Below are 57518 nucleotides of genomic sequence, written 5' to 3'. Positions count from 1 at the left end.
GCCCAGCCGAGCACCGACAGGGACGTCGGCTCCAGCCGGATGCGGGCGCCGAACGAGATGTCCAGGCCCAGCCAGCGGGCGCCGAGGGTGCGCAGGATGTGCCCGTGCGCGAAGACCAGCACGTCCCGGTCGGCCGACCGCGCCCAGGCGACGACCTCGTCCGCCCGTGCGGAGACCTCGGCCAGCGTCTCGCCCTCGGGCACACCGTCCCGCCAGATCAGCCACCCCGGCCGCCCCGCCTTGATCTGGGCGGGCGTCAGCCCCTCGTACGCGCCGTAGTCGACCTCCATCAGCGCGTCCCACTCCTGCGCCCGGTCGCCGAAACCGGCCAGCTCGCAGGTCTCCTTCGCGCGCACCAGGGGGCTGGTACGGACCTCGACGCCCGGCAGGCCGTCCCAGGGCGCGTGGTGCAGCCGCTCGCCGAGCAGCTTCGCGCCACGTCGGCCCTCGTCCAGCAGCGGGATGTCCGTACGCCCGGTGTGCCTGCCGGAAACGGACCACTCGGTCTTCCCGTGCCGGGCCAGGATTATGCGCGCTGCCATGGGTCGCACCTTTCGCCGATCACTCGGCCACTTACTCATCATCTATCGGCGCGGGCGGCATTGACCGCGGGCTTTCCATCATCGCCCATGGGGGCGTTTTGTCCGCGGTCGGGTGCGCAGGTCGTCCGCAGTCGGGGGCACAGGTCGTCCACGGTCACAGGCACAGGTCGTCCACGGTCAGGGGCGCAGGTCGTCCACGGTCGGGGGCGCAGGCACCTCGCGCTCGCCCGCCCGGGGGGCCGCTCGCTGCGCCAGCCGGGGCCACTCCGCCCGGGGCCGTGCGCTGCGCCACCCAGGGCCAGTCGCCGCTCAACCCAGGGCCCACTCGCCGCGCCCCCGGGCCCACTCGCCGCGCCACCCAGGGCCACTGTGTGCCCCGTGGCCGCTCGCTGCGCCGCCCAGGACCGCGCCACCCGGGGGCACTCGCTGCGCCTCCGCCTCCCCCCCACCCCCGAACCCACCCCCCGCCCCCTCCCCCGAAGGGGGAGAGGGGGAGGGGGCGGGGGAAGCCTCCGGCCCCTCCGTGCCCCTGCCCCGCCGCGCCCGCCCTGCCCGCCCCCCGCCCCGCCCTCACCGCGCCCCGGCCCCTCCCCTCCCTCCCCTCCCTCCCCCACCCGCCGTACCAAGCCAGGTCCATGCCCGATGTCAGGTCTGGATGTCAGGTCTGGATGTCAGGTCTGGATGTCTGTGCTGGATGTCTGTGCTGGATGTCAGTGCCGGATGCGAGACTTCGGCAGGTGAACGTTTTCCGCGACAGTCGAGCCGTGGCGGCCGGTCCTCCGGTGGGGCAGGCGCTGCCGTCATCGAGCCTGCGCCAGAGGCTCAGCGAGTTGCGCGGTCCCGGCGTGCGCCCCCGGTCGCTCGACGCCCGGGCGCTCGCCGCGCTGGCCGCCAACCCCGGCTGCCGGCGCCGGGCGCTGCTGGACGGTGCGGGCGTCGACAAGGGCGCGCTGGCCGGGGCCCTCGGTTCGCCGACGGGGTACGGGCAGTCGCAGTTCGCGTTCGTGCGGGGCAACGTCTTCGAGGCCCGGGTGAAGACGGACGGCGGCGCGGAGCTGCTGCGGCTGGTGCGGGAGCGGCTCGACCCGGGGAGCCCGCCGCCCGAGCCCGAAGGGCCCGGGGCGGTGGCCACGCCCGACCTGTCCGCGGCAGGGCCGGAGGGCCGCGCGGCGCGTACGGCGCTGGCGCTGCGGGAAGCGACGGCGGCCGGCGGGTGGACGCTGCTCGATCATCCGATGCTGGCGGTCGACGTGGCCGGCTCGCCCGCCTATGTGGAGCCGGATGCGGTGGTGGTGCATCCGGACGGCATCTGGACGGTCGTGGAGATCAAGTCCTTCCCGATGATCGATGGTTCGGCGGACGCCGCCAAGGTGGGTGCCGCGGCCCGCCAGGCGGCGGTGTACGTCCTCGCCCTGGAGCCGGTCGCCGCGCACGCCGCCGCGCACACGGGCCGCCCGGTGCGGGTCCGCGACCGGGTGCTGCTGGTGTGCCCGAAGGACTTCTCCAACCTCCCCACCGCCGCGGCCGTCGACATCCGCAAGCAACTGGCCACGACCCGGCGGCAGTTGGCGCGCCTCACCCGGGTCGAGGAGATCGCCGCCGCCCTCCCGGAGGGCACCACCTTCGACCTGCGACTGGCGGACGACGGGAAGACCCCGACCCGCCCGGCACAGGAGCTGGCCGCGGCCGTGGGGGCGGTCGGCGCGGCCTACGCCCCCGAGTGCCTGGCCGCCTGCGAGCTGGCCTTCCACTGCCGGAAGCACGCCCGCCAGGAGGGCGCGGTGGAGGCGCTGGGCCGCGGCGTCCGGGGCGAGCTGGGCGGACTGCGCACCATCGAGGAGGTGCTGGCGGCGGCCCGCCCCGAAGGCCCGGGCAGCGACGGGTCACCGGGCACGCCGTGCGAGGTCCCGCGTACGGAGGCAGCCGTCCCCAGCGTCGGAGCCGGCTCCGACGCCCGCACCGACCCCGACGCCCCGACCCGCTCCCCCGCCCCCACCAACCCCCACGACCCGGCCGTCCTCGCCCTGCGCCGAGCCGCCGCGCTGCGCGCCGAGGCACTGGCGTCCGCCGCCGTACCGCAGACGCCGACGGAAGCGCTTCACGTACCGCAGACGCCGACGGAAGGACCCTCCGTACCGCAGATACCAGCGGATGGGCCCTCCGTACCGCAGACACCAGCGGACGGACCCTACGTACCGCAGCCCCCCGCAGAAGGGCCCTCCCTACCGCGGGCGACGGCGGAAGAACCGGCCGTGCCCCACCCGCGAGCGGAGGAGGCGTAGATGTCGCTGATCGAGACGCTGGCCCGGATGGAGGCGGTGGCCGCCGGCCGCGCCCGCCCGCGCTGTACGGTCCGGCACCGCCATCTCTCCGAAAACCCGCTGGTCCTCGTGCCGTTGACGACCGCGGGCGAGGCCGGTGCCCCGCTGGGCGCGCTGGTCGGCACGGACCGCGAGAAGCCCGCCCTGCTGGCCGTCCCGCAGCCGCGCAACCGCGATCTGCGGTTCGCGTTCCTCGCCGAGCTGGCCGAGACGGTGCTCCCGTACGTGGACGGTTTCGCCGACGCCGTGGAGTGGGAGGAGCGCAAGGAGACCGACCCCGAGACCGGCAAGAAGGTCCCGGTGCAGGTCGAACTGTGCGCGGACGCCCCGCAGTTGATCGTCCCCAGCGCGGCCGGCGTGGAGTACGTCCGGCTGCTGGGCCGCTCGATGCGGTTCCGGCGGACGGCCGAGCAGGAACCGGAGGCGGCCCATCCCGCGCCGCCGCACGTCCCGCTGCTGGGCCGCTGGCTGACGCATTTCGGCGAGCGCGCGCGGGTCCCCGGCGCCGGTCTGCTGCTCCCCATGACGGGGCTGCTTGCCCGCCATTGGGCGACCGGCCAGAGCGTGCTGGAGGACCAGCACCTGGGCGCGCTGCTGGCGTGGATCGACCCGCCGCCGGGGAGGTCCGGCCAGGAGGCCGCCGAGTTCGCCGAGTCGGCGCGCGACGCGGACGGCCAGCTGCGGTGCCCGCCCGCCGGGCCGGCCACGGACCCGGCGTTCGACAACCGTCTGCTCGCGCCCGCGATGGCCCGTTACGACGCCGGGCTGACCGGCGCCGAGGAGGAGCTGCGCGCCCTGGTCGAGAGCCAGTTGCGGCCGACCTGGGACGCCGTCTGGCGCGGCCTCGACCTGCTGCGGGCGCTCCCCGAGGGCGCCCGGGTCGCCGACCGCTGGAAGCGCGACCGCTGGTCGTACACGGCGCACCGCGACCGGGTGCGCGCCGGGGAGCCGCCGCAGCCCCGGCGGGACGACGCGGTGACCGCCGCGCAGAAGCTGTCCGCCCGGGAGACCGCGCAGGCGCAGCTGGACGCCCAGGAGGCGCTGGACGACCCGTTGGTGATGGCGGGCCGCCGGCTGGCCGGGGAGGCGTTCGAGGGCACGGTGACCGCCGTGGAGATGGCGATGTCCGAGGGCAAGCGCCCGATGCCGCGCCCCCTGGTGACGCTGCGCACCGCCGACCGCCCCCTGCTGTCCGCCGGCGCCAAGCTCTACCGCCCGCTGGCGGACGGCCGGAGCCAGCCCGCCGAGTTCGTGGCGTACGGGCCGGGCGGACCGGACGTGCTGGTGGTGCGGCTGACCGGCGGGATGGGCCGCAGCCGGACCCCGGAGCCCGGCTCGGTGCCGGAGCCCGCGGACACGGTCTGCTGGACGCTGTTCGAACACGCCCCGCGCGGCGGCCCGGAGCTCCCGGACCCGGAGGACACCCCGTGGACCCACGGCGGCCCGCCCTCCGCCAGCACGGACGCGCCGCACGAGACCGCCGACCCGGTGACCGCGGAGGACTTCCTGTGACCCGTATCCACCCCCGCCCCCGGACCGCCCTGCCCGCCACGCCTTGGGAGATCACCGCGGAATGACGGCCCTTCAGGACCCGCCCCCCACCGCCGGCGCCGGCGCCCGGGACACCGATCCCTCCGTGGCGGCCGCGGCGGCCACCGACGCGATCCTGCGCGACACGCTGCACGGCACCCGCCGCGGCGTCGTCGTCGACTCGCCGCCGGGTGCCGGCAAGTCCACCCTGGTCGTCCGCGCGGCCCGCGAACTGGCCGCCGCCGGGCGCCCGTTGATGATCGTCGCGCAGACCAACGCCCAGGTCGACGACCTCGTGCTGCGGCTCGCCGAGAAGGACCCGGAGCTGCCGGTCGGCCGGCTGCACAGCAGTGAGCCCGGCGCGTTCGACCCGGCGCTGGCCGAGCTGCCGGCGGTCCGTACGTCCGCGAAGATCGCCGATCTGGCCGGGCTGGATGTCGTGGTGTCGACGGCCGCGAAGTGGGCCTACACCAAGGTCGAGGAGCCGTGGCGGCACGCCATCGTGGACGAGGCGTACCAGATGCGGTCGGACGCACTGCTGAGCGTGGCCGGGCTCTTCGAGCGGGCGCTGTTCGTGGGCGACCCCGGGCAGCTGGACCCGTTCAGCGTGGTCGGCGCCGAGCAGTGGGCCGGGCTGACGTACGACCCGTCGGCCAGCGCCGTCTCCACCCTCCTCGCGCACAACCCCGACCTGCCGCAGCACCGCCTCCCGGTCTCCTGGCGGCTGCCCGCCTCGGCCGCCCCGCTGGTCTCCGCCGCGTTCTACCCGTACACGCCGTTCCGCAGCGGCACCGGGCCCGGTGAGCGGCGGCTGGCGTTCGGGGTGCCGGGCGACGGCTCGGGCGTGGACCGGGTCCTGGACGAGGCCGCCGAGTCCGGGTGGGGCCTGCTGGAGCTGCCCGCCCGGCGTACGCCGCGGACGGACCCGGAGGCGGTGCGGGCGGTGGCCCTGGTGGTGCGGCGGCTGCTGGACCGCGGCGGCGCGGCGAGCGGTGAGCACGCGCCGGAGCCGACGCCGCTGACCGCCGCCCGGATCGCGGTCGGCACGGCCCACCGCGACCAGGCCGCCGCGGTCCGCGCCGCCCTCGCGGAGCTCGGGGTGTCCGACGTCACGGTGGACACCGCCAACCGCCTCCAGGGCCGCGAGTTCGACGTCACGGTCGTCCTGCACCCGCTCTCCGGGCGGCCCGACGCCACCGCGTTCCATCTGGAGACCGGCCGGCTGTGCGTGCTCGCGTCCCGGCACCGCCACGCCTGCATCGTGGTCTGCCGGGCCGGGGTCGCGGACCTCCTCGACGAGCACCCCTCGACCGAGCCGGTCAGCCTGGGCGTCACGGTGAAGTTCCCGGACGGCTGGGAGGCGAACCACGCCGTCCTCGCCCACCTGCAGGAGCACCGGGTGGCCTGGCGGCCGTGAGACCGGGGGCCCGTGGGCCGGGCGGAAAGGCCCGGCGGACCCCCGCCACCCCCTCCGTGCACCTCACGCCCCAGGGCGCACTTGCGCGAGGCGGGACAATGGAATGCGGCACACGATCTGGAGGTACGTACATGTCCGAGCCGCGACCGGCTCCCGACCCCCGTGGTACGGCACCGAGGCCACGGCGCATGAAGCCCGCGCAGCTGCTCTTCGAACCACCCGAGGCCGTTGCCGACCCCGAGCACTTCTTCGACCTGGAGTCGATAGAGGACCCGCGCGAGCTGCTGAGCCGCGCGACGGAGCTGACCCTGGCCTTCCGCGCCGCGGCCGACCGCGCCACGGAGTTCCAGGCGCTGGCCGCCGCCCAGCTGGCCGACCCGAGCCGCTTCGACCGGCTGCCGCTGGCCGTGCTCGCCGAGCAGGCCGAGTGGACCGAGGACTACGCCCAGAAGATGATCGAGTTCGGCCGCAGTCTGATGCGGAGCGGCGGCACGCTGCTCGGCGACATGGACTGAGCCCGTCCGCGCACCGACCCGTCCGACGACCGCCCTCCACGGGCCGACCGGTCCGCTCGTTCACATCCGCCTCAGACGCCCCACGACGGCTCATGGTCACCAACCATGAGCCGCTGGCATATGCGAAGGGGCAAGGTACCGGGTCCCGTGCCACGCCGTCCCGGTTTCCACCAATCAGCCGAACCGGTACGGCCCGTATCGGTAGACCTGTCCCCATGAGTGACCGGCTGCCCGACCTCCCCCGCACCCCCGCCCACCCCGCCACGTCGTACGTCACCCTCGCCGGCGCCGACTGGCTCGCCTCGGCCAGCCCCCACCCGGACGACCTGCACGCCCTGTGGGCGCTGCAGCCGGACGCGCCGAGCGTGCTGCCGTGCGGGACGGCCTTCGACGTGATCAACGCCCCGGCGCTGTTCGGGCGGCGGATGGTGGACCGGCTCTGGTCCGCCGGCCCCGGTTCCGGCCCGGTGGCCGCGCACCGCGGGCGGATCCTGCTGTTCGCCGCGCCGGGCACCGCCCAGCGGCTGCCGGCGCTGCTGGTCTGGGAGGAGTGGGCGGCGGCCGTCCCGCCGCTGCTGTGCCACGGCAGCGGGGACGCGGTGACCATCCCGCCGCTGCACCCGCACCCCGCCCCCGCCACCCGTACGGGCCCGCGTACCGCTCCGCGTCCGCGCACCGCTCCGGCCGACGACGACGCGGTCGCGGGCTCCCGGTGGCTGGTGGCGCCGGACGTCCGCCGGCCCTGGCTGCCGGGGCCGGACGTGCTGCTGTGGGCCTGTGTCCGCGCGGCCCGCCCGGCGCCCGGGGAGGCAGGGGAAGCCGCAGGTCAGCCCCGCGTTTCGGCGCTGGCCTAGGGCCGCGGGAAACCGATTTTTGTCCTCCCCGATCAGGATGCTAATGTTTTCCCCGTCAGCAGGCGCCGCTAGCTCAGTTGGTTAGAGCAGCTGACTCTTAATCAGCGGGTCCGGGGTTCGAGTCCCTGGCGGCGCACAGACGGCCGAAGGCCCTCACCTCAGGTGGGGGCCTTCGTCATGGGCGCGGAACGACGCCCCTGCCGTCACCCCCGGCCGATCTTGACCGCCCAGTCGCCGTCGCCGGTCCGCCCGGCCACCTGGATCCGTACGCCGTCCTGCGCGTCGTCCATGCTCTCCCCCACGCCCAGGGGCGCGTCCGCGAGCGGCGGGTAGACGGAGGTGCCCCAGCAGGCGGAGGTGGCGGGGTGGCCGTCGAGGACGTGGACCGGGCCCGAGCCGGAGGCGGTCGCGCTGTCGATGCGGTAGGCGAGGACGCCCTCGCTGCACAGGGAGCGGTCGTTGCCCAGGGCGCTGCGCGCCTCGATGGCGAGCGCGCTGTCGGGGCCGGTGCGGAGCACCAGCAGCCGCGGGCGGCGCTGCCCGCGGGGTTCGAGGGGGGCGGTCAGGGTGCGGAGCGAGTACAGGCCGGGGCGTGCGAGATCGACGCAGTCAACCTGGTTGTCGGCGATCCAGCCGAGCTTCCACTTGTGCCAGGCGAAGGGATCGGGCGCCAGTCCGAACTGGCTGCCCATGAGGTCCCAGTCCCCCACATAGGTGTCCCAGTCACCCTTGCCGCTCTGCGGCCGGTGGTACAGATCGGGCAGGTCGAAGACGTGACCGGTCTCGTGCGCGAGGACGTTGCGGTCCGGCGGGCTCTGCTCGAAGACGGTGACGAACCGGCGCAGCTCGTGATCGTCGGCGTGCATCGGCTGATCGAGGTTGACCACCTTGGTGGCGTCCGAATCGACGCCGGGCGCTCCCGGATCGGCGACGAAATAGATCACGTCGTAACGGCCGAAGTCCACCGAGGGGTCGGCGGCGGCAACCGCGTCGCGCAGGTAGGCCGCGCGCCGTCCGGCGTCCCAGTCGCGCTGTATGCCGTAGGAGACGGACGAGCGCGGCATCCGCACCCAGGGGCGGTGGACGTGCGGGCGCAGCCGGAACCGGCCGTAGGAGGCGCGCTCGAAGAAGGCGGAGGTGGCGGGGAAGTACTCGCGGGCCAGCGCCTGCGGGGTGGCGGCCGGCCGGGAGTCCGGGAAGGAGAGGTAGATCAGCACCGCGTCGAGCGGGCGGTCCGGGCGGGTGTAGGAACCGTTCCAGCTGTCCAGGCCCTCGGAGTGGTGGGCCTCGCTGCGGCCCAGCGCACAGGGGAGGGCGGCCTCGGAGGCGGTGGCGGGCCCGGCGACGATGGACGTGGCGATCAGCGCGCTCAGTGCGGTGAGGACGGCCGCCAGGCGCCGCAGGCGGCGGCGGTCGCCCCCGTCGGGCGTCTGGGCGCGCGGCACACGGACCTCCAGGGACGGATTCGGGGACCTCATCTACCCTGTGGCGATTTAATGCTATTCGTCCTGTTTTCGGGGCCCAGACGAGTGACCGGCGCGTCTCCGCCGCTCCGTAACGGACAGTCACAAACGACCAACGGGGCAATCGCCGCGAACAGAGCCGGGCAGAAATGGCTGAAGTTCCGTCATGTGGGCCGGGGAGCACGGCTGCGTCGCTGGATCGGCCCTCGTGCCAGCCTCTATGATCGCCACACTTTCCAGCGCGGGATCCCCCCTCCATCACGAGACAAGCGCCAAGCGGGAGCGAGCAGTGAGCGGACACCCCGACGGCCCGGGCCGCACGCCCGGAGCAACGCTGCCCTCAGTGACGGAACGTAACGGCACCACCAAAGAATCCGGCGACGCCCGGCACGCCCCGGCCGGCCGCCACGACGACTCCGCCGCCTCCCTCGGCGACTACCGCGCCGCCTTCCACGCGGGCCGCCTGGCGATGGCCGTGCTCAACCGCGACGGACTGGTCCTGGCCGCCAACCCCGCCTTCGGCGAGCTGGTCGGCGCCGACCCGGACGACCTGGTGGCGGCGACCGCGGCGGACCTCACCGACCTGGGCGCCGACCCCCGGGTGTGGACCGCCTACCGCGAGGTACTGTGCGGCCGCAGCGACCGGCTGCGCTGCACCCGCCGCCTCAAACACCCCGAGGGGCACTCCGTATGGGTGGAGGTGACGGTCGAGCCGCTGACGCCGGAACCACTCAGCGGCGAGGAGCGGATGCTGCTGTCGGTGGCCGACATCAGCGACCGCCACGACCTGCTCGCCCGGCTGCGGCACCTGCAGATGCACGACCCGGTGACCCGGCTGCCCAACCGGGCGCTGTTCTTCGAACGGCTCGCCGCCGCCCTGGAAACGGCCGCCTTCGACGCGACCGGCACCGGCCGGATCGGGCTCTGCTACCTCGACCTGGACGGCTTCAAGGCCGTCAACGACACCCTCGGGCACCGGGTCGGCGACCGGCTGCTCAGCGCGGTGGCGCAGCGGCTGATGCGCTGCGCGGAGACCGACGACGACCGCGGCACGGGCCGCACCGGGCATCTGGTGGCGCGGCTCGGCGGCGACGAATTCGCCCTCCTGGTGGAGGACTCCACCGGCACCGACCAGCTGGCCGAGCTGGCCCAGTGCGTGCTGGACGCGCTGCAGCGCCCGTTCGACCTGGCCGGGCAGCGGCTGTCGGTGTCGGCCAGCATCGGCGTGGTGGAGCGGGCCGCCGGCGGCACCACCGCGACCGGTCTGATGCAGGCCGCGGACACCACGCTGTACTGGGCCAAGGAGGACGGCAAGGCCCGCTGGACGCTCTTCGACCCGGAGCGCAACGCCCACCGGATGACCCGCCAGGCGCTGTCCAGCACGCTCCGGCCGGCCGTCGACCGCGGCGAATTCACCCTGGAGTACCAACCGCTGGTCGGACTGGGGACGGCCGGGCGCAGGGCGTCGAGGCGCTGGTCCGGTGGCGGCACCCGCAGTTCGGGACGCTGTCGCCGAATCGGTTCATCGCGCTGGCGGAGGAGAACGGCGCGATCGTCGAGCTGGGCCGGTGGGTCCTGGAACGCGCCTGCCACCAGGCCCGCGCCTGGCAGCTGGCGCACCCCGACGGCCGGCCGCTGTTCGTCAGCGTCAATGTGGCCGTACGTCAGGTCTGGGACTCCGACCTGGTCGCGGACGTCGCCGGGATCCTCGCCGAGACCGGCCTCCCGCCGCGGCTGCTCCAGCTGGAACTGACCGAGTCGGCGGTCATGGGCTCCGCCGGCCGCCCGCTCCAGGCCCTCCAGGCGCTGAGCGACATGGGCGTACGGATCGCCATCGACGACTTCGGCACGGGCTACTCCAACCTCGCCTACCTCAGCCGCCTCCCGGTTTCCGTATTGAAGCTCGACGGGTCGTTCGTCCGCGGGTTCCGCTCCCAGGAACACCCCAATCCGGCCGACGAGATGATCGTCGAGGCACTGGTGGCACTCGCCCACCGCCTCGGGCTCACGGTCACCGCCGAATGCGTAGAAAGCGCCGAACAGGCGGAGCGGCTTCGCCGCATCGGCTGCGACACGGGGCAGGGGTGGCTCTACTCCCGCCCCGTCGCGCCGGACCGGGTCGCGGCGCTCTTCATTTAGCGCCGTACGTTTTCGACTGGCCCGCCGTGGGGGCTGGGGTTCTTCCGCCTTCGGCGGGCGTGGGGGTTTGGGCCGGGGGCGCTCGCTTGGTGGGTGGTGCCGGGTGTGGTCCTCCGGGGGCGGGTTTCCGGACTGCTGACGCTTTACGTCCGGAAACCCGCCCCCTCCGGCCCCACCCTCCCGCCGGTAACCGCGCCCCCGCCCGGTGGAGGGAAATGTCAAAGAGCAGTAGTACGGCCGCGCCTCGACGCGGCCGCACTACTGCTCTTTGATCAACCCTCCCCGGGCGGGGGCGCCCCACCGGACGCAAGGGGGCGGCCCGGAGGCGCCTGTTGTGTGGACGTAAAGCGTCAGCAGTCCACACAACAGGCGCCGGAGGGCCGCACCCGCAACCCACCACCCACCAGGCGCCCCGGCCCACCCCCCACGCCCGCCGAAGGCGGAAGAACCCCAGCCCCCCACGGCGGGCAAGCCGACAACGTGGGCTACCCGGCAAAGCCGTAGACGTCGGCGATCAGCTCGTAGGAGCGGACCCGCGCCGCGCCGCCGTGTGCGTTGGACGTGATCATCAACTCGTCCGCACCCGTGCGCTTCGCGAGGTCGTCGAGGCCCTGGCGGACCTCGTCGGGGGTGCCGTGGACGACGTTGGACAGCCAGCTGTCGACGAAGCCGCGCTCCAGCTCGTTGAAGGCGTAGGCCTCGGCCTCCTCGGGGGTGGGGACGAGGCCGGGGCGGCCGGTGCGCAGCCGGACCATCGCGAGCGCGCCGGTCATGACCTGGCGGCGGGCCTCCCGCTCGTCCTCGGCGGCCAGCGCGGAGACGCCGATCAGCGCGTACGGCTCGGCGAGGGCCTCGGAGGGGCGGAAGGAGGCGCGGTAGAGGTCGAGCGCGGGAAGGGTGTTGGCCGCGGAGAAGTGGTGCGCGAAGGCGAACGGCAGGCCGAGCGAGCCGGCGAGCCGGGCGCTGAAGCCGGAGGAGCCGAGCAGCCAGAGGGGCGGGCGGTGCGGGGACTGGACGCCGCCCGGCGAGGTGGCCTGCACCGGTCCCGGCACCGCGTGGATCCGCGCGTACGGATGGCCGTCGGGGAAGGTGTCGTCCAGGAAGCGGGTCAACTCGGCCAGCTGCTGCGGGAAGTCCTCCGCGCCCTCGTTCAGCCGCTCGGTGCGCCGCAGGGCCGCGGCGGTGGCGCCGTCCGTGCCCGGCGCGCGGCCCAGGCCCAGGTCGATCCGGCCGGGGGCCATCGCCTCCAGGGTGCCGAACTGCTCGGCGATGACCAGCGGGGCGTGGTTGGGCAGCATCACGCCGCCGGAGCCGAGCCGGATGCGTTCGGTGTGGGCGGCGACATGGGCGAGCAGCACCGCGGGTGAGGAGGAGGCCACACCGGGCATGGCGTGGTGCTCGGCGACCCAGTAGCGGTGGAAGCCGCGGCGTTCGGCCGTACGGGCGAGGTCGACGGCGGTGCGGACGGCGCCGGCGGCGGTGTGCCCGGCGCCGACCGTCACCAGGTCGAGCACGGACAGCGGCACGGGCGCGCTGCCGCGGGCCGCGCCGCGTATGCCGTCGCCCTCGTCGTGCTGCGTCGGGCCGCCGGTCCGGTTGTCGTCTTCGCCGCTCACGGTGCGGGTCCTCTCCTCGTGTCGCCGGGTCTGCCCCGACGACAACCGGAGAGGTGCTCCACTTATTCCCGGGGCGGGCCGCGACCGCCCCGGAGAAACCCCGTAGGGGAAGACCCCGACTAGGCGGTGTCCCCCGCGGTCCGCGCGAACAGCGTGCCCAGGGCCGGTCGGCACAGCAGCCGGTCCAGCAGGCGCAGCCCCTCCCAGGCCGTCACCTGATTGGCGGTGAGCACCGGTTTGCGCAGCTCCGCTTCGAGGGCGGGCAGATGGGCGGCGGTGTGCAGGGCGGTGTCGGGGAGCAGGACGGCCTCGGCGTCGGGGTGGTCGCCGGCCCGGGCGAGCGCGAGGACCTCCTCGCGGCCCCAGGTGCCGACCTCGGCGGCGGTGATGATGCCGCTGCCGCGGGTCGAGACCACCTCCGCCCCGGCGGACTTCAAGAACGCCCGGAAGTACTCGGCGACGTCGTCCGGGTACGTCGCGGCGATCGCCACCCGGCGGGCGCCGAGCGCCTGGAGGGCGTGCGCGAAGGCGAAGGACGTACTGGAGGCGGGCAGGCCGGCGGTGGCGGACAGTTCGCGGACCTGCTCGTGGGCGCCCTCCCAGCCGTAGATGAAGCTGGCGCTGGTGCAGGCCCAGACGACGGCCTGGGCGCCGCGTTCCTTCAGCTCGTCGACGCCGGCCGCCAGCCGGGTCGCGGAGCCCATCTCCAGCAGCGCGTCGGCCCGGTGGGCGTCCTCGCCGATGTCGGTGTGCACGAGCGGCAGGCGGACCGCGCCGCCCAGGAGCGTTTCGAGCCGGGGGTAGTCGTCCTCCGCGGAGTGGCCGGGATAGAGGAAGCCGACCGATGCCATGCGGATCTCCCTTGGGTGTGCGGCTGCGGGTACCGGGTGGTGCGCGGGGTCGGGGCGGGCGGTGAGCCGGGGCAGGAGCGCGGCCGGCGCCACGGGCGGCGCCGGCAGCATCCTCGGTACGGTTCCGGGCCGGGTTCGGACCGACCTCAAACCGGGGGCAGCGGGCCCGGATCCTCGGGCGGCGCATGGGGCGGCTCGACGCCGTCCGGTTCGCCGTCGGGGGGTGCGGGCGGTCCGGCGAACGCGGCCTCCGGGGTCGCCCGCGGCCCGCCGCCCGGCGACAGCGGCCCGCCGCCCGGCGACAGCGGCCCGCCGCCCGGCGGCTCCCAACCGGTCATCGCGGCCGGTCCGCGCCGCGCCACCGGATCGAGCAGTGCCTGGTACGGTCCCACCGCCCGGGCCCCGATGGCGCGCAGCGCCGCCCACATCGTCACCTGGTTGGCGGACAGCACCGGCATCCGCAACTCCGCCTCCAGCTGCGGGATGACGTCGTACGTCGGCAGGTTCGTGCAGCTGATGAAGAGGGCGTCGGCGGACCCGACGACGGCCGCCCGGGCCATGTCGACCACGTCGCGGTACGGCACCTTCCAGATGTGCCGGGTCAGGCCGAGGTAGGCGCGGCCGGTGACCGTGATGCCCCCCTCGCCGAGATAGTCCTCCAGGGAGTCGGTGACCGATTTCGTGTACGGGGTGACCACGGCGATCCGCCGTGCGTCGATCTCCCGCAGCGCCTCCAGCAGTGCGCCGGAGGTGGTGAGCGAGGGAACGTCCCCCGCCTGTGCCATGGCGGCGCACATCGCCCGCTCGCCCGCCAGCCCGCCGACGAAGCTGCCGGAGGTGCAGGCGTAGCAGATGACCTGCGGGGACACCGCGCACAGTGCCTGGACGGCGGCGTCCAGCGTTTCGTGCTCGCTGACCAGCCGGGCCAGGTCGAGGCTCACCTCGACGGGCACGAAGGGGGTTCGGGTGAGGTGGAGGGACACGTCGTCGGGCACCCAGCGCCACAGCTCGCGGTCGAGCGCGAAGTCAAAAGGGGCGACAACGCCCACACCGAGCTGAGGCTGGGGGCCACCCAGAAAAGAGACGTCCATTGAAGGGCCCCTAGAAGAAACGAAGGGCTGGAATGACCAGGCCGGTGGCCGTGGAAGAAGTGCAGCCGGAGCAAGCCGGGACGTCGGGACAGAGCCGTTGTTGACACGGTAGATACGACTTCTTAGCGTGGTCAATCCTCGCATCTCAGGCATCTGTCGGCGCCCTGTTCCACTGAAGTGGGCACACCTTCCGAAACGGTTTCTGGCTATGTCCGAAAGCACCGTCCTCGTCCTCGGATCCGACCCGCCGCCCACGCTCGACCGGCTGACCGGCCGGGCGCGGGTGATCTTCACCGACGAGGCCGGCCTGGCCGGCCGACTCCCCACCGCCGACGTGCTGTTGGCCTGGGACTTCACCTCCGAAGCGATCCGCGAGGCGTGGCCGGAGCGGGGCCCGAAACCGCGCTGGGTGCACACCGCGAGCGCCGGCGTGGACCAGCTGCTGTGCCCGGCACTGATCGCCGACGACACGGTGGTGACCAACGCCCGGGGCGTCTTCGAGCAGCCGATCGCCGAGTACGTCGCCGGCCTGGTGATCGCCATGGCCAAAGACTTCTACGGAAGTTGGGAGCTCCAGCGGCAGCGGCGCTGGCGGCACCGCGAAACGCTGCGGCTGGCCGGCACCCGCGCCGTGGTGGTCGGCTCCGGCCCGATCGGCCGGGCCATCGGGACCACCCTCCTGGCACTGGGTGTCAAGGTCGATCTGGTCGGCCGCCGGGCGCGCCCGGACGATCCGCACTTCGGGCTGGTACACGCGAGTGACGCGCTCAACGGGCTGCTGCCGCACGCGGATTGGGTGATCTGCGCGGCGCCGCTGACCGACGCCACCCGAGGCCTGTTCGGCAAGGAGGCCTTCGGCCTGATGCCGCCGCGGGCCCGGTTCGTCAACGTCGGGCGCGGGCCGCTGGTCGTCGAGCCGGACCTGATCGCGGCGCTGCGCGAGTGGCGGATCGCGGCGGCCGCGCTGGACGTCTTCGAGCAGGAGCCGCTGCCCGCGGACAGCCCGCTGTGGGACGTGCCGCACCTGATCGTCTCGCCCCACATGAGCGGCGACACCCTGGGCTGGCGGGACGCGCTGGCCCAGCAGTTCCAGGACAACTTCGACCGCTGGGCGGCCGGCGAGCCGCTCGCCAACGTGGTCGACAAACGGCTCGGGTACGTGCCGGTGCAGTGACGGCGCGGGCCGCCCGCCGCCCGGCGCGGCCGGCCCCGCCCCCGCCCGCCGTCCCGCCCGGGGCGGCCGACGCTCGGAGGACGGATGACCACCGAACCGACCCACCTCGCCGACCTCACCGCCACCCGTCTCACGGCCGGCTACGCCGCCGGCGCGTTCTCCCCCGTCGAGGCCGCCCGGGCCGCCCTGGAACGCGCCGAGGCCGCCCAGGCCACCACGAACTGCTTCACCCGGATCGACGCCGAGCCGGCACTGGCGGCGGCCGGTGAGTCGGCGGAGCGCTGGCGCCGCGGGACGCCGGCCGGGCCGCTGGACGGGGTGCCGGTCACCGTCAAGGACCTGATCCTCACCCGGGGCACCCCGACGCTGCGCGGTTCGCGGACGGTGCGGGCCGAGGGGCCGTGGGAGGAGGACGCGCCGTCGGTGGCCCGGCTGCGCGAGTCCGGTGCGGTGTTCCTCGGCAAGACCACCACCCCGGAGTTCGGCTGGAAGGGCGTCACCGACTCGCCGCGGCACGGGGTGACCGGCAATCCGTACGATCCGCGGCGCACCTCGGGCGGGTCCAGCGGCGGCAGTGCGGCGGCGGTGGCGCTGGGCGCCGGGCCGCTGAGCCTGGGCACCGACGGCGGCGGATCGGTGCGCATCCCCGCGTCGTTCTGCGGGATCTTCGCGCTGAAGGCGACCTACGGGCGGGTGCCGCTGTATCCGGCGAGCCCGTTCGGGACGCTGGCGCACGTCGGGCCGATGACCCGGGACGCGGCCGACGCGGCGCTGATGCTGGACGTGATCGGCGGCGCGGACTGGCGGGACTGGTCCCAGCTCGGCCCCGCCACGGGCTCGTTCCGGGCGGCGCTCACCGACCCGGTCGCCGGACTGCGGGTGGCCTACAGCCCGTCACTCGGCTGGGACGTGCCGGTGGCCCCCGAGGTGGCGGCCGCGGTCCGGTCGGCCGTGGAGGTGCTCGCCAAGCTCGGCGCGCACGTCGAGGAGGCCGACCCGGGCATCGCGGACCCGGTATCGGCCTTCCACGTCCTGTGGTTCAGCGGGGCGGCCCGGGTCGTCGAGCACCTCGACGAGGCGGACCGGGCGCTGCTCGACCCGGGGCTCGCGGAGATCGTCGCGCAGGGCGCCGGATACAGCGCGCTGGACTATCTGGCGGCGGTCGACACGCGGATGGCGCTGGGACAGGCGATGGGCCGCTTCCACGACACCTACGACCTGCTGGTGACCCCGACCGAGCCGATCACCGCGTTCGAGGCGGGCGTCGAGGTGCCCGCCGGATCCGGCCACACCCGCTGGACCGGCTGGACGCCGTTCACCTACCCGTTCAACATGACCCAGCAGCCCGCGGCGACCGTGCCCTGCGGGGTGGACGGGGACGGACTGCCGATCGGTGTGCAGCTGGTCGGCGCGCGGCACGCCGACGCGCTCGTGCTGCGCGCCGCGCACGCCCTCTACGAGGCGGGGGCCGCGGCGATCCCCGCACCCCCGGCCCCGTAGGAGCGCCGGCCGGCGACGGTCCCTCAGGCGCGCCGGAAGGAGAGGGTCTCCCCCAGGGCGCCGGCCCGCCACAGGTCCTGGCAGGCGTCCGCCATCCGGTCCAGACCGTCGACGACGCTGCCCCACACGATGCCCGGCACCCAGCCCGCGTCACCGTTGATCAGCAGGTTGTTCCGCTCGTAGAACAGCGCCAGGTCGACGACGGTGGCGCGGCCGCGGTGCTTGGCCCCGTGCTCGTAGCCGTAGGAGGCGGTGCCCAACTGGGTGTCGCTGAAGGTGAAGTAGCACAGGTCGCCGGGGATCGGGGTGATCGTCGGGTTCTCCAGCGGCGGCTCCTCCGGCGCGAACGGCTCGACGAGGGCGTAGATCTCATTGCGGGCGTACTTGGCGTGGTAGACGTCGCCGCCGAGCGGGAGGGCGTCCCACACGGCGTCGCAGGTGATCGGAGCGCGGTCGTCGAGCAACTTGGCCGTGCAGCTGACGCCGCGCTTGTCCAACGAGACTTCGATGAAGCGATCGGTCATGCTCAGATCGTAGGGGGGCAATACCGGCGTACGGAACACTACGGACCAGCAGGGAACATGAACGGAACACGCCCCGGACGGGCTTGCATCAAGGACCGGAAACGATCGGCATACCTGCCCGGTGTTCGGGTAGCCGCGCGCCCATGGCTCCACCACCATGGAACACCTCAAAAATGACCGGCACATTGCCACGCGGCATCGGCCGCCGATCGCTGCTCGCGGGGGTGGCAGCGCTCGGCGCCGGTGCCCTCGGAGCGACCGCGGGCTGCTCCCGGGTCGACATCAGCGGCGCGACCGACGGCGGACACCTCCTCGACGACCTGCGCAGCAAGGGCACCGTCCGGATGGGCATCGCCAGTGAGCCGCCCTACGCGTCCATCAACAGCAAGGGCGAGCTGACCGGCGAGGCCCCCGCCGTCGCCAAGACCATCTTCCAGCGGCTCGGCGTCCGGCATTTCGAGCCGGTGCCGGTCGAATTCGGCGCCCTGGTGCCCGGCCTGCACTCCTTCCAGTACGACGTGATCGTCGCGGGCATGTTCATCAACAAGGCCCGCTGCCAGGCCGTGCTGTTCTCCGACCCGGATTACGAGTCGAAGGACTCCTTCCTCGTCGCCAAGGGCAATCCGCACAAGATCAAGGACTATCCGGACGTCGCCAAGCGCGGCCTGCGCATGGGCACCGGAATCGGCTACGCGGAGATCGACTACGCGGTCGGCAACGGCGTCCGCAAAGGCGACATCCAGACCTACGGCGACCAGATCGCCGGAATGGAGGCACTGGAGGCCGGCCGCATCGACTGCTTCGCCGGCACCGCCCTGACCATGATCGAGGCGCTCAAGACCGGCCAGCACCCCAAGGTCGAGATGACCCCGCCCTTCACCCCGAAGGTCGACGGCAAACTCCAGCGCGACGGCGGCGGCTACGGATTCCGCATCGGCGAGACGAAGCTCCGCGACGCCTTCAACCGCGAACTCCACAAGATGAAGAAGAGCGGCGAACTCCTGCGGATCGCCAAACCGTACGGATTCACCGAGGAGTTCATGACCGACCTCACGGCGAAGGAGCTCTGCAAGAAGTGACCTCTGCGCTGTGGGAACTCTTCCTGAAAGGGCTGTGGATCACCGTCCAACTGATGGTCTACAGCGCCGCCCTCGCCGCCACCGTCGCCTTCGGCATCGGCCTCGCCCGCACCTCCCGCTTCTGGATCGTGCGCTTCCTGTCCGGCGTCTACGTGGAATTCTTCCGCGGCACCTCGGCGCTGGTCCTGATGTTCTGGCTGTTCTTCGCGCTGCCCCTGCTCGGCTGGCAGCTCGCCGGCATCTGGGCGGGCACCCTGGCGCTCGGCCTGTCGTACGGCGCGTACGGCTCCGAGATCGTCCGCGGCGCCGTCCAGGCCGTGGCACCCGCCCAGCGCGAGGCGGCCATCGCGCTGAGCTTCTCGCCCTGGCAGCGGCTGCGGAAGGTGATACTTCCGCAGGCCGTGCCCGAGATGATGCCGCCGTTCAACAACCTGCTGATCGAGCTGCTCAAGGGCACCGCGCTGGCCTCGCTGCTGTCGATCGGTGAGCTCACCTTCCAGGCCAAGCTGGCCCGGCTGTCGACCGGCCAGAGCGCCCAGGTCTACGGCATCATCCTCGTCCTGTACTTCGTGGTCGCGTTCGTGGTGACCCGGATCATGCGGCTGCTGGAACGCCGCGCCAAGGCCTCGGTCGGCCGGGCGGTGCCCCGCGGCGAGGGCTGGTTCTCCCGCAAACTGCCCGTCGAACAGCAGGGCCCCGAGGCGCTGGCCACCGGAGGAAAGCCGTGAACAACTGGTCATGGAGCTACGTCGGCGACATCATGCCCGACCTCCTCAAGGGCCTGTGGATCACCGTCCAGGCGACGATCTACGGCTCCCTCGTCTCGTTCGCCCTCGGCCTGGTGTGGGCGCTGCTGCTGCGCTCCCCGAGCCGCTGGGTGACCTGGCCGGTCAGCATCGTCGTCGAGTTCATCCGCAACACCCCGCTGCTGGTGCAGCTGTTCTTCCTGTTCTTCGTCCTGCCCGCCTGGGGCCTGACGTTCGCGCCGCTCACCACCGGCGTGATCGGCCTGGGCCTGCACTACTCGACGTACACCTCCGAGGTCTACCGCGCCGGCATCGACGGCGTCCCGCCCGGCCAGTGGGAGGCGGCCACCGCACTGAACCTGCCGCGCCGGCGCACCTGGATCGCGGTGATCCTGCCGCAGGCGTTCCGCCGCGTCGTCCCCGCGCTCGGCAACTACGTCATCGCCATGTTCAAGGACACGCCGATGCTGGCCGGCATCACCGTCGCCGACATGCTCTTCCAGGCGAACAGCATCAGCGCGACCACCTTCGACTACCTGGAGCCGATCACCGTCGTCGGCATCCTCTTCGTGGTCATCTCCTACCCCACCTCCCTCCTCCTGCGAGCCCTGGAGCGTCGTCTTGTCCGCTGACCGCACACCGCCGAACGACCAGGCCAGCCCCGCGGACGGGGGCCCTTCCCGCACGGAGACGCAGGGAGACGCCGAACTGATCCGCTTCGACAGCGTCACCAAGCGGTTCGGCACCCACACCGTGCTCGACTCGCTGGACATGACCGTCTACTCCGGCAAGCACGTCACCCTCATCGGCCCGTCCGGATCCGGCAAGACCACGATCCTGCGGCTGCTGATGACGCTGCTGAAGCCGGACGAGGGCACCATCAAGGTCGGCCCGCACTTCCTGACCCACGAGGAGAAGGCCGGCAAGCTCGTCCCCGCCGGGGAGAAGCACATCCGCGAGGTCCGCAAGAACATCGGGATGGTCTTCCAGCAGTTCAACCTCTTCCCCAACATGAAGGTGCTGCGGAACATCACCGAGGCACCGGTGCACGTCCTCGGCCTCGACAAGGACGCCGCCGAGGAGCGCGCCCGCGAACTGCTCGACCTCGTCGGCCTGACCGAGCACCTCGACAAGTACCCCACCCAGCTCTCCGGCGGGCAGCAGCAGCGGGTGGCGATCGCCCGCGCCCTGGCGATGCGCCCGCAGGTGCTGCTGCTGGACGAGGTCACCTCGGCCCTCGACCCGGAACTGGTCGCCGGCGTCCTGGACGTGCTGCGCGACATCGCGCACACCACGGACATCACCATGCTGTGCGTCACCCACGAGATGAACTTCGCCCGGGACATCTCCGACTGCGTGATGATGTTCGACTCGGGACGGGTCATCGAATTCGGCCCGCCGGAGCAGATCTTCAGCGAGCCGGAACACGAACGCACCCGGGAATTCCTGAGCGCCGTGCTGTGACCGCGCCGCGCGGCGCACCGGGAGGTTCCGTGAAAACCCGGTGACCGGTGTCGTGTTCAGGTGGTGTGCCCCGCTTCCCCGGGGCGCACCACCTTTCTCATTTCCGCACACCGGCACCCTTGCCCGGCGAATCCCGCAATATCACCCGGGCCGGCCCGGCGCGATCAGCTCAACAGTTCCTCAACTCCCCGCCCTATGGCCGAAAACACGTCTACCGTCTACCGTTCCAGCACTGCCTGCGCGACGTACCTGACGCCACCTCATGACCAGGGTGGAAGAACGGAGTCGGTCCGTCCCAGGTGTCTGTCCGCAGGAATTGCGACGGGGTCCCTTTTTCATGGGAAGGACAGTGGAGACGTGGACGTCTCATTTTCCGCCACATCAGTCGGCGCCCAGCGAAGAACATCCGGCACCATCCGCCCCGCCCGGCCCGATTTCCCTCCTGGTGCATTCCCGAGGAGCTGATGTGAGCACGCACACCCAGGAGCCGCCGGTCCGTCATCCGGACGCCTACGCGGTGGTCGTCGCCGACACCGTCGACGACGTCGAGCACCTCAACGAACTGCTGCACAGCAATCTGCCGGTCCTCCTCGTCCGCGACCTGGACCAGGCCCGGCGCCTGATGGACGGCGAGCCGCCGGCGGACCCGGCCCGGCGGCCGGCCCCGCTCCGGGTCAGCCATCTGGAGATCCGGCCGGACGAGCAACGGGCGCTGTGGCACGGCGTTCCGCTGGAACTGACCGCCCAGGAGACCGGGCTGCTGGCCCGCCTCGCCCGTGCGGACACCGGCGTGGTGTCGTTCCCGCAGCTCGTCAGGGACGTCTGGGGAGCGTCCTGCGGGGTGGACACCACGGTGATCCACAGCGCGGTACGCCGTCTGCGCCGGAAGCTGGAACAGGCCGGCGTCGACGTGGGCATCGCCTCGGTCCGCGGCTACGGACTGCGGCTCGCGCCCCCGGCCCGAAAGCCGTCAGCGAACTGACATCGACCCGACATTGGCCACCCCGCCGGTCTGTTCAAGACTGAAGGCGATTCACCGGCGGGGACGCCGCCGGGGGAATTCCGGGCCCCTACCGGAATTCCCCCGGCGGCTCTTCCCCGCCCGGCCGACAAAGAACCGAAGGGGATACAGATGCGCGTTCACCAGGCGACCCACGCACTTCTCGTGAGTGCCGCCGCCGTGAGCATTCTCGGTACGACGGGAATGGCGTCGGGCACCGCCCTTGCCGCGGACCACGGGGTCGCGGTGCAGAAGAAGAGCTGCAAGGTCTCCGCGTACACCGACCGGGTCGACCGGAAGACCGACAAGTTCGGCAGCGGCGCGATCAAGTGCAACTACAAGCCCGCGTACACCAAGTTCACCGTCACCCTCTACAAGGGCAAGAAGAAAATGGCGACGGCTCACTGCGCGAGCCACGGCAGGTCCTGTTACAAGTCGACCCGCGAGGTCAAGGACGACATGCCCGTGCAGAAGTGGCGCACGAAGGTCACCGCCTCGTGGGGCAGGGGCCTGCACAAGACCGTGTGGAGCACGCCGCTCTACGGCTGAACCGCCCCGGCGCACGACCCGGCCGCTGACCACCGGCCGCCGACGACCACCTCACGCCCAGCGAAGGCAGATACGTATGCGCAGGATCATTGCGGGCGCCGCGGGGGCCGCGCTCGCCGCCACCGCCCTGGTGGGCGCCCTTCCGGGCGCCGCCTCGGCCACCGGCGGAGACGTCCACGCCCAGAAGAAGGTCTACAGCCAGAAGGCGAAGCCGACGGGCCGGTCGACCAGGTTCGACCCCTACTGCAACACCGTCTCCAACGGCCGCAAGATGGCCGGCATGGCTTGCTTCCGGGCCAAGGGCGACCGGGTCTGGATCAAGGACACCCTCAAGGACGGCCTGCGGGTCGAGGTCCGCGGCACGGTCAACTCCAACGGACAGCCCGGCTACCGGTGTTACGGCAACTACAAGGGCGGCTGGCAGGTCTGCAACTTCGACCGCCAGATGGCCGAGAAGCATGTCTTCCTGTGGTACGTGAGCACATGGAAGGGCAGCAAGATCAAGTGGACCAGCGACGAGAAGATGCTCAGGACGTCGTGAGGGAGATGTTCAGGGCGTTCTGAGAAAGGCGATCAGGGCATCCTGAGGAAGCTGTTCAGGGCGTCCTGGGCGCTTCGCCGGGCCGTCGGACCGTCGGCTTGACGGGCCGGCGGCCCCGCCGGACGCCGCGGCGGCACCCTCCGCCGCACCGCTGACGGCCCCGCCGACCCGCCCCGACCCGCCTCCGGCCTGCTACGAGCCTCCTACCGGCCATGAGTTGGCCGAATCCGATCGCTATCTCCTGCCTCCCGGGGCCCTCCCCCGCCGACCCAGGGGGCGGCCGGGCGCCACCGGGGCCATCCCGCCCGGGGCCTCGACTTCGTGACCTTGGCATATGCCAGAGTCTCTCGCCGCAGTACAGAAAACTGAAGCCCACCTCTTTTCGGTCAAGACCCCCTCCATCGAGGGCCGTTGGCCGCTATCGTGATAGCAGCCCCGTTGTCCGGGATCGGTCGTCCATGACGTCGTCCGGCCTGCCACGGCGGTGACGACGCAAGCGGTACCAACCTGCTAGGGGGACACCGTGGCGCTGAAGCCCGAGCCGACCGCGCCGTTCCATTCGGTGCAGTACGCCCTTCGCGTACTCGAAACGATCTCCAGGCACGCCGGTGGCGTGACCGATGTGCAGATCGCCCGGGAAACCGGCCTGCCCCCGGGCCAGCTGGCCCACCTCCTGTCGATGCTGCGGCGCGAGGGCTATGTCGAGCAGGTCGCCGACGGCGCGTACGTCGTCGGCGAATCGCTCCTGCTGCTGGGCTCCGGCGGCGACCGCGAGCAGGCGCTGCGCGACAAGCTGCAGCGCACCCTCGACCAGCTGCGGGACTCGGTCGGCGCGGCGGTCTACATCAGCCGGTACATCGACGGCGAGGTCAAGATCCTGCACTACGCCGACGGGCCACTGGCACCGAAGGTCAACGAGTGGGCCGAGTTCCGCCGTACGGCACACGCCAGCGCGGTCGGCAAATGCCTGCTCGCGCAGCTCGACCACGACGGCCGCAAGGACCACCTCTCACGCCACAAGACCGCCCGGCTCACGTCCCGGACGATCACCAACGAGAAGGTGCTCTTCCACAAGCTCGACAGCCAGCCACCCACGGTCCCCGTCCTGGACCTCCAGGAATACGCCGTCGGCACGGTCTGCGCCGCCGTACCGATCACGGCCGGTGCGACGGTGGGCTGCCTCGCCCTGTCGATGCCCCTGGAACACGCCCACCGCCTCCGCCAGGCCGCCGACACCCTCAACCGCAAGGCCGCGCCGGTCCTGCTGTCGTTGGCGATCTGATCGGGGGGAATTCCCGCCGGAAGGTCGGCGGGGCGCCCCGCGGGCCGGTGCGCTCGGCAGGTGGTCAGGAGCACCCCTCTCGACCAGGTAGTATTTCTTTCGTCAGCGCGCGCCGCTAGCTCAGTTGGTTAGAGCAGCTGACTCTTAATCAGCGGGTCCGGGGTTCGAGTCCCTGGCGGCGCACGTAGGAAGTGGGCGCCCTCGGTTTCCGAGGGCGCCCACTTCGTTATGCCTGTGGCTGTGTCTGCCCCTATGCCTGTGGCTGTGTCTGCCCCTATGCCTGTGGCTTTGTCTGCGCCTATCTCTACGGACCGGCGATGGTGGATGGCGGATGGCGGATGGCGGACAGCTGGGGCACGGGGGCAGCCGGCAGAGGCGCGCCCCGGGGTGATGTGAGCCGCGCCACGCGCACGGGTGTGTCAGATGGCCCCCGCGCACGCACCCGGTAGCTCTCGGCGCGCCCAGTCACTCCCGGCGCATCCGGTCACTCCCGGCGCGCCCGCTCACGACTCACCGCTCACCGCTCACCGCTCACCGCTCACCGCTCACCGCTCCAGTAACGCCAGCCGGTCGTGCTCGCGGTAGATGTCCAGCAGTACGTCCCGGTCCTCCGCCGTGAACCTCCGGTATCCCAGGTGGCCCGGGTCCCCCGCCCCGGCCGCGCCCTCCCCTCTTACCCGCCGCCCCATCGGCCTCCACCACACCGGGTCCGGGCAGCGGAAGCCGGCGCGGCGCAGCGTGACCCTGTGCACTTTGTTCGTGGCGGTGACCGGCAGCGCCGCCACCGTCCGTACGAACCGGGGCGCCATCTTCGTCCCGAGGTCGGGCTGGGCTGCGAGGAAGGCCGCGAAGTCCTCCGGGTCGAATCCGGCCCCGTCGCGTAGCGAGAGGGCCGCCATCACCTGGTCCCCGGCCACCGGGTCGGGCACGGCGTACACCGCGGCCCCCGTGAGCGGGGCGTACCGGGCGAGGATGTTCTCGATCATCGCGGCGGCCAGGTTCTCGCTGTCGACCCGCAGCCGGTCGTCGGTCCGCCCGGCGAAGTGGAAGAACCCCTCGGTGTCCCGGAAGAAGAGGTCACCGGTCCAGTACCAGCCCGCCCCGGCCCGCCCTCCGGTGGACCCGCCGCGCAGGCGGTCCGCGGTCGCCTCGGGGTTGCGCCAGTAGCCCTCGAAGGAGCTGCGGCCCCGGTTGACCAGCTCGCCGATCGCCTCCTCCCCGTTGAGCAGCCGGCCGGCCGCGTCGAGCCGGGCGCGCGGCAGTTCGGCGCCGGTCTCCGGGTCGACGACGGCGAGATCGTCGCCGGGGGCGGGCCGGCCGATGGCGCCGGGCGGGGTGTCCGGGGTGCGCTGGATCGCCGCGCCGCCCTCGGACGAGCCGTACCCCTCTATCAGGCGCACGCCGAACCGCTCCGCGAACCGGGCGACGTCGACGGCACCCGCCTCGGTGCCGAACCCGGTACGCAGCGGGTGATCACGATCGTCCGGGGCGGGCGGGGTGGCGAGCAGATACTGCACGGCGCGCCCGACGTAGGTGAAGTACGTGGCACGGTAGCGGCGCACGTCGGGGAGGAACGCGGAGGCCGAGAAGCGGCGGCGCAGCGCGATACCCGCGCCGCCGGCCAGCGCGGGGGCCCAGCCGGCGATCACGGCGTTGCCGTGGAACATCGGCATGCAGAGGTAGTGCACGTCGTCCCGCCGCACCCCCAGGAAATCGACGAGCGAACGGCCGGCGGCGGCCAGCCGGCCCTGGGTGCAGACGGCGGCCTTGGGCGCGCCGGTGGATCCGGACGTGAAGTAGAGCAGCATCCGCGCCCCCGGCTCCACGCCCCGCCGCCCCGCGACCGGCAGGGTGCCGTCCATGGGCGAGACACCTTCGTATGGACGCAGCAGCTCCTCATACGCTGGGTCGTCGACGATCAGAACCCGCTCGGCGAACGGAATGCCGAGATCCATTCCGGCGAGCAGCGGCACATAGGCGCGCTCGGTGATCAGCAACGCGCAGTCGGTGTGCCGGATGTCGCGCAGGAGCTCGGGGCCGCGTCGCGTGGGGTTGATCCCGGCCACGGCGGCTCCGGCGAGGGCCGCCGCGCTCAGCCACAGCGGGTACTCGAGGACGTTGTCGAGCAGTACGCCGATGTGCGGTTCCGCCCCGCGCGGCAACAGCTCCCCCAGCAACGCGGCCCGCGCCGCGGCACCCGCCGCCAGCTCGTGGTGCGTCAGCGCCCGCTCCCCGCACCGCGCCCCGACCCGGTGATCCCCCCACTGCCCCTGCACCAGCTCGGCCACGGTCCCCGCCCCGCGCCCGCCCTCCCCATCGCCCCCGCTGTCACTCGCCCCCTTGCCCCTGACCTCACCCTTGCCCTTGGTCTTGCTCTTGCCCTTGGCCCTGCCCTTGGCCACCGTCATGCCGCCGCACTGTAACTGACGCTACGTCAGCTTCCCACCCCTACCGTCCGACGCGACGACCCACACAAGCCAGCGGCCCGCCCTCACCCGCCCTCAACCCGTGGTACGACACCCCACCTCCCACACAACCAACCCGTAGTACGAGCCCCCACCCCCCTCACAACCAACCCGTGGTGTGACGTCACCAATCCCCCACCTCCGTAACGTAATTAACGCCTCCCCGAGAGAAGTCGGGGAGGCGTCAGGGGCAGGAACGCCCAAAGCGAGAGGAGCGGATCAGCGATGGCAGCCACTCAGAAGGAGAGGCAGTTCACGACAGGTCGACGTCCGAGCAGGCGTAGAAGGCATTGCCGGTGTCGGCGATGTTCCAGACCCCCAGGATGATGTGGCGGCCCGACTTCTGCGTGGGGACCGTGCCCTGATGCTGGACGGTCTCCCCGGGCCGGGCGCCACCCATGGGGACCGTCATGAACGGCTCGGGCTCGAGATCCGCGCGGGTGAGGGGCTTGGTGGGGTCGTAGCCGTCCTTGGTGATGAAGTACTCGAAGTCCGTGGTGGCGTGCCTTGCGGTGAGCCGCCAGGTGAAGGTGTAGCCCTGCCCCGGAGTGAGCTTGGTGCCGGGCCACTTGCCGCCACGAGGGTCGTCGAGCTCGGCGAAGTTGTCGTGACCACCAGAGCAGATCTTGCCGTCCGCGGGACCTGCGGCGGGGAAGCCCTTGGGCCCCTCGACGCTCTGCGGCTCGTACTGAATCGCGCCGCAGTCCTTGACGGTGCCGTTGGCGCAGAGCGCCTGCCGGCTCGGCGGCGCGTCGCTGTAACCGTGACTGGACGCACTGCCCGTCGAGAGCAACGAGACGCCGATGACACCGAGCCCGATGACGGCAGCACTGATCTTTTTACGCATGCTTCGCTCCTGAAGAACGTGGGGGGAGTTCCGTGAGCTGAGTGAAGTGAGCCGAGTGAAGCGCCGTGCGGTCTAGACCAAACGGCAGACTAATAACGGGGGTTGGACATGTCCAGACCAATGCATGACTGAATCCGAGCGGTCACCGGATCGGTTCCGGCCGCCTCAGATCGGATCGGTTCCGGCCGGTTCGGATCGGATCGGTAATCGGGAGGACGGTCGGTCACTGGGGCGATACGGGTGACCGGGCCGGGGCGGGTCACCGGGTGGAGGCCGGTCACAGGTCGTCGATGTGGGTTGCCAGCTCGATCGAGGCAAGTGGCCGACCGGAAGCGCGGCGGTCCGGGGTCGATACGGGTGACCGTGGGCAGGGGGGACCGGGGCTGGGCGGGTGACCGGGCCGATGCGGGAGACCAAGGCAGGGGGACTCAGGGCTGGGCAGGTGACCGGGCCGATGCGGGAGAGCAAGGCACGGGGAATCAGGGCGGCGCGGGTGACCGGGCCGATACGGATCGAGTGATCGATACGGATGGCGGTTCGACGCGGGCGCTGGAGACGGCGCGGTTGGCGGATCGGCTCAGGCAGTGGATCCGCGCAGGTACAGGTCGGCACGGGTGGCGGTTCGACGCGGGCGTCGGAGACTGCGCGGGTGGCGGATCGGCGCGGGCGCTGGAGACAGCGCGGGTGCCCGTATCGGCTCGGGTGGCGGCGACGGGGCTGTCCGGTCGGTATGACGACTGGCTCGACATGGTCACCTGATCGACGGTGCGACCAGACCAATGTCCAGATCGAGGGGTGGGGAGGGGAGGGGGCGGGGGTGGGATGAGGGCAGGCGGCGGGGGCGGGGAAAGCCGAGGCCGAGGTTCGGCGGCCGGGGTGAGGAGGGGCATGCCGGGCGGGGTTGCGGGGGCCGGGGCGAGCCGAGAGGGAGGTTCGACAGGCGGCCGGGAGGGGCGGGGCAAGCCGGCCGGCCGGCGGAGCACGCCGAACGGGAGAGGCGGAGCACGCCGAACGGGAGGGGCGAGGCACGCCGAACGGGGCGGGGGTAGGCGAGGGCAAGCCAACGGGGAGTTCGGCAGGCGGGGCGGGGATGGGGCATGCCGGGCGGGCGCGGGTAGGCCAGGGCTAGCCGACGGGGAGGTTCCGCAGGCGGGGTGGGGATGGGGCATGCCGGCGGGGCGCGAGGAGGGCTGGGCAAGCCGGAGGGACGTCAGGTGCGCGGCTGGAGGGTGAGGCGAACGGAGGGTAAGTCCGGCCGCGGGGGAGGTGGGCCGGGAGTCGGGGTGAGGAGGCCGGGTTGTGGGGTGGGCGTAGCGGGCACGGGGGGGGCGGTTGAGGGTGGGGCACGGGGGCGGGATGAGGGGCGGAAGGGCGAGGCGAGGGGGCGGAAGGGCGGGGCGAGAAGACGGGCAGCTTGGAGGAGGGGGCGGCTTGGAGGAGGGGGCGGCTTGGAGGAGGGGGCGGCTTGGAGGAGGGGGCGGCTTGGAGGAGGGGGGCTTGGAGGAGGGGCGGTTAGGCGGCTGTGGGAGGGGGTGGTGGGGCGGGCGGCGGTGTGGACCAGGGCGGTGTAGGTGCGGCGCAGGGCGATGAGGGATTCCTGGGCCTCGCGGTAGACGGCGGCGTCGGGGCCGCCGCGGTGGGCGAGGGTGCGTACGGGTGCGCAGTGCCGGTCCATCGCGCTGAGCCAGGCACGGTGCTGGGCCGGGAGGTGGCGGCGCAGGAGTTGGCGGCGGCCCTCGCCCATGCGGCGGCTGCCGATGCCGAGTACCGCCTCGGCGGCCTGGAGTACGGGCGGCTCCAGGGCACCCTGTTCGACGAGCGCACCGAGCACCGCGCGCTGCTGCGGAGTGGCCGGCGCGGCCGCCAGTTGTGCCGCCTCGGCATGGAGTTGGGCGCGCAGCGCGTGCTGGACCCGGACCAGGCGGCGGAGGGCCGTCGGCGTGGAGGAGTCGTCGGGCGAACGGCCCGCGAGGGTCTCGGCGAGCCGTAGCAGCCAGATCCCGTGTGCCTCCAGGCGGGTGGCGGCGAGCATCAGCCGGTCCAGGCGGCTGAGCGGTTGCCCTTCGGGGGCCCAGCGCACGATGGGCACGAGCTGTTCGGTGCGGGCCAGTTGGTCGATGGGGATGTGGCGGCGGGGCTTGCGTTCGGGGGCCCAGTTGTGGAGGGCGAGGGTGGGCAGGGCGACGAACTGGTCGTGGTCGATGCGGTGCGCGATGGCCGCCCACAGTTCGAGGAACGCCTCGTCGGCGACCTCGCGTGCGGCCGGTGCCTGCGGGTCCAGCCCGCACCAGCCGCACGCCACCGCGATCACGGCGATGCGCATGGCCGCGGCCTCCGCATTGCGCGGCGAAAGTCGGGAGACCCGCTGCCGCAGGGCGGACAACTCCTCGTCGCGATGGGCGCGTTCGACGAGGGCGACGGCGGTCGCGCGGTCGGGTGCGGTCGCGGCGGCACGTGCCATGGCGTCCAGCCGGCTCCACGTTCCGATCATGGAGCGGACCGGTGGCCGCTCGGGCAGGAAGCCGTGTACGCGGGGGTCGTGGCCCGCGCCGGGGTGGGCCTGACCGCCGGTGCCGCCGGTCCCGCCGGTGCCGCCAGCGCAGCCGGTCGACGGGTCCGCTTCCGTACCGCGCCGTGCGGCCGGTACGCGGCGGGGGTCAGTGCAGGCGGCGTCGGCAGCGGTGGCGGTGGCGGTGGCGGCATCGTTGTCGGCAGCGGCAGTGGCGGATATGCCCGCGCTGCGTACGGTTGAGTCGGCGGGCACTGCCGGTGCGGGGGTCGCCGCCGGCGCCTCGGCCTGCTTGGGCGTCACTCCCGTGCCAGCAGTTGAGCTCCGAGCCGTTCCGGTCTTGGTCTCACCCGGCGTCGCCCCGTCCCAGCTGCCCTCAGAGCCGCTCCGGCCTCGGCCGCACCAGAAGTCGCCGCCGGCACCGTCGCAGCCCCGGCCGCCGCCCTCGCCCCAGCAGCCACGTCCGTCCCCACCGCTGCTCTCGCCCCCGCGACGGCATCCGTCCGGGCCGCTGCCGGCGTCCCCGCGTCAGCGCCCGCCCTCACCCTCGCCGTGGCCGTTCCCGTTGCCGCCGTCGTGGTCCTGATCGTCGTCTCCCCCATCAGCCTTTCAGCCCTCCCTAGCTTTCCCCGTGAGCAGCCGGGCCAGGTGCATGTCCATGTCGAGATAGTCGCTCTCGTCGCCGGGTGGGACGATCGCCGCGGTCTGCTCCAGCCAGGCGGTGAGTTCCGTTGCGCGCACCGTCAGCTCACAGACGCTGTCGTCGGTGGCCAGCTCGATGTGCACCCGACGCTGCTCGCCCGGCCGACGGAACGGCCACACCCGTACGTCGCCCTCGCCGACCTCGTCGTACAGCCCGACCAGCAGCAGGTCACGGGCGAACAGCCAGGTGGCGACCGTGCGGCCGCGGCTGATGAAGGCCACCTCGACCTCGTACGGGCGGTCGCTGCGGTAGCTGAACCGGCCGGCGACCGGAACTGCTTCGTCCGGTCCGAGGAGGAGCCGCATCTCGAGGGTGCGTTTGGCTGTCGACACCACGACGATCAACCTTTCCGACAGAGGGGCGAGTCCCGGGTGCCCGGTCCGGGGCGCGCGTCCTGGCAGACGTTGCTGTGGGGGGTGGGGTTGCGGGAGACGAAGGAGGAGTGACAAACGCCATGGCCGCCTCCCTCTTCGCGCGCTCGATCCGTTCGCCTTGGTTCTTGGCTGCAGCCTCTCAATCGATAGGACACATCGCATGTTGACGGGGCAAATGCTGCGCTACGGCCATGGGGTCGATGAACTCGATCTTCACAGAGCAATTCGGGCTGTTCGGTAGTCGAAGGTCCCAAGATCAGGGGACTTTCGACCCGTGGGGTGGGTGGGATTGGTGCGGCAGGGGGTGGCGGAGGTCGCCGAGGGAGGGACGGGGCAGGGGGCGTGCGGTGGGGGGACGGGGAATGGAGGCTGGAGGGGGAGGGGCTGACGGGGAGGGGCTGGGGGTGCGGGCAGGCCTGAGTGGTCGGGATCACATGCGTGGGGTGCGTGAGCTGGGCTGTCCGGGGTACGGAGCACCGCCCGAGGTCGTGTAGAGTTCTTCACGTCAGCAGGCGCCGCTAGCTCAGTTGGTTAGAGCAGCTGACTCTTAATCAGCGGGTCCGGGGTTCGAGTCCCTGGCGGCGCACTGTAGGACTGAGGCCCCTCGCCAATGGCGGGGGGCCTCAGTCGTGCGCTTAGCCATGCCCTCGGTCATGTCCTCGGTCATGCCACCCGGTGTGCGGGCCGGACTACCGGGGCACGCGGTCGGGCCGATCTTCGCCCCCAATCCCCCCCGGAATGTGCGGCCTGTCTCGTCGGGGCCTGGTCCGATGGTGGGGGTGACGCGTTCGGTGGTCATCCAGAGGCCGGGCGGGGCGACAGAGCCCGTCAGGGCGGTCCGGGCCCGCCATGCGCCGTCCACCGGGAGGAGCAGTGCCCCCACGGCGGCCCCGAGAGGATCATGCCGAGCAGTAGCAGTACGCCGACCAGCGCCAGGCGCGGCCAGTGGCTGCCCGGCTCCAGTAGACGCGGCCGGCGGCCGACGTCGAGCGGGAAGGGCGCGGGCGGGCCGCGGCGATCCGGTCGGACTCGACCCCGCCCGGCCCGGCCCGGCCCCGGCCCGGCCCGGCCCTGAGGATGTGTCCGGGAAGGTGCCAGCCCTCGCCGGCCACGAAGTCGGCGGGCACCTTGCCCAGAGAAGCGGGCACCTTGCCCAGAGAACCCGAGCGTGCGGCGCGAGGGGCTTCGCCCCGCTGACCTCAGCCTTCGTCCCGGTCCCGGCCCCGGCTCTGGTCACCGGGCTCTCCCCTTCTCCTCGCCCTCCCCCGGTCGGAGCAAGGACTCGGCGCGACAGGCTGTTGCGTCCTGCGTCCTGCGTGCCGCAGTCGTCCTTTTGCGGACCGCGCTCCGCCCTCCGTACGCCACGGCTCTCCGGTCGCTCGCCACCGTCCTCCGGTCGTACGCCAAGGCTCTCCTCCCGTGCGCCGGCTCGGGCGGGTGCCTCCGATGGCCGTGTGCGCGCCCCGTCGAGTGCCAGGTCGTACGCACGCCGTGTGGTGATCCGACCGGACCGCGGGACGGTGAGGGTGACGGTGACGGTGACGGTGAGAATACGGTCGCGGTACGGCCGAGGCGTGGTGGGCAACGGGGCGGCCGCGCACGTCTGCCACTCGCCAAGCAGGGGCGTATCGGCCACCCCATCAAAAGGGCGCGCCAAGTGGGCATTTTCGGGCGGTTACGGGCTCGGGCGTGCGCGCTCCGCCATACACCGTCCCGCATGGCACAGCCTTGTCCGTATCCCCCTCGGACCGTCTTGCGATCAAGGGATCCGGTTCGGGAACCTGACCTGGGAACTCGGCCGAAAAGTGGCTGTGTTCAAGGGAGTTGGGGACCAACGGATACGTCGGTTGGCGTGATGTGGACGCCGGGGAACCCGTGGCTCGGAAGAGCGGCCGGGGGCGCCTGTCACACCGCCGGAAACGGCCGCCGCCGCCCGCCGGCGCGGCGGCCCGACATCAACGAGCCCGAGTCGGTCGAGGGGGACCGAAGGACAACCGGGCCATCAGCAGATACGGCACGCAGCGTGGGCTGCGTGCGGGGGGATGGACTCATGACGTCGCCGCCTGACGACGTCCGGCCGCAGCATTCGCGCGGTCCGGACCCGGACAATCCGCTTTCGCACGATCCGGACAATCTGCTTTCACACGACGACGAGCCACCGGCCCACGAGCCGATGCCGATGACGGCTCCGACACCGACACCGACACCCACGCCGATGCTGCCGACGCCGACACCGTACGACGCGCCTCCACAGGCCGTACCGCCACACAACACACCTTCACGCCACGCGCCTTCGCACCACGCGCCTCCGCACAACGTGCCTGCACGCCACGCGCCTCCGCGCCCCTCACCCCCGTCCCCCCACCGCCCCCCATCACCGCCCGTCCCCGCCTGCGGCGGCAGCACTCGCCACAGAGGCACCACAGGCAACCGGAGCGGCAACCGGAGCTGCAACAGGCACAGCAGCAGGAATGGCAACAGGAACGGCAGCAAGGACGGCGCCAGCGGCGACAGCGGCAGCAAAGGCAGCAAAAGCGCAGCCCGCAGCAGGCGTTGCCGCGTTATGACTACGAGCACTACAGCCGGCTGGCCGGGCCGCTCACTCAGCCCGAGCCGGGGCGCCCGTACCGGGTGCGTTATCGGTCGCTGCTCGCCGGGGAGCCGCACCGGGTGCGTGCGGCGTTGCTGCTCGGGGCCGCGCCGCTGCTCTCGCTGGGGTTGCTGACGTGGTTGCTGCAGCCCGGGCACTGGACGCATCGCGACTACCCGGCGCACGCCTTCCTGCCGGCGCTGGACTCCGTGATGCTGGTTTCGATCGGGCTGATCGAGTTCTTCCGCTGCATGAACGTGCTCTCCAACGCGCACGCCACGCTCGTCGCCCGTGACCCCGTGCCGGTCGTGCCCGAGAGCGGCACCCGGGTCGCCTTCCTCACTTCCTTCGTGCCCGGCAAGGAACCGCTGGCCATGGTGACGAGGACGCTGCAGGCGGCAGTCCGGGTGCGGCACCGCGGTCCGGTGCACGTCTGGCTGCTGGACGAGGGGGACGACCCCGAGGTCAAGGACGTCTGCCGACGGCTGGGGGTGCGGCACTTCACCCGTAAGGGCATCCCGGAGTGGAATCAGGCCAAGGGGCCGCATCGCGCCAGAACCAAGCACGGCAACTACAACGCCTGGCTGCAGGCCCACGGCGACGACTACGACTTCTTCGCCTCCGTCGACACCGACCACGTGCCGCTGCCCAACTACCTGGAGCGGATGCTGGGCTTCTTCCGCGACCCGGACGTCGGGTTCGTCATCGGCCCACAGGTGTACGGGAACTACGACAGCTTCGTCACCAAGGCCGCCGAATCACAGCAGTTCCTCTTCCACGCGCTGATCCAGCGGGCCGGGAACCGCTACGGCGCGCCGATGTTCGTCGGCACCTCCAACGCCGTACGGATCAGTGCGTTGCGGCAGATCGGCGGGCTGTACGACTCGATCACCGAGGACATGGCGACCGGTTTCGAGATGCACCGCCACCGCAATCCGCGGACGGGCCGGAAGTGGAAGTCGGTCTACACGCCGGACGTGCTCGCCGTCGGTGAGGGGCCCACCGCCTGGACGGACTTCTTCACCCAGCAGCTGCGCTGGTCACGCGGGACGTACGAGACGATCCTCAAGCAGTTCTGGAAGGCGCCGTTCACCCTGTCGCCGGGGCGGCTCTTCAACTACACCCTGATGGTCATCTTCTATCCGATGTCGGCGCTGAACTGGATTCTGGCGGCGCTGAGTTGTTCGCTGTTCCTGGGGTGGGGCGCCTCGGGCGTCAACATCGATCCGACCGTCTGGCTGATGCTGTACGGCAACGCGTCGGCGCTACAGATCGGGCTGTACGTCTGGAACCGGCGGCACAACGTCTCGCCGCACGAGCCGGAGGGGTCGGGCGGGGTCGCCGGGATGGTGATGTCGGCCCTGTCGGCGCCGATCTACGCGCGGGCGCTGTGCGATGCGGTGCTGCGCCGCCGAAGCCGGTTCGTGGTGACGCCGAAGGGTGATTCGTCGAGCCCGGACACGCTGTTCGGGACGTTCCGGGTGCACCTGTTCTTCCTGGTCGTCTTCGGGGGGTCGCTGGGCGCCTCGTTCGTCCTGGGGCACAGCCATCCGGCAATGATCGTCTGGGCCGTGCTGGCGATGCTGATCGCGATCGCGCCGATCGTCGTCTGGCGGCTGTCCGTACGCGGGGAGAAGCGGCAGCGGCGGCAGGCGGAGGCGACTGCGGCGACCGAGGCGGCTGCGGGGGCTGCGGCGGCCGACGGGCGTGTGTCCGCCGGCGTCACCGGCCGCGCCGCCGAACCCCCCGCCACCGGATCCCCCGCCCTCGGATCCCCTGTCGGCGGATCCCCCGTCGGCGGTGCCCTCGCCACCGGCGCCCCCACCGTCGAATCCCCTGTCGGCGCGCGGGGCGAGGCCGCGCGCCCCGAACTCACCCGGCAGACAGCGGAAACCCCGCAGACCCTGCAGACCGCTCTTGGGGGACGTCACACATGAAGTACCGTCCGAGCCGTCGCCTGCGCCGACTGACGATCGCGACGGCGGTGGTGCTCGCGCTGGCCGGGGTGAACGGGCCGGTTCTCTACGGCCTCGCCTCGGAGGAGTACCACCAGTACAAGATCAATCAGCCCGGGTACAAGGCGGCGAACGGCCACTGGGAGGTCGTCGACGTCCCCGCCGCGTACCGCATCAACACCATCCACGCGGCCCTGCTGCACACCGGCAAGGTGCTGCTGGTCGCCGGCTCCGGCAACAACGCCGCGAACTTCCGCGCCAAGTCGTTCCGCACGGTCCTGTGGGACCCCGTGAAGAACACCTTCACCAACATCCCCACACCCAAGGACCTCTTCTGCTCCGGGCACACCCAGCTGCCGGACGGCAAGCTCCTGGTGGCGGGCGGCACCCAGCGCTACGAGAAGCTGAAGGGGGACGTGAAGAAGGCCGGCGGACTCATGATCGTCTACAACGAGGATCCGGACGCGCCCCGGACGTTTCCGGCGGGCACGCTCTTCACCGGCCGGGAGAACGGCAAGACCTTCGCCTCCAAGGACCCGGTAGTGGTGCCGCGGGCGAAGAAGACCAAGGACCCGGCGACCGGCCGGGTGACCGTGACCCACAGCGAGGCGCGGATCTACGTCGAGGCCCTCAAGGACGGCCGGAAGTACGCCACCGGCGCCCAGGACAACTACCGGATCCACGGCCTGACCGGCGCCGATGCCCGCAACTTCTACGGCATCGCGCAGAAGCTCTCCTTCGACAAGAAGGACTTCCAGGGCATCAAGGACGCCTTCGAGTTCGACCCGGTGGCCGAGCGCTACCTCCGCGTCGACCCGATGAACGAGGCCCGCTGGTACCCGACGCTGACCACGCTCCAGGACGGCACGGTGCTGGCCGTCTCCGGGCTCGACGAGATCGGGCAGGTCGTCCCCGGCAAGCAGGAGATCTACGACCCGGCGACGAAGACGTGGCACTACCTGCCGCAGCGGCGCTTCTTCCCCACCTATCCGGCGCTCTTCCTGACCGACCGGGGCCGGGTCTTCTACACGGGCTCCAACGCCGGCTACGGCCCCGACAACGTCGGCCGTAGGCCGGGGATCTGGGACCTGCGGTCGAACTCCTTCCGGCCGGTGCCCGGGATGAGTGACCCGGACCTGCTGGAGACGTCGATGTCGGTGCTGCTGCCGCCCGCACAGGACCAGCGGTACATGGTGCTGGGCGGCGGCGGAGTCGGCGAGGACCCGCGGTCCACCGACCGGACCCGGATCGTCGACCTGCACGACCCCGCGCCGCGCTTCCGGGACGGGCCCCGGCTGTACGCCAAGGCCCGCTACCCGAGCAGCGTGATCCTGCCGGACGACACCGTGCTCACCACCAACGGCTCCGGCGACTACCGGGGGCGCGGCGACTCCAACGTCCTCAAGGCGGAGCTGTACGACCCGGGCGCCGGTACCGCCCGGCCGGTGGCCGACCCGCTGGTGGGCCGCAACTACCACTCCGGCGCGCTGCTGCTGCCGGACGGCCGGGTGATGACCTTCGGCTCCGACTCCCTCTACGGCGACAAGGACAACACCCGGCCGGGCGTCTTCCAGCAGCAGATCGACCTCTACACGCCGCCGTACCTCTTCCGGTCCTCGCGCCCCCGGCTGGTGGACACCGGTCCCGCACCTCGCACGGTCCGGCTCGGCGGTACGGCCACCTACCGCGCCCCGCACGCCTCGGCGATCAGGAAGATGCGGCTGATCCGTCCCGGGTCGTTCACTCATGTCACCAACGTCGAACAGCGGTCGGTCGCACTGGACTTCCACGTGACCAAGGGCGGCGACGGGGTGACGGTGACACTGCCGTCGGACCCGTCACTGGTGCCGCCCGGGTGGTACATGCTGAACGCGGTCGATCAGGCGGGCACCCCGTCGAAGGCGGTGTGGGTGAAGGTCCCTCCGGCGGGAGGGAGTTGAGCCGGGCGGGGTGGAGTTGAGCCGGGGCCTGCCGAAGTTGAGGTAGGCCGGGCGGAGTTGAGGCGGGGCCGGGCGGAGTTGGGCCCGGTCGGGTGGATTTGATACCGGCCGGGTGGAGTTGAGACCGGCCGGAGGCAGCTGGACCGGGTCGGAGGCGGCTGGACCGGGTCGGAGGCGGCTGCGCCGCGGTCCCGGCCGGCAGGCCTCGTTCGCGCGGTCCCCGGCTCGGCCCGGCGACGGTGTCAGCGGGCGTTGCGGGCCAGTTCGAGGGCGTAGCCCGGCCACCAGTCGCCCGCCTTCGGGCCGCCCTTGCAGGTGCCGTCCGACTCCCCGGGGCGCTTGATCCAGAGGTAGCCGGATATCAGGGGGTCGCCGGTCCGGGTGGTGGGTGGAGTGCCCAGGGCGCGGCCGGGTGGGTTGCACCAGCTCTCCCGGTCGTCGCCGCCCGGGGCCGGGCCGTTGCCGTTGCGGCTGGTGTCGATGACGAAGTGCTTGCCGCCGACGAGAGCGGAGAGGCGTGTGCCGTATGCGGTGTTCTCCTTCGTGGTCTGGTAGTTGGAGACGTTCAGCGCGAAGCCGTCGGCGCGGTCGATACCGGCCCGCTTGAGGGGCTCGGCCATCCGGGCCGGATCCTTGATCCAGTGCGGATTGCCGGCGTCCAGATAAACCGTGGTGTGCGGCAGTGCCTTGAGCTTGCCGACCGCCTCCGTCAGCAGGGCGTAGCGCTCCTCCTGGAACTGCGCAGGGGTGCATCCGTCCGCGAGGTGCGGCAGCGCATCCGGCTCCAGGACGACCGTGGTGGCGCGATCGCCGATGCCCTTGAGGACGCCGTCCAGCCAGGCGCGGTACGCGTTGCCGTCGGCGGCGCCACCGCGGGAGTAGCGGCCGCAGTCGCGGTGCGGGATGTTGTAGAGGACCAGCAGCGCCTCACGGCCGGCCCGGTCGGCCGCCTCGGTGAAGCCGCGGGCCTGGCCCTGCGGGTTGTCGACGCCTATCCATTCGGCGACCGGCTGCCGGGCGATCCGGTCGACCAGCCGGGCCTCGCCGGTCTTGCCTTCCTTGCCGTACGCGGACACCTGGCGGGCGGCCGTACTGTCCGGGTTGACCCAGTAGGGCGTCACGGACCGGGGGCGCTGACCGGGCCTGCCGGACACGGAGGCGTCGCCGCCGCCGCTGTCGCCGCCGGCACTTCCGGACGACGAGCAGCCCGTGAGCAGCAGCATCACCGCCGCCAGCGGCGCCACCCCTTTCACGGCGGACCGCCGCAGTTTGCCGTACCTCACTTCCACTCCCCCCTCGGAGCACGGAACACAGGGAACTGACAGAACGGTTGGGACAGTTGGGATAGTTGAAATAGTGGGAACGGTTGGAAATGCCGGCGCGAGACCGGTACAAGACCGGCAAACGACTGCCGGACGGAGTCATCGTGGCACACCGCAACCGCGCCGCAGTGAGCCTGTGGACAACCTGTCCACAGGCCCCTACCGCGGCCGGGCGTAGGCACGGCGTAGGCAGTGGCGTAGCGCGTCAGTGGCGGAGCGCGCCGGCGGGCTGATAGCCGGTCAGGTAGGCCGAGACCACCACCACGTTCCTGCCGTCGGGGGCCTCTCCGGTCAGCCGGAGTTCGGAGCGGCCGGGGTCGTGGGCGGCGTGGGCCGTACGGGCGTCGAAGTGGGCCCGGTCGTGGAGCTGGACGTCCTCGACGGTGAACCGGAGCGTACTCCCGTCGGAACGCACGACGTCGACCCACTGCCCCGGCGCGAGACCGCTGAGCGACGGACGGCGGGCCCCGGTCAGCCCCTCCCGGCCACCGGTCAGCCCCTCCCGGCCATCGGTCAGTTCCTCCTGGCCATCGGTCAGTTCCTCCCGGCCGCCGGTCGCGTCATCCCGGCCGCCGATCACGTAGTTCCCGCCGCCACTACCGCCCCGCAGGTTGAGCAGCGCCGTGCCCGCCTCGCCCGGTTGCGGCCCCCGGGCGTACCACCGGATCGCCACGTCGGACATCACCGGTGCGCCGATGCGCAACCGGCTCGGTCGTACGGCGGCGGGGTCCGGGACCGGGGCGTGGGCATGGGCGTGGGCGTGCGGGGGTGCCTGGCGGCCCAACGGGCGGCCGACGGCGGCGACATCGCCGGTCGTGGTGAGCGGGGCGGCCACCCCGTCGGCCAGGTCGCGACCCCACAGCCACAGTCCCAGCAGCAGAACCGCCCAGGCCACTCCGGCCAGCAGCTGTCCGGGACGGCCATGACTGGTGGCGTGGGGTCCCTCGTCTGCTTGAGGTCTCTCCTCCTCAGCCTTCATCCGCCTCGCCCTGCCGTTCGCGGCGCAGACGCAGCCGGAGCCGCAGCAGCTGCCCCGCGATGACCAGGATCGCGCCGCCGGCCAGTACCAGGCCGACGGCCGAGGTGCTGCTCAGCTCGCGGCGCGGGGCGGGGTGCAGGGCCGGGTGGAGCGGTACCGGCCCGGACACGGCGGCCGCGAGCCGGGCGGGCGCGGGGTGCGCGCCGCCGTGTGCGGCCGGCGGGCGGGTGACGGAGACCGTGTCGGTCCGGGCGCCGTACGGGTCTGACGCGTACGCCGGCGCCATCGTCACCGCCGCGGCCGCGACCGCGGCGCAGAGAGCGAGTTGCGGTGAGCCCATGGTGAACCTCCGATGCCTTTGAAGGTCCGCCCCCACGGGCCCGCCCGCATCCGGTGCGGCCCGAAGCTGCGCCGTTCGAGTGGCGGGTCACCCCTTGGCGGGTCGTCCACTGGCGGCCGTCTCCTGGCGGGTCACTTCCTGACGGGTCCTCCTCCCGGGTCGCCCGATGCGGGGCAGGTCGTGGCGTGTGCGCCGGTGGGTGACCAGGGGCGGGCGCGGTGCGGGTTCGCGACCCGTACGGGATCCGTTCGACCGCCCCCCAGGGCCAGCCGCAGCGCCCCCACCAGCCGCCCGCCGGCCTCCTACCGACCCTCCGCCGACCTCCGCCGGCCCTTCCCCGGCGCCCTCCCGGTCTTCTCCCCGCCCTCTTCCCGCCCTCTCCCCGCCTTCTCCCGGTCCTGTCCCCGTGATGGCGCACCGGCCGGAGCTGCTCGTACGGTAGGACCATGACCGAGCGCAAGCCCATCGAATCCTGGCTCACCGACATGGACGGCGTCCTGATGCACGAAGGCGTCCCCGTGCCCGGTGCCGATCGCTTCATCAAGAAGCTGCGCGATTCCGGCCGGCCCTTCCTGGTGCTCACCAACAATTCCATCTATACCGCGCGCGATCTGCACGCCCGGCTGAACCGGATCGGGCTCGAAGTGCCGGCCGAGAACATCTGGACTTCCGCTCTGGCGACCGCCACGTTCCTGGACAACCAGCACCCGGGCGGTACGGCGTACGTCATCGGCGAGGCGGGGCTGACCACCGCGCTGCACGACGCCGGTTACGTGATGACGGACCTGAACCCGGATTTCGTGATCCTGGGCGAGACGCGGACGTATTCGTTCGAGGCTCTGACCAAGGCGATCCGGCTGATCAATGACGGTGCCCGGTTCATCGCCACGAATCCCGACAACACCGGCCCGTCCCCCGCGGGTGCCCTGCCGGCGACCGGATCGGTGGCGGCGCTGATCACCAAGGCGACGGGCAAGGAGCCGTACTTCGTCGGGAAGCCCAACCCGCTGATGATGCGCAGCGCGTTGAACACCATCGGTGCCCACTCCGAGACCTCCGCCATGATCGGCGACCGTATGGACACCGATGTGCTGGCGGGGCTGGAGGCCGGGATGGAGACCTTCCTGGTGCTGACGGGCCTGACGAGCCGTAACGACATCGATCGCTACCCGTACCGTCCGACCAACGTGGTGGACTCCATCGCGGACCTCGTCGACCTGGTCTGAGCCGGGACGCGGGCCCGCCGCCGCGCGGGGGGGCTCGCCCCCCGTCCCGCCCGGCCCCGGCCCGACCCACCCCGACCCGGCCTGCCCCATCCCACCCCGCCCCCGGATTCAGCTTCCGGTTGCCGTCTTCCAGGCGTCCACGTACGCGTCCAGGTTCTTGTCGATGTCCTTCCAGTCGGGCTGGAAGACCTCGACGTCCTTCATGAGGGCGGCGAGGGCCTTGGCGTGGGCGTCGGTGGGCTTGATGTCCTTGCGGGCGGTGAAGCCGCCGCCGACCGCGGAGACCTCCTGCTGGACCCCGGGCGAGAGCAGGTAGTCGAGGAACTTCTTGGCGTTGGCGGTGTGCGGGGCGTTCTTGACCAGGCCGGCGGCGTACGGGAGCGCGAAGGTGGTGGGCCGGGCGCCGGGCTTCGCCGCGGGGAAGAAGATGCCCTGGTCCGGCATCGACTTCATGTTGGCGTAGTTCATCTGGACGTCCCCGTTGGCGACCAGGAGTTCACCCTTGTCCGTCTTGGGGGCGAGCTGGCCGGTGGAGGAGGACGGGCCGACGTTGTTGGCCTGGAGCCTGCCGAGGAACTTCATGGCCGGGCCCTGGCCGCCGAAGTCGTGCAGCGCCTTGATGAGGACGGCGGTGCCGTCGCCGGCGACGCCCGGGGTGGAGTACTGGAGGCGGTTCCGGAACGCCGGCTTCGTCAGGTCCTGCCAGGTGGCGGGGGGCTGCTTGAGCTGCTTCTTGTTGTAGATGAAGCAGAAGTAGTTGTTGACGACGGAGGTCCACCGGCCGGCCGGGTCCTTGTCGGCCGCGGTGACCTGGTCGGATCCCTTGGGGCGGTAGGTGTCCAGCAGTCCCTTGCCGTCGGCCTGCTGGATGAACGGCGGGAGGGTGACGACGACGTCCGCCTTGGTGTTGGCGCGTTCGCGGGCCAGGCGCTGGACGGCGACGCCGGAGCCGAGTTCGACGTAGTTGACCTTGATACCGGTCTTCTTGCGGAAGTCCGCGAAGACCTTGTCGTAGAAGCCGTCCCCCTGCTCGCTCTTGAGGCCGTCGGCGCTGTAGACGGTGATCTCCTTGGCGTCGGGGTCGGCCGAGGCGCCGCCGCAGGCGGTGAGCGAGACGCCGAGGAGGAGGACGCCGCAGCCGGCGGCGAGCGGGGTGAGCGGGAGACGGGGAGCGAACGGGCGGTGACGGGGCGCGAACGGACGGGGAGCGAACGGACGGGGGGCCACGGGGCGGGAAGCGGCAGCGGGCATGGCGGGGAACTCCTCAGTGGTGCAAGGGACTTGGGGTGGTCAGCGGTAGCCGGCCCTGGTGCGGAGGCGGGAGACGGCGAGGAGGACGAGGAGGGTGGTGGCCATGAGGGCCACGGCCAGGGCGGCGCCGGAGAAGAGGGCGCCGCGGTCGGTGGCGGCGAAGATCTGCACCGGGAGCGGCAGCCAGTCCGGTGGGTAGAGCATCATCGTGGCGCTCAACTCGCCCATGGACAGGGCGAAGCAGAGGCCGGCGGCGGCGGTGAGGGACGGCAGCAGCAGGGGGAGTGTGACCCGCCACAGCACGTACGCGGGGCGGGCGCCGAGGCCGGCCGCGCTCTGCTCGTACGCCGGGTCGAGGCGGGCCAGTGCGGCGGTCACGGACTGGTGGGCGAAGGCGGTGACGAGCACCGTGTGGGCGAGGATCACGATCTGCGGGGTGCCGTTGAGCAGCAGCGGCGGCCGGGAGAACGCGACGAGCAGGGCGAGGCCCACCACCACGGACGGGACGGCCAGCGGCAGCAGGAAGAGGCCGTCGAGGACGCGGCGGGCGCGCCGCCCGAGCCGCTGGGCGGCCAGCGCGGCCCAGGTGCCGGCGGCGAGCGCGGCCAGGCTCGCGGCGAGGGCGGTGCCGAGGCTGGTGAGCAGGGCGGTGAGGGCGTCGCCCCGGGCCAGGTCGCGGTAGTGGGCGAGGGTCGCGCCGGACGGCAGGGCGCCGCTCCAGTTGGTGGCGAAGGACGCGGCGACGATCACCAGCAGGGGCAGTGCGAAGAGCGGCAGGAACAGGGCGAGGAAGAGGACGTGGAGGACCCGGCGGGCGGGCTTACTGGACACCAGCACGGTGCGGCACACCTCCTGTGCGGGGAGCGGCAGGGCCGCCACTACGGGCTCCGGCGGTGCGGGTTCCGGCGGCGCGACCGGCAGAACTGGCGGTCGTGGTGGGCGTGGTGTGTGTGGTGTGCGCGGCGCGCGTGGTGTGTGTGGTGCGCGTGGTGCGCGGCATCACCGCCCGGTAGAGGGCGTAGAGCGCGACGGACAGGGCGATGTTGACGACGGCGACGACGCAGGCGCCGGTGTAGTCGCCGTCGAGGAGGGCCTTGCTGTAGACGAGGACGGGGAGGGTGACCACGTCCTTGGCTCCGGTGAAGAGCACGATGCCGAATTCGTTGAGGCACAGCACGAGGACCAGCGCGCCGCCCGCCGCGAGCGCGGGCCGCGCCTCCGGGAGGATCACCGTGCGTACGATCCGCCACGGCCGGGCGCCCAGGGAGGCGGCGGCCTCCAGCTGCCCGGTGTCCACCTGGGAGAAGGCGGCGAGCAGCGGCCGCATCACGAACGGGGTGAAGTAGGTGACCTCGGCCAGCAGGACGCCCCAGGGGGTGTGCAGGAAGTCCAGGGGTCCGTGGGAGGCGCCGGTCAGGTCGGTCCAGACGCCGTTGGCGATGCCGACGGTGCCGTAGAGGAAGAGCAGGGCGAGGGTGATGAGGAAGGAGGGGAAGGCGAGGAAGAGTTCGATGAAGCGGGCCAGGGCCCGGCCGCCGGGGAACGGGACGAAGGCGATCACGAGGGAGAGCGCGAGGCCGAGGAGGAGGGCGCCGGCGGTGGCGCCGGCCGCGATCAGCACGGTGTGGGTGAGCGCGGTGCCGAACGACGTCTCGGCGAAGACCTCGGCGTACGGGGTGAGGGAGTGGCCGCCGTCCTCGGGGCTGACGGACTGCCAGGCCACCAGGGCGAGCGGGTAGAGGAAGACCAGGCCGAGCGCGGCGAGCGGCGGGAGGGCCCACAGGGCCGCCGTGGACCGGGCTCCCGAGGACGGCTCATCGGTCATCGCGGGCACCGTCCTCGGTGAGCCCGGCCGGGATCAGCACCGCGTCCTCGGGCGCGAAGTGCAGCGCGACCTGCTCGCCCAGCGGTGGTGTGGTGCGGAGTTCGGTGACGTCGGCCATGACGCGGTGGCCGTCGACGGACACGTACAGGCGGTGGGTGGCGCCCCGCCACTGCACTTCGGTGGTCTTCCCGTGCAGGGTGTTGCCGTCGCCGGGGGCGGCGCCGAGGCCGACGAGGTGCGGGCGGACGCAGAGCGTGGCGCGGGCGCCGTCGGCCAGCCCGTCCGGCACCGGCACGGTCAGCGGCCGGCCCGCGAGGTCGACGTCGCCGGGCCCGCGCACGGTCACCGGCAGCAGGTTCGCGGTGCCCACGAAGGAGGCGGTGAACTCGGTGCGCGGCCGCCGGTAGAGCTCCTGCGGGGTGCCGCAGTCGCGCAGCCGGGCCCGGTCCAGGACGGCGATCCGGTCGGCCAGGGTGAGTGCCTCGACCTGGTCGTGGGTGACGTAGAGCATGGTGATGTCGGGCAACTCGCGGTGCAGGCGGGCGAGTTCGGCGAGCATGCCGGAGCGGAGCCGGGCGTCGAGCGCGGACAGCGGTTCGTCCAGGAGCAGCACGCCGGGGCGGATGGCCAGGGCCCGGGCGAGGGCGACCCGCTGCTGCTGCCCGCCGGACAGTTCGCGGGGGTGCCGGCCGGCGTAGGCGGCCATCCCGGTCATCTCCAGGGCCTCGGCGACCCGGCCGGGGATCTCGGCGCGCGGCGTCTTCTGTGCCTTGAGGCCGAAGGCGACGTTCTCGGCGACCTTCATGTGGGGGAAGAGCGCGTACTGCTGGACGACCATGCCGATGCCGCGCCGGTACGGCGGGAGTCCGGTGACGTCCCGGCCGCCGATCAGGACGCGGCCGGAGGCGGGGCGGACGAAGCCGGCGACCGTGCGCAGGGCGGTGGTCTTGCCGGAGCCGGACGGGCCGAGCAGGGCCATCACCTCGCCGGGTTCGACGGTCAGGTCGAAGGAGTCCAGGACGGTCTGCCCGCCGTGTGTGCCGTAGGTGACGGTGACGTGGTCGAAGCGGATGCCGGAGGCGGGCCGGTCCGGTGCCGCGGGGCGGTCGGTGGGCGGGGCGGACGCCGGGGTGGCGGGGGTGGTCGGGGCGGGCATCTCACACCACTCCCAGCAGCGCGGGCAGTTCGGCGACCGAGCCGAGGACGTGGGTGGCGCCGGCGGCCTCCAGTTGCGCCCGGTCGTGCGCGCCGGTGAGGACCCCGGCGACGACGGGGGCGCCGGCCCGCAGCCCGGAGAGCATGTCGTACGAGGTGTCGCCGGCCACCGCGATCCGGTGGACGGAGTCGGTGGCGCGGGTGCGCAGCAGGGCCGTGAGGACCATGTCGGGGTACGGGCGGCCGCGGCCGCCGGCGTCGGCCGGGCAGAGGGTGAGCGGGACGAGGTCCTGCCAGCCGAGGGCGGCGAGGATGGCGTCCTGGGTGACCCGGGCGAAGCCGGTGGTGAGCACGACGGTGCGGCCGGCGTCCCGGAGCGCCTCGATGGCCTCGCGGGCGCCGGGGACGGGCGCGATCCGGCCGTCGTCGACGAGTGCGCCGTAGGCCGTCTCGAAGGCGGTGTTGGCGCGCCGGGCCGCGGTCTCGTCGCCGAAGAGGTGGCGGAAGACGGAGATCTTCGACTCGCCCATGGTGGCCCGTACGTAGGCGAGTTTCGCGGCGTGGTCGGGGCTGCCCGGCTCGACGCCGAGGTGCCGGGCGGCGGCGTCGAAGGCCCGCTCGACCAGGCCGCCGTCGGCGACGGTGGTGCCGGCCATGTCGAGGACGACCAGCTGGATGCCGTGCTCAGGCGTGCTGTGCCCGGGTGTGCTGTTCCCGGGCCTGCTGTTCTCGGGTGGGTGCTGCGTCAACGGGCTCACCATCCCAGGTCGTCGGCGGTCCGCTCGGCGATCGCCGGGGAGCAGGTCATGCCGCGGCCGCCGGGCCCGGTCACCAGCCAGACGCCGTCCCGGACCTGCTGGCGGTGGACGACCCGGGCGGGGTCGGTGCACTGGGCGTAGACCCCGGCCCAGCGGTGGCGGATGCGGGGCAGCGGGCGGCCCAGGAGCGCCTCGACGACGCCGGTGAGGTGCTCGTAGGGCTCCTCGACGGTGTCGAAGGCGAACGGCGTCGCGTACTCGTGGGTGTCGCCGATGGTCAGTCCGCCGTCGGCGCGCTGGACCATCAGCAACTGCATCTTGTGCGCGGCGGCGGTCGGGGCCTGCGCCTGGCCGGCGTTGAGCGCGTCCAGGGCGTCGCCGCGGTAGGCCGGGTAGTAGCGGAAGCTGTCGGCGTCGGCGACGGAGGTGGTCAGCGGCTCGCCGAGCGGATCGGTCTGCATCATCTGGAGCCGCACCCGGCGCACCGGCAGGTCGGGGGCGAGCTCGCGGACCAGACCGCCGAGCCAGGCGCCGGTGCACAGCACGACCGCGTCGCCGTGGTGGGTGTCGCCGTGGTCGTCGCGGACGGCGCGTTCGCCGGCCACTGCGCGGACCTCCCGGCCGCCGAGGTAGGTGTACCGGCCGGACGCCAGCAGTTCCTCCTTCAGTGCCCGCTGGGCGACCCGGGGTTCGACGGCCGCGTCCCGCTCGCACCACAGCGCGCCGGTGAACTCCCCGCGCAGGGCCGGGTTGAGGGCCCGCGCATCCGCGGCGTCCAGCAGCCGGTAGCCGCGGGCGGCGGCGTCCGGGCGGCGGGTGGCGGCCTCGGCGACGGCCCGCTCGGCGTCGTTCCTGACGACCGTCAGCGAGCCGATGGCCCGGAAGCCGAGTGCCGGGACGCGGGCGCCGATGCCCTCCCACAGCTCGCGGGCGCGCAGTGCGGTCGCCAGCTCCTCGCCGCCGGCCCGGCCGCTGATCCAGATCTGTCCGAAGTTGCGGACCGAGGCGCCGCGGGCCTCGGCCTCCCGTTCCAGGTGGAGGACCTCGTGGCCCCGTTCGATGGCGTGCCAGGCGTGCAGGGTTCCCAGCACGCCGGCTCCGACGACTATGACTCGCATGGCCCAGACGGTCCTGGCGGCGGATGTCCCGCGAAGGGCGGTCCGGCGTCGGAACAGTGAACAGGGCATCACGCTTGGCCTAGACCCGTTATCTTCTCGTGATACCGAGGGCCTTCGTCCCGTACGGGCCGACGCCGGCTCAGCTCCGCCCGGCGGGCGTCCCCAGGTGGGTGGTGAAGGAGAACCGGTCGCCCCGGTAGAGCGAGCGCACCCGCTCCAGCGGCCGGCCCCCGGTGTCACGGGACAGCCGGTGGATCAGCAGCATCGGCAGCGCCCCCGGCGTACCGATCAGCAACGCCTCGCGGGGCGTGGCCAGTACGGTCTCCAGCCGCTCGTCCGCGTCCCCGAAGGCGATGCCGAGCCGCTCGCGGAGGTAGGCGTAGAAGGACGAGTCCGGCTCGAAGTCGGCAGCCAGGTCCGGGACCCGGGCGAGGGCGACGTACGTGCTCTCCAGCCCGACCCGTTCGTCGTCGGCGAGCAGCACCCGCTCCATGTGCCATACCGGATCCCCCGCTTCGAGGCCCAGGTCGGCGGCGAGCGCCGGCGGGCAGGGGAAGCGGTCCAGGCCGACGAGGTGCCGGCCGGGGCGGCGGCCCTGGCCGCGTACGCCCTCCGTGTAGCTGGCGAGGGCCAGCGGCTGCTCCAGCTTGGGTCCGGCGACGACCGTGCCGCGCCCCGCCCGCCGCAGCCGCCCCTCCAGCACGAGCTCGCGCAGGGCCTGCCGCAGCGTCTCCCGCGAGACCTCGAACCGCGCCGCCAGTTCGCGCTCGGTGGGCAGCACCTCGCCCTCGCCCAACTCCGCGAGCAGCGCGGCGATCTCGACCTTGGCCGCGTAGTACTTGGGGATGCGCCCGTGCTCGGGGACGCCGGACCGGACGGGCGCGCCAGGATCCTGGCCGTACATGAACTCCACGCGGTGATCCTCGCACCCGGGGGCGGGCCGGCCGGGGACCGGGCCGCGGATATCCGGGCGACAGCCGGGCGCGGCCGGTGGCACGCTGGACGCATGCTCGATCACATCGCGGTCCAGGTGACGGACGTGGCGGCCAGCGCCGCCTTCTACGACCGGGTGCTCGCCCCGCTCGGCGGCGTACGGACGAAGGAGTTCGGGGAGTTCCTCTGCTTCGGCACGACGGGCCACACGCTCTGGCTCGTCCCGGCCACGGACGAGGGCCCGGGCCGCGAACTCCATCTGGCGTTCAGCGCGCCGGACCGGGCGGCGGTCGACGCCTTCCACGCCGCGGCGGTCGCGGCCGGCGCGGAGTCGCTGCACGCGCCGCGGGTGTGGCCGGAGTACCACGAGGCGTACTACGGGGCCTTCGTCCGCGATCCCGACGGCCACAACATCGAGGCGGTCTGCCACACGCCGTAGGGGCGGGGCACGCGCCACGGGGAACGCGGCGCCCGCGCCCGCCGGCCCGTCAGTCCCCCTGCCCGGCCCGCCGTACGGGCCGGTGGCCGCCGAAGAGCGGGGCGAGGACCAGCTCCGCCGCGCCGTCGGCGACCGTGCGGGCGGCGCCGGGGGCGAGCGCGACGGACACCGCGGTCCGGGCGCCGGGGCCGCCGCGGGTGCGGGCCTGGGCGGCCAGCGCCCGGGACACCCCGCCGAGGAATTCCTCGGCGTGGTCGAGGACGGTGCGCCCACCGAGCAGGACCCGGTCGATGTCGAGGAGTTCGACGAGATTGGCCGCGCCCACGCCCAGCGCCCGCGCGGCGCCCGGGAGATCACCGCGGGCCACCGCCGCCAGGCACAGCGCCTCTATGCAGCCCCGCTGTCCGCAACTACAGCGCGGACCGTCCAACTGGACGATCTGGTGGCCGAATTCGCCGGCGCCGGTGCGCGGGCCGCGGTAGAGGCTGCCGCCCAGGACGAGCCCGGCACCGAGGCCGGTGCCCAGATGCAGATAGCCGAAGGAGCCCGCGCCCGCGGGCATGCCCTGCGCGAGCCCGAGCGCCGCGGCATTGGTGTCCTTGTCGAGCACGGCGGGCAGGCCGAACCGCGCGGCGAGGACGTCCCGCAGCGGGAAGCCGTCCCACTCGGGGGCACCGGTGACGCGGTGCAGCACCCCTGAGGTGTGGTCCAGCGGGCCCGGGCAGGCCACGCCCACGCCCAGGACCGGCGGCCCCGCGGCCTCGGCGAGCAGCGCCGCGACCTCCCGTTCGACGGTGCCGAGCACCTGCTCCGCGCCCGCGGCCAGGGCGAGCGGGGCATGCCGGACGGCGACCGCGCGGCCGGCGAGGTCGACGCGGACGGCGGTGAGCTCGTCGCGGTCCAGATGCAGCCCGACGGCATGCCGGGCGCCGGGGACCAGCCGCAGGGCGGTGGCGGGTTTGCCGCCCGTCGAGGCGCGGCGGCCGGCCTCGGCGGCCAGGCCCTCGGTACGCAGCCGCGCGGTGATCTTGCTGACCGCCTGCGGGTCAGCCCGGTCTGCGCGGCGAGCTCCAGCCGGCTGACCCCCGCTTCCCCGGCCGCGCGCAGCAGGCCCAGCACCAGCGCGGTGTTGTGCCCGCGCAGGGCGAGGAGGTTGGCGCCCACCGAACCGGCGACGCCGCCGAAAGAAGGGAAATCGGTGCTGGTCACGCCCCCATTGTCCGTCAAGGCTTGCACTTAAGCAACAGCGTTGCTTAAGTGGTGGACATGAGTGAGACGAGCGAGAAGAGCCCGATCGGCGCACCGCAGCGGAACGGCGGCTCCCCCGGCGCACCCCTGCGGGTCGGCCTGCTCGGCTACGGCCTGGCCGGCTCCGTCTTCCACGCCCCGCTGATCGCGGCCACCGACGGGCTGCTGCTCGATACCGTCTCCACCAGCAGTCCGGAGCGGCAGGCGCAGGCCCGCGCCGAGCATCCGCAGGTGCGGACGGTCGCCACCGCCGAGGCGGTCCTCGACCGCGCCGCCGAGCTGGACCTGATCGTGGTGGCGTCGCCCAACAAGACCCATGTGCCGCTCGCCACCGCGGCGTTGGAGGCCGGTCTGCCGGTGGTCGTCGACAAGCCGCTGGCCGCCACGGCCGCGGAGGCCGACAAGCTCGCCGCACTCGCCGCCGACCGCGGCCTGCTGCTCTCCGTCTTCCAGAACCGCCGCTGGGACAACGACTTCCGCACCGTCCGCAAGCTCGTCGAGGAGGGTGCCCTCGGCGAGGTGCAGCGCTTCGAGTCCCGCTTCGAGCGCTGGCGCCCGACCCCCAAGGGCGGCTGGCGCGAGTCCGGCGACCCCGCCGAGATCGGCGGCCTCCTCTACGACCTCGGCAGCCACCTCGTAGACCAGGCGCTGACCCTCTTCGGCCCGGTCGTCTCCGTCTACGCCGAGTCCGACGTCCGCCGCCCCGGCGCCGAGGCCGACGACGACACCTTCCTCGCCCTCACCCACGCCAACGGCGTCCGCTCGCACCTCTGGGTGAGCGCCACCGCCGCCCTGCTGGGCCCCCGCTTCCGGGTGCTGGGCAGCAAGGCGGGCTACACCAAGCACGGCCTCGACCCCCAGGAGGCCGCCCTCCGCGAGGGCCGGCGCCCCGGCGACGAGGACGTGGAGTGGGGCGTGGAGCCGAAGGCCCGCTGGGGCCGCCTCGGCGCCGGCGCCTCCCCCCGGATGGGCGGCGGCGACCCTGTCCCCACCCTCCCGGGCGACTACCCCGCCTACTACGCCGCGATCGCCCGCGCCCTCCGCGAAGGCGGCGACCCCCCGGTCACCGCCACCGAAGCCGCGGCCACCCTCCGCGTCCTGGAGGCCGCGAAACGCTCGGCGGCGGAGGGAATCGTTGCACTTGGCTGATGCCCCACGTACCCGTCTGCGGCGCCGCGGGGCTCGCTCGCCGTTGCGCTTTGCGGCGCCCCGCACGTAGCTAGCCGTCGCGCCGCGGGTGTTGTTCGCCGTTGCGCCTGGCGGCGGGCGTTTGTGTTTTGGGTGCGGTGCCGGCCCTCCAGACTTCGTCCTCCGGTCCAGCCCCTCCCGTAGGTGGGAGTTCTTAGCTGGTTGGGGGCGGGCCTGGTCTGTTGCCTGCGCGCACGTGGGCATTACGTGCACCCCCACCGTCGTTTTCTTCCCCCTCACGGGAGGGGACGGGCCGGAGGGGCCGGTTGTGTGGACGTAAAGCGTCAGCAGTCCACACAACCGGCCCCGGAGGCCCGTCACCGCACCCACCACAACCCAGCCCGCCGCAGGCGCAACGGCGAGACGCTCCGCGGCGCCGCAGACAGGTACGTGCGGGGCGCCGCAAAGCGCAACGGCGAGACGACCCGCGGCGGGACGGCCAGGTACGTGGGAGGCAGCCCGCTAGGCAGCCTTCAACGGCTGCCTTTGGCGACCGAGCCCGTCGATTTCGAGCTCGACGACGTCGCCCGGCCTCAGGTACGGCTTGGGTTCGGGCCGGCCCATCGCGACGCCGGCCGGGGTGCCGGTGTTGATGACGTCGCCGGGATAGAGGGTCATGAACTGGCTGACGTAGCGGACCACTTCGGCCACCGGGAAGATCTGCTCCGCGGTCGTGCCGTCCTGCTTCAGGTCGCCGTTGACCCACAGCCGGATGCCGAGGGCCTGCGGGTCGGGTACCTCGTCGGCGGTCACCAGCCACGGGCCCAGCGGGTTGAACGTCTCGCAGTTCTTGCCCTTGTCCCACTGGCCGCCGCGCTCGATCTGGAAGGCGCGCTCCGAGACGTCGTGCGCCACCGCGTAACCGGCCACCGCCGCCAGTGCCTGCTCGTCGGTCTCCAGGTAGCGGGCGGTACGGCCGATCACGACCGCCAGCTCGACCTCCCAGTCGGTCTTCACGCTGCCGCGCGGGACGAGCACCGTGTCGTCCGGCCCGACGACCGTGTCCGGGGCCTTCATGAAGATGATCGGCTCCTCGGGGGTCGGGGCGCCGGTCTCGCGGGCGTGGTCGTGGTAGTTCAGCCCGATGCACACGATCTTGCCGATCCGGGCCACCGGCGGACCGGTGCGCAGCCCGGTGGCGTCCAGCGCGGGCAGGTCACCGGCGGCCGCGGCGGCCCGGATCCGGGCGAGTTTCCCGTCGTCCGCGAGCAGCGTTCCGTCGATGTCCGGCACCAGTCCCGACAGGTCCCGCAGGACCCCTTCCTCGTCGAGCAGCGCCGGGCGTTCCGCCCCCACCGTTCCGACACGCAGCAGCTTCATCGGTTCAACTCCCGTGGTCGAAGGGTCGGCCCTGGAAGGGGTCTTCCGGGCCGGCCGATGGGGGACGGCCATCGAGCGATTTGGTTGATCCTCCGAGAACGGGGTCCAGTCTGCAAGACCCCGTTCACGGACTGGACCGTTACTGAGCGGTAGTAATGATCTGTTCGGCGTCACCCGAGCCGGCCCGGGTCCTCGCTTGTGCGTCGGCTGCCAGGGGCCGTCGCGTCGGTGCGTCGGACCGGGTTCGCGCCTGCGCGTTGGCCCTCGCCCGGGCCGCCCGCTGCCGGGCCGCCCGGCTCTTGGGCGCGCGCTGCTGCGGTACGCGCCGAGGGGTGGGGGTGGCGACGGGCGGCGCGCTGTCCGCGGGAGCGTCCGCCGGCTGCTTCGCGAGGGCCGGGTCCGTTGCCTCCGCGGCCGGGGCGTCACCTTGCCGCTGCTTCTGCCGCGTGCTCCGGCGGTCCCCCTTGTCGCGTTGCAGCAGCGCCCGTTCGCAGGCCGTCCAGGTCGTGGTCGTCACCATGTACAGGCCGGCGGCCAGCGGGACCACCGCCACCGTGATCAGCGTGCCGTAGGACAGCAGCGGCATCAGCTTCGCCATCGAGGCCGTGCCGGGCAGCGCGCGGTCCGGGGCCGGGGCCTGGGCCCTGGTGGCGCGGGCGCGCCGGTAGTTCCAGGTGGCGACCGCCGCGACGAGTACGAACAGCGCGAGGTAGACCAGGCCCTGCGGGCCGAAGGGGCCGCCGTCCGCCAGGGCCTCGCTCCAGCGGCCGCCGAGCGGTGCGCCCAGCAGCGTGTGGTCGAGCAGACCGCTGCCCCTGGTGGAGAAGAGGTGGTACATCACGAAGAACACGGGCAGTTGGAGCAGCATCGGCAGGCAGCCGGCCAGCGGCGAGGCGCCGGTCCTGGCGTACAGGTCGGCCATCGCCTTCTGCAGCCGCTCGGGATCGTTCTTGTGCTTGCGCTGGAGTGCCGCGAGTTGCGGGGCGAGGGCCGCGCGGGCCTTCTCGCCGCGGGCCGCGGCGCGGGCGAGCGGATGCAGCGCGGCGCGTACCGCGAGGGTGCACAGGACGATGGTGACGGCCACGGCCGCACCGCCGAAGAGCGGATCGAGCACTGCGGCGCCGCGCCCGAGCGCATCGCCGAGGAAGCCGAACATGGACATGGGTGAGCCCTCCACGGGTCTCGTCGTGCCAGGAGACAGGATTTCGGCGTGACGAGCCGCGTGGACGCGGGAAGGGCGAACGGGAGCCCGGGATGCGGGAGTTCCGTCAGGATGCGGGCGGTGCCCGTGCGTCTACGCGGCCGTCGGGAGGGAACGGCCCGGTGCTCGGGGGCGCGGTCGGCCGGCCGCGTCGGGGTCGCGTTGCGGCAGGAACGCCGTACGCCGCTCACGGTCGCGGATCGCCGTACGGATCCGCCCCGGTGGCACCGGCTGCGCGCAGGACGCGATCAGGAAGGCGCTGCACAGCAGCAGCAGCGCGGCGGTGGTCGCGGCCGCGGTCAGGGCCGTCGTCAGGCCCGTCTGGGCGAGGAGGAGGCCGGCGAGGAGGAAGAGGATCGCGGAGGTGTACAGACGCCATGCATCGACGAGGCGGTACATGCTGCGCCCCCTTCCGCCTACCCGCTTACCAGGACTTGTCGTCTTCCGCTCAAGAGTAGCCGTAGACCTGGGCAGCCGGGACACCTGTGGGTAACTTGCCCTCCCTGCCGTCGGGACGGCGGTGGACCGGGAGGGGGGACCGGGGACCAAGGGGAACACCTAGGAGGTGCTGTGCGCGACATCAGCGTTCCGGCCCTGGCGGCTCCGCTGCGGACCGGCGGTCTCGCCGACTCCGTCTTCGACACCGCCGCACACCAGCCGGACTTCGCCCAGCTGGCGCGGCGCGACGACCGGGCGCCGGACGGCTGGCAGGAGGTGACCGCCGGGGAATTCCGCGACGAGGTGATGGCCCTGGCCAGGGGGCTGTTGGCGGACGGGATACGGCCCGGCGCGCGGGTCGCGCTGATGTCCCGGACCCGTTACGAGTGGACGCTGTTCAGCTATGCGCTGTGGGCGATCGGCGGGGAGCTGGTGCCGGTCTACCCGACCGCGTCGGCCGAGCAGTTGCGCTGCATCCTCAACGGGGCGGACGTCACGGCGATCGTCGTCGAGCACGAGGCGCACGCCATGACCGTGGCGGAGGCGTGCGACGCGCGGTCCCGGCTGCGCCGGCTGTGGCAGCTGGACCTGGACTGCGTGCAGCGGCTGATGGAGGAGGGCACCCGGCTGACCGAGGCCCATGTGCACCGGCTGCGGCACGCCGTCGCGCCCGGTTCGACCGCGGCGATCGTGCACACCTCGGGCACCACCGGGCGCCCGCGCGGCTGCGTCATCACGCATGCCAATCTCGCCGCCGAGTGCGACACCCTCTACGCGGGCTGGGGCGGGCTGCTGGCCCCGCCCGGCGAACGCCCGTCGCTGCTGGCGTTCCTGCCGTTCGCGCACGTCTACGGGCTGGTGGTGCAGGTCGCGTGCCTGCGCGGCGGGGTCAAGCTCGCCCATCAGCCCGACCCGTCCTCGGAGGAGCTGCTGCCCGCCCTGGCGTCGTTCCGGCCGACGTTCCTGTTCGCGGTGCCGCACGTCTTCGAGAAGATCTGCGCCCGCGCCCGGCTCGCCGCCGAACGGGCGGGCCGGCGGCGGACGTTCGACGCGGCGATGACGGTCGCGGTGCGGTACGCGGAGGCGCAGGCCGCGGAGGCCCGCGGCACCGGGCGCGGCCCCGACCCGTTCCTGCGGGCCCGGCACGCGCTCTACGAGCGGCTGGTGTACTCCCGCATCCGGGACCTGCTGGGCGGCCGGGTGCGGACCGCGGTGTCCGGCGGTTCGCCCCTGCTGCGGGAGCTGGGACTGCTCTTCGCGGGCATCGGCATCACCGTCTACGACGGCTACGGCCTGACGGAGACCAGCGGTGCGATCACCGCCCAGCCGCCGGGCCGGGTCCGCTTCGGGACGGTGGGCCTGCCGCTGCCCGGCAGCGCGATCCATCTGGCGCTGGACGGCGAGGTGTGGGTGCGCGGACCAATGGTGTTCGCGGGCTATCTGGACGACGAGGAGGACGACGTGGGCGGGGTCGGCGCCCAAACCGCCGGTGTCGGGGCCGTACCGGGCGGCCGGCACCGGCGCGGCGCGGGCAACGGTCCCTCGCCCGGCACCGGCCGCGCGCCCCGCGCCGGCCACGGTCCCGGCGGCGGCCCCGGTCCCGCCAGCGGGCTGTACGACGGCTGGCTGCCGACCGGCGACCTCGGGCACCTGGACGACGACGGCTATCTGGTCATCACCGGCCGCAAGAAGGACATCATCATCACCAGCAACGGCAAGAGCGTCGCCCCGCTGGGGCTGGAGCAGCGGCTGTGTGCCCATCCGCTGATCTCGCAGTGCGTGGTCGTCGGCGACAACCGGCCGTACGTGACGGCGCTGATCACCCTCGATCCGGAGGCGCTGGCGCAGTGGCGGAAGCTGCGCGGCGAGCCGGAGGAGGGCGGTGCGGGCGGCGGTGCGGCCTCGGGGCCGTCGGCGGAGGAGCAGTTGCAGGCGGAGGTCCGGCGGGCCGTGGCGCGCGCCAACGCCTCGGTGTCCCGCGCCGAGTCGATCCGCGCCTTCCGCATCCTGCCGGGCGAGTTCAGCCAGCAGTCCGGCCTGGTGACGCCGTCGATGAAGCTGCGCCGGGCGGCGATCGTCCGGGCCTACGCGGCGGAGATCGACGCCCTGTACAAGCAGGGCGAGCGCCAGGAGCCGGAGACCCGCAAGGAACGCCGCCGGTGGGCGGCGGCGGGCCTGTACGCACGCTGACCGGCGCGGCCCCCGGCGGTGGGCCCGGGGCGACGCCCCGCCCGCACGCCGGGCACACGCCTGCCCGCCGCGCACCGTCCCGGCCGGGCCCGCTCGCGGCACCGTAGCAGTGTCGCGGCGGGCCCGGCCGTAATTTGTCCAGGGGTGAGAACCCGCGACCACGGACCCGGTGCGCGGCCTAGCGTCCGGTGGCATTCCAGTCCATTCCCCGTAGGGACGAACCGGGAGGCGCTCCGTGCGGTCGATCCTCAGCAATTCCGCAGCATCCGGGCGGTCCATCGCCACGGGACTGGTGGTCGCCGCGCTGGTGGCCACGCTCGCGGCGCTGCTGCTGCCCGTACAGCTCTTCGGGGAGAGCGCGTCGGCGGCGACGAACACGGTCTCGTACGACGATGACGGCGGCGGGACGGTCAACACCCGTTACGGCCCGCTGACCGCCATGGACCGGGACTTCGTGCGCAAGGTCAGGCTGGCCGGGCTGTGGGAGATGCCCGCGGGCCGGCAGGCCCAGGAACGCGGCAAGACGGCGGCGGTGCGTACCGCGGGCGACCACCTGGTGGCCGGGCACACCGAGTTGGACCGGCGGTCGGTGGAGGCCGGGCGGGCGCTGGGCATCCCGCTGCCCAACCAGCCCACCGCCGAACAGCAGGGCTGGCTCGGGCAGTTGAACTCCGCGTCGGACGCCGAGTACCCGGGCCTCTTCGCCGAGCTGCTGCGCCGGTCGCACGGCAAGGTCTTCGGGCTGATCGCGATGGTCCGCGACCAGACCCAGAACACGATGGTGCGCTCCCTGGCGAACAAGGCCAACTCCACCGTGCTGGACCACATCACGGTCCTGGAGAACACCGGCAAGGTCGACTTCAACACCCTGCACAGCAGCTGAGCCGTCCAGCGGCGGGCCGTGCCCGGCCGCGGCGGACGGCAGCCGGGGCGCACGCCGACCGGCCGACCCCGCAAGGCGCATCCACCCCACCCCTCACACCGGACGAAGCGAAGTGATCTCATG

45 protein-coding genes, 3 tRNA genes and 3 pseudogenes (1 of these 51 only partly in view) are annotated in these 57518 nt (G+C 72.8%); 26 read left to right on the top strand and 25 right to left on the bottom strand.

Going from position 1 to position 57518, the window contains the following annotated elements; translation table 11 throughout:
• Positions 1-542, bottom strand: the 5' portion of a protein-coding gene (locus OJ254_RS14230; RefSeq protein ID WP_265362627.1) for a histidine phosphatase family protein. Its footprint begins 52 nt before the window's first position; the window shows 542 of its 594 coding nt (coding positions 1-542); it begins with the start codon at positions 540-542; its stop codon lies off the left edge, out of view.
• A 707-nt stretch (positions 543-1249) separates the two neighbouring features.
• Here OJ254_RS14230 and OJ254_RS14225 point away from each other — a divergent pair.
• The 6 genes from OJ254_RS14225 to OJ254_RS14200 all read left to right on the top strand — a co-directional run bounded on the left by OJ254_RS14225 (position 1250) and on the right by OJ254_RS14200 (position 7315).
• The gene (locus tag OJ254_RS14225) at positions 1250-2824 is read left to right on the top strand and encodes a nuclease-related domain-containing protein (RefSeq protein WP_265362626.1); all 1575 of its coding nucleotides are present in this window, start codon (positions 1250-1252) and stop codon (positions 2822-2824) included.
• Complete coding sequence (locus tag OJ254_RS14220) at positions 2825-4375, top strand: hypothetical protein (protein ID WP_265362624.1); 1551 nt, start codon at positions 2825-2827, stop codon at positions 4373-4375.
• Positions 4376-4436: 61 nt separating this feature from the next.
• The gene (locus OJ254_RS14215) at positions 4437-5810 is read left to right on the top strand and encodes an AAA domain-containing protein (protein ID WP_265362623.1); all 1374 of its coding nucleotides are present in this window, start codon (positions 4437-4439) and stop codon (positions 5808-5810) included.
• A 131-nt stretch (positions 5811-5941) separates the two neighbouring features.
• Entirely contained in the window at positions 5942-6325 is a 384-nt protein-coding gene (locus OJ254_RS14210) for a hypothetical protein (RefSeq protein WP_410011138.1), read from the top strand.
• A gap of 215 nt (positions 6326-6540) precedes the next feature.
• Positions 6541-7179: a bifunctional DNA primase/polymerase gene (locus OJ254_RS14205; RefSeq protein WP_265362622.1), complete on the top strand. Its 639-nt coding sequence runs from the start codon at positions 6541-6543 to the stop codon at positions 7177-7179.
• Between the two features lie 62 nt (positions 7180-7241).
• A tRNA-Lys gene (locus tag OJ254_RS14200) sits at positions 7242-7315 on the top strand.
• Between the two features lie 67 nt (positions 7316-7382).
• On the opposite strand, the gene OJ254_RS14195 is transcribed toward OJ254_RS14200, so the two are convergent.
• Positions 7383-8624 carry a M6 family metalloprotease domain-containing protein gene (locus OJ254_RS14195; protein WP_265362621.1) on the bottom strand — a complete coding sequence of 414 codons (1242 nt, stop codon included), beginning with the start codon at positions 8622-8624 and terminating at the stop codon, positions 7383-7385.
• A gap of 361 nt (positions 8625-8985) precedes the next feature.
• Between OJ254_RS14195 and OJ254_RS14190 the strand changes: the two are divergent.
• Positions 8986-10781, top strand: a pseudogene (locus OJ254_RS14190) (putative bifunctional diguanylate cyclase/phosphodiesterase).
• Positions 10782-11266: 485 nt separating this feature from the next.
• Here the strand turns inward: OJ254_RS14190 and OJ254_RS14185 are convergent.
• The 3 genes from OJ254_RS14185 to OJ254_RS14175 form a co-directional block, all read right to left on the bottom strand.
• On the bottom strand, positions 11267-12397 hold the full coding sequence (locus tag OJ254_RS14185) for an LLM class flavin-dependent oxidoreductase (RefSeq protein ID WP_265362620.1): 1131 nt from the start codon (positions 12395-12397) through the stop codon (positions 11267-11269).
• Positions 12398-12516: 119 nt separating this feature from the next.
• Positions 12517-13248: a maleate cis-trans isomerase family protein gene (locus OJ254_RS14180; RefSeq protein WP_261951273.1), complete on the bottom strand. Its 732-nt coding sequence runs from the start codon at positions 13246-13248 to the stop codon at positions 12517-12519.
• A 146-nt stretch (positions 13249-13394) separates the two neighbouring features.
• Entirely contained in the window at positions 13395-14339 is a 945-nt protein-coding gene (locus OJ254_RS14175) for a maleate cis-trans isomerase family protein (protein ID WP_265362619.1), read from the bottom strand.
• A 208-nt stretch (positions 14340-14547) separates the two neighbouring features.
• Here OJ254_RS14175 and OJ254_RS14170 point away from each other — a divergent pair, with 208 nt between their 5' ends.
• Both OJ254_RS14170 and OJ254_RS14165 read left to right on the top strand, forming a co-directional pair.
• Positions 14548-15513 carry a D-2-hydroxyacid dehydrogenase gene (locus OJ254_RS14170; RefSeq protein WP_265362618.1) on the top strand — a complete coding sequence of 322 codons (966 nt, stop codon included), beginning with the start codon at positions 14548-14550 and terminating at the stop codon, positions 15511-15513.
• An 84-nt stretch (positions 15514-15597) separates the two neighbouring features.
• Complete coding sequence (locus OJ254_RS14165) at positions 15598-17013, top strand: amidase (protein ID WP_265362617.1); 1416 nt, start codon at positions 15598-15600, stop codon at positions 17011-17013.
• Positions 17014-17036: 23 nt separating this feature from the next.
• Here the strand turns inward: OJ254_RS14165 and OJ254_RS14160 are convergent, their stop codons facing one another.
• Positions 17037-17537, bottom strand: a complete 501-nt coding sequence (locus tag OJ254_RS14160; RefSeq protein WP_265362616.1) for a DUF3830 family protein — start codon at positions 17535-17537, stop codon at positions 17037-17039.
• Positions 17538-17680: 143 nt separating this feature from the next.
• Between OJ254_RS14160 and ehuB the strand changes: the two genes are divergently transcribed.
• The 9 genes from ehuB to OJ254_RS14115 all read left to right on the top strand — a co-directional run bounded on the left by ehuB (position 17681) and on the right by OJ254_RS14115 (position 24381).
• On the top strand, positions 17681-18616 hold the full coding sequence (gene ehuB / locus OJ254_RS14155) for an ectoine/hydroxyectoine ABC transporter substrate-binding protein EhuB (protein WP_423835890.1): 936 nt from the start codon (positions 17681-17683) through the stop codon (positions 18614-18616).
• The gene (gene ehuC, locus OJ254_RS14150) at positions 18613-19344 is read left to right on the top strand and encodes an ectoine/hydroxyectoine ABC transporter permease subunit EhuC (RefSeq protein WP_265362614.1); all 732 of its coding nucleotides are present in this window, start codon (positions 18613-18615) and stop codon (positions 19342-19344) included. The genes ehuB and ehuC overlap by 4 nt, the downstream gene beginning before the upstream one ends.
• A gap of 32 nt (positions 19345-19376) precedes the next feature.
• Positions 19377-19994, top strand: coding sequence for an ectoine/hydroxyectoine ABC transporter permease subunit EhuD (ehuD, locus tag OJ254_RS14145; protein ID WP_265365152.1), 618 nt, complete (start codon positions 19377-19379; stop codon positions 19992-19994).
• On the top strand, positions 19984-20826 hold the full coding sequence (gene ehuA / locus OJ254_RS14140) for an ectoine/hydroxyectoine ABC transporter ATP-binding protein EhuA (RefSeq protein WP_423835889.1): 843 nt from the start codon (positions 19984-19986) through the stop codon (positions 20824-20826). The genes ehuD and ehuA overlap by 11 nt, the downstream gene beginning before the upstream one ends.
• Positions 20827-21292: 466 nt before the next feature.
• Positions 21293-21808 (top strand): winged helix-turn-helix domain-containing protein, encoded by a 516-nt coding sequence (locus OJ254_RS14135; RefSeq protein WP_265362613.1) that lies wholly within the window; start codon positions 21293-21295, stop codon positions 21806-21808.
• Between the two features lie 222 nt (positions 21809-22030).
• Entirely contained in the window at positions 22031-22375 is a 345-nt protein-coding gene (locus tag OJ254_RS14130) for a hypothetical protein (protein ID WP_265362612.1), read from the top strand.
• A 76-nt stretch (positions 22376-22451) separates the two neighbouring features.
• Positions 22452-22916 (top strand): hypothetical protein, encoded by a 465-nt coding sequence (locus OJ254_RS14125; protein WP_265362611.1) that lies wholly within the window; start codon positions 22452-22454, stop codon positions 22914-22916.
• A gap of 523 nt (positions 22917-23439) precedes the next feature.
• Entirely contained in the window at positions 23440-24198 is a 759-nt protein-coding gene (locus tag OJ254_RS14120) for an IclR family transcriptional regulator (protein ID WP_265362610.1), read from the top strand.
• Positions 24199-24307: 109 nt separating this feature from the next.
• A tRNA-Lys gene (locus tag OJ254_RS14115) sits at positions 24308-24381 on the top strand.
• 362 nt (positions 24382-24743) lie between these two features.
• Here OJ254_RS14115 and OJ254_RS14110 read toward each other — a convergent pair.
• The 4 genes from OJ254_RS14110 to OJ254_RS14095 form a co-directional block, all read right to left on the bottom strand.
• On the bottom strand, positions 24744-26606 hold the full coding sequence (locus OJ254_RS14110) for an AMP-binding protein (RefSeq protein ID WP_265362609.1): 1863 nt from the start codon (positions 26604-26606) through the stop codon (positions 24744-24746).
• Between the two features lie 310 nt (positions 26607-26916).
• On the bottom strand, positions 26917-27510 hold the full coding sequence (locus OJ254_RS14105) for a lytic polysaccharide monooxygenase auxiliary activity family 9 protein (protein ID WP_265362608.1): 594 nt from the start codon (positions 27508-27510) through the stop codon (positions 26917-26919).
• Positions 27511-28720: 1210 nt separating this feature from the next.
• Positions 28721-30274, bottom strand: coding sequence for a hypothetical protein (locus OJ254_RS14100; protein WP_265362607.1), 1554 nt, complete (start codon positions 30272-30274; stop codon positions 28721-28723).
• Between the two features lie 354 nt (positions 30275-30628).
• Complete coding sequence (locus tag OJ254_RS14095) at positions 30629-31057, bottom strand: SsgA family sporulation/cell division regulator (RefSeq protein WP_265362606.1); 429 nt, start codon at positions 31055-31057, stop codon at positions 30629-30631.
• Positions 31058-31608: 551 nt separating this feature from the next.
• On the opposite strand from OJ254_RS14095, the gene OJ254_RS14090 reads away from it, so the two are divergent.
• Positions 31609-31682, top strand: a tRNA-Lys gene (locus tag OJ254_RS14090).
• A gap of 313 nt (positions 31683-31995) precedes the next feature.
• Here OJ254_RS14090 and OJ254_RS14085 read toward each other — a convergent pair.
• On the bottom strand, positions 31996-32244 hold the full coding sequence (locus OJ254_RS14085) for a hypothetical protein (protein WP_265362605.1): 249 nt from the start codon (positions 32242-32244) through the stop codon (positions 31996-31998).
• 1405 nt (positions 32245-33649) lie between these two features.
• On the opposite strand from OJ254_RS14085, the gene OJ254_RS14080 reads away from it, so the two are divergent.
• The gene (locus OJ254_RS14080) at positions 33650-35623 is read left to right on the top strand and encodes a glycosyltransferase family 2 protein (RefSeq protein ID WP_265362603.1); all 1974 of its coding nucleotides are present in this window, start codon (positions 33650-33652) and stop codon (positions 35621-35623) included.
• The gene (gene glxA, locus OJ254_RS14075) at positions 35620-37581 is read left to right on the top strand and encodes a radical copper oxidase GlxA (protein WP_265362602.1); all 1962 of its coding nucleotides are present in this window, start codon (positions 35620-35622) and stop codon (positions 37579-37581) included. Before OJ254_RS14080 ends, glxA begins: the two co-directional genes overlap by 4 nt.
• Before the next feature lie 242 nt (positions 37582-37823).
• Here glxA and OJ254_RS14070 read toward each other — a convergent pair whose 3' ends face one another.
• The 3 genes from OJ254_RS14070 to OJ254_RS14060 all read right to left on the bottom strand — a co-directional run bounded on the left by OJ254_RS14070 (position 37824) and on the right by OJ254_RS14060 (position 40222).
• Complete coding sequence (locus tag OJ254_RS14070) at positions 37824-38804, bottom strand: glycoside hydrolase family 6 protein (RefSeq protein WP_265365151.1); 981 nt, start codon at positions 38802-38804, stop codon at positions 37824-37826.
• Between the two features lie 304 nt (positions 38805-39108).
• Positions 39109-39882 carry a class F sortase gene (locus OJ254_RS14065; RefSeq protein ID WP_265362601.1) on the bottom strand — a complete coding sequence of 258 codons (774 nt, stop codon included), beginning with the start codon at positions 39880-39882 and terminating at the stop codon, positions 39109-39111.
• On the bottom strand, positions 39872-40222 hold the full coding sequence (locus OJ254_RS14060) for a hypothetical protein (protein ID WP_265362600.1): 351 nt from the start codon (positions 40220-40222) through the stop codon (positions 39872-39874). The genes OJ254_RS14065 and OJ254_RS14060 overlap by 11 nt, the downstream gene beginning before the upstream one ends.
• A gap of 446 nt (positions 40223-40668) precedes the next feature.
• Here OJ254_RS14060 and OJ254_RS14055 point away from each other — a divergent pair, with 446 nt between their 5' ends.
• Positions 40669-41448, top strand: a complete 780-nt coding sequence (locus tag OJ254_RS14055) for an HAD-IIA family hydrolase (RefSeq protein ID WP_265362599.1) — start codon at positions 40669-40671, stop codon at positions 41446-41448.
• A 108-nt stretch (positions 41449-41556) separates the two neighbouring features.
• Here the strand turns inward: OJ254_RS14055 and OJ254_RS14050 are convergent, their stop codons facing one another.
• The 7 genes and pseudogenes from OJ254_RS14050 to OJ254_RS14020 all read right to left on the bottom strand — a co-directional run bounded on the left by OJ254_RS14050 (position 41557) and on the right by OJ254_RS14020 (position 48459).
• Positions 41557-42699: a 2-aminoethylphosphonate ABC transporter substrate-binding protein gene (locus OJ254_RS14050; protein WP_265362598.1), complete on the bottom strand. Its 1143-nt coding sequence runs from the start codon at positions 42697-42699 to the stop codon at positions 41557-41559.
• 39 nt (positions 42700-42738) lie between these two features.
• Positions 42739-43536, bottom strand: a complete 798-nt coding sequence (locus tag OJ254_RS14045; protein ID WP_265362597.1) for an ABC transporter permease — start codon at positions 43534-43536, stop codon at positions 42739-42741.
• A 154-nt stretch (positions 43537-43690) separates the two neighbouring features.
• Positions 43691-44524: pseudogene (locus OJ254_RS14040) on the bottom strand (2-aminoethylphosphonate ABC transporter permease subunit); the annotation flags it as partial.
• Entirely contained in the window at positions 44514-45680 is a 1167-nt protein-coding gene (locus OJ254_RS14035) for an ABC transporter ATP-binding protein (RefSeq protein ID WP_265362595.1), read from the bottom strand. The pseudogene OJ254_RS14040 and the gene OJ254_RS14035, both read right to left, overlap by 11 nt.
• 1 nt (position 45681) lies before the next feature.
• Positions 45682-46440 (bottom strand): phosphonatase-like hydrolase, encoded by a 759-nt coding sequence (locus OJ254_RS14030; RefSeq protein ID WP_423835888.1) that lies wholly within the window; start codon positions 46438-46440, stop codon positions 45682-45684.
• Complete coding sequence (locus tag OJ254_RS14025; RefSeq protein ID WP_265362594.1) at positions 46434-47555, bottom strand: TIGR03364 family FAD-dependent oxidoreductase; 1122 nt, start codon at positions 47553-47555, stop codon at positions 46434-46436. The genes OJ254_RS14030 and OJ254_RS14025 overlap by 7 nt, the downstream gene beginning before the upstream one ends.
• 139 nt (positions 47556-47694) lie before the next feature.
• On the bottom strand, positions 47695-48459 hold the full coding sequence (locus OJ254_RS14020) for a GntR family transcriptional regulator (RefSeq protein ID WP_423836014.1): 765 nt from the start codon (positions 48457-48459) through the stop codon (positions 47695-47697).
• 102 nt (positions 48460-48561) lie between these two features.
• Between OJ254_RS14020 and OJ254_RS14015 the strand changes: the two genes are divergently transcribed.
• Complete coding sequence (locus tag OJ254_RS14015; RefSeq protein WP_265362592.1) at positions 48562-48927, top strand: VOC family protein; 366 nt, start codon at positions 48562-48564, stop codon at positions 48925-48927.
• 49 nt (positions 48928-48976) lie between these two features.
• On the opposite strand, the pseudogene OJ254_RS14010 reads toward OJ254_RS14015, so the two are convergent.
• Positions 48977-50136, bottom strand: a pseudogene (locus OJ254_RS14010) (ROK family transcriptional regulator).
• A 57-nt stretch (positions 50137-50193) separates the two neighbouring features.
• Here OJ254_RS14010 and OJ254_RS14005 point away from each other — a divergent pair.
• On the top strand, positions 50194-51324 hold the full coding sequence (locus OJ254_RS14005) for a Gfo/Idh/MocA family oxidoreductase (protein ID WP_265362590.1): 1131 nt from the start codon (positions 50194-50196) through the stop codon (positions 51322-51324).
• Between the two features lie 501 nt (positions 51325-51825).
• On the opposite strand, the gene OJ254_RS14000 is transcribed toward OJ254_RS14005, so the two are convergent.
• The 3 genes from OJ254_RS14000 to OJ254_RS13990 all read right to left on the bottom strand — a co-directional run bounded on the left by OJ254_RS14000 (position 51826) and on the right by OJ254_RS13990 (position 54283).
• Positions 51826-52683 (bottom strand): fumarylacetoacetate hydrolase family protein, encoded by an 858-nt coding sequence (locus OJ254_RS14000; protein ID WP_265362589.1) that lies wholly within the window; start codon positions 52681-52683, stop codon positions 51826-51828.
• 139 nt (positions 52684-52822) lie between these two features.
• Positions 52823-53845, bottom strand: coding sequence for a YidC/Oxa1 family membrane protein insertase (locus OJ254_RS13995; protein WP_265362588.1), 1023 nt, complete (start codon positions 53843-53845; stop codon positions 52823-52825).
• A gap of 132 nt (positions 53846-53977) precedes the next feature.
• Positions 53978-54283: a DUF6412 domain-containing protein gene (locus tag OJ254_RS13990; protein ID WP_261951241.1), complete on the bottom strand. Its 306-nt coding sequence runs from the start codon at positions 54281-54283 to the stop codon at positions 53978-53980.
• A gap of 171 nt (positions 54284-54454) precedes the next feature.
• On the opposite strand from OJ254_RS13990, the gene OJ254_RS13985 reads away from it, so the two are divergent.
• A complete protein-coding gene (locus OJ254_RS13985; RefSeq protein WP_265362587.1) occupies positions 54455-56512 on the top strand; it encodes an AMP-dependent synthetase/ligase in 2058 nt (685 codons plus the stop codon).
• Between the two features lie 235 nt (positions 56513-56747).
• Positions 56748-57395 carry a DUF4142 domain-containing protein gene (locus OJ254_RS13980; RefSeq protein ID WP_265362586.1) on the top strand — a complete coding sequence of 216 codons (648 nt, stop codon included), beginning with the start codon at positions 56748-56750 and terminating at the stop codon, positions 57393-57395.
• Positions 57396-57518 lie beyond the last annotated feature (123 nt).

The sequence above is a fragment of the Streptomyces endophytica genome, from assembly GCF_026153355.1.
GTDB classification, from domain to species: domain Bacteria; phylum Actinomycetota; class Actinomycetes; order Streptomycetales; family Streptomycetaceae; genus Streptomyces; species Streptomyces endophytica.
This window is presented reverse-complemented; position numbering and strand designations above follow the sequence as displayed.

Bases quoted from the DNA above. Each gene is read 5' to 3' on its own strand.
- OJ254_RS14225 (WP_265362626.1), top strand. From the start codon at position 1,250: ATGTCAGTGCCGGATGCGAGACTTCGGCAGGTGAACGTTTTCCGCGAC.
- OJ254_RS14220 (WP_265362624.1), top strand. From the start codon at position 2,825: ATGTCGCTGATCGAGACGCTGGCCCGGATGGAGGCGGTGGCCGCCGGC.
- OJ254_RS14215 (WP_265362623.1), top strand. From the start codon at position 4,437: ATGACGGCCCTTCAGGACCCGCCCCCCACCGCCGGCGCCGGCGCCCGG.
- OJ254_RS14210 (WP_410011138.1), top strand. From the start codon at position 5,942: ATGTCCGAGCCGCGACCGGCTCCCGACCCCCGTGGTACGGCACCGAGG.
- OJ254_RS14205 (WP_265362622.1), top strand. From the start codon at position 6,541: ATGAGTGACCGGCTGCCCGACCTCCCCCGCACCCCCGCCCACCCCGCC.
- OJ254_RS14180 (WP_261951273.1), bottom strand. From the start codon at position 13,248: ATGGCATCGGTCGGCTTCCTCTATCCCGGCCACTCCGCGGAGGACGAC.
- OJ254_RS14175 (WP_265362619.1), bottom strand. From the start codon at position 14,339: ATGGACGTCTCTTTTCTGGGTGGCCCCCAGCCTCAGCTCGGTGTGGGC.
- OJ254_RS14170 (WP_265362618.1), top strand. From the start codon at position 14,548: ATGTCCGAAAGCACCGTCCTCGTCCTCGGATCCGACCCGCCGCCCACG.
- OJ254_RS14165 (WP_265362617.1), top strand. From the start codon at position 15,598: ATGACCACCGAACCGACCCACCTCGCCGACCTCACCGCCACCCGTCTC.
- OJ254_RS14160 (WP_265362616.1), bottom strand. From the start codon at position 17,537: ATGACCGATCGCTTCATCGAAGTCTCGTTGGACAAGCGCGGCGTCAGC.
- ehuB (WP_423835890.1), top strand. From the start codon at position 17,681: ATGGCTCCACCACCATGGAACACCTCAAAAATGACCGGCACATTGCCA.
- ehuD (WP_265365152.1), top strand. From the start codon at position 19,377: ATGCCCGACCTCCTCAAGGGCCTGTGGATCACCGTCCAGGCGACGATC.
- OJ254_RS14130 (WP_265362612.1), top strand. From the start codon at position 22,031: ATGGCGTCGGGCACCGCCCTTGCCGCGGACCACGGGGTCGCGGTGCAG.
- OJ254_RS14125 (WP_265362611.1), top strand. From the start codon at position 22,452: ATGCGCAGGATCATTGCGGGCGCCGCGGGGGCCGCGCTCGCCGCCACC.
- OJ254_RS14110 (WP_265362609.1), bottom strand. From the start codon at position 26,606: ATGACGGTGGCCAAGGGCAGGGCCAAGGGCAAGAGCAAGACCAAGGGC.
- OJ254_RS14105 (WP_265362608.1), bottom strand. From the start codon at position 27,510: ATGCGTAAAAAGATCAGTGCTGCCGTCATCGGGCTCGGTGTCATCGGC.
- glxA (WP_265362602.1), top strand. From the start codon at position 35,620: ATGAAGTACCGTCCGAGCCGTCGCCTGCGCCGACTGACGATCGCGACG.
- OJ254_RS14070 (WP_265365151.1), bottom strand. From the start codon at position 38,804: ATGCTGCTGCTCACGGGCTGCTCGTCGTCCGGAAGTGCCGGCGGCGAC.
- OJ254_RS14065 (WP_265362601.1), bottom strand. From the start codon at position 39,882: ATGAAGGCTGAGGAGGAGAGACCTCAAGCAGACGAGGGACCCCACGCC.
- OJ254_RS14060 (WP_265362600.1), bottom strand. From the start codon at position 40,222: ATGGGCTCACCGCAACTCGCTCTCTGCGCCGCGGTCGCGGCCGCGGCG.
- OJ254_RS14055 (WP_265362599.1), top strand. From the start codon at position 40,669: ATGACCGAGCGCAAGCCCATCGAATCCTGGCTCACCGACATGGACGGC.
- OJ254_RS14050 (WP_265362598.1), bottom strand. From the start codon at position 42,699: ATGCCCGCTGCCGCTTCCCGCCCCGTGGCCCCCCGTCCGTTCGCTCCC.
- OJ254_RS14035 (WP_265362595.1), bottom strand. From the start codon at position 45,680: ATGCCCGCCCCGACCACCCCCGCCACCCCGGCGTCCGCCCCGCCCACC.
- OJ254_RS14030 (WP_423835888.1), bottom strand. From the start codon at position 46,440: ATGGTGAGCCCGTTGACGCAGCACCCACCCGAGAACAGCAGGCCCGGG.
- OJ254_RS14025 (WP_265362594.1), bottom strand. From the start codon at position 47,555: ATGCGAGTCATAGTCGTCGGAGCCGGCGTGCTGGGAACCCTGCACGCC.
- OJ254_RS14020 (WP_423836014.1), bottom strand. From the start codon at position 48,459: ATGTACGGCCAGGATCCTGGCGCGCCCGTCCGGTCCGGCGTCCCCGAG.
- OJ254_RS14015 (WP_265362592.1), top strand. From the start codon at position 48,562: ATGCTCGATCACATCGCGGTCCAGGTGACGGACGTGGCGGCCAGCGCC.
- OJ254_RS14005 (WP_265362590.1), top strand. From the start codon at position 50,194: ATGAGTGAGACGAGCGAGAAGAGCCCGATCGGCGCACCGCAGCGGAAC.
- OJ254_RS14000 (WP_265362589.1), bottom strand. From the start codon at position 52,683: ATGAAGCTGCTGCGTGTCGGAACGGTGGGGGCGGAACGCCCGGCGCTG.
- OJ254_RS13995 (WP_265362588.1), bottom strand. From the start codon at position 53,845: ATGTCCATGTTCGGCTTCCTCGGCGATGCGCTCGGGCGCGGCGCCGCA.
- OJ254_RS13990 (WP_261951241.1), bottom strand. From the start codon at position 54,283: ATGTACCGCCTCGTCGATGCATGGCGTCTGTACACCTCCGCGATCCTC.